General features: G+C 52.0%; 52 protein-coding genes, 2 tRNA genes and 3 rRNA genes (1 of these 57 only partly in view). 27 read left to right on the forward strand and 30 right to left on the reverse strand.

Going from position 1 to position 57,201, the window contains the following annotated elements; translation table 11 throughout:
* Window positions 1–617 precede the first annotated feature (617 nt).
* From SIB41_RS00005 to SIB41_RS00040, 8 genes are all read left to right on the forward strand, one after another.
* Window positions 618–2,102 (forward strand): 16S ribosomal RNA (locus SIB41_RS00005).
* Window positions 2,103–2,286: 184 nt separating this feature from the next.
* Window positions 2,287–2,360, forward strand: a tRNA-Ile gene (locus SIB41_RS00010).
* A gap of 9 nt (window positions 2,361–2,369) precedes the next feature.
* A tRNA-Ala gene (locus SIB41_RS00015) sits at window positions 2,370–2,442 on the forward strand.
* A gap of 491 nt (window positions 2,443–2,933) precedes the next feature.
* Window positions 2,934–5,810 (forward strand): 23S ribosomal RNA (locus tag SIB41_RS00020).
* Window positions 5,811–5,917: 107 nt separating this feature from the next.
* A 5S ribosomal RNA gene (rrf, locus tag SIB41_RS00025) occupies window positions 5,918–6,034 on the forward strand.
* The 16S, 23S and 5S rRNA genes sit together here with 2 tRNA genes alongside, the layout of an rRNA operon.
* Window positions 6,035–6,212: 178 nt before the next feature.
* Window positions 6,213–7,157 carry a YihY/virulence factor BrkB family protein gene (locus SIB41_RS00030; protein WP_413359433.1) on the forward strand — a complete coding sequence of 315 codons (945 nt, stop codon included), beginning with the start codon at window positions 6,213–6,215 and terminating at the stop codon, window positions 7,155–7,157.
* A gap of 60 nt (window positions 7,158–7,217) precedes the next feature.
* Window positions 7,218–7,454 (forward strand): hypothetical protein, encoded by a 237-nt coding sequence (locus tag SIB41_RS00035; RefSeq protein WP_063418977.1) that lies wholly within the window; start codon window positions 7,218–7,220, stop codon window positions 7,452–7,454.
* Between the two features lies 1 nt (window position 7,455).
* Window positions 7,456–7,812, forward strand: coding sequence for a hypothetical protein (locus SIB41_RS00040; protein ID WP_413361284.1), 357 nt, complete (start codon window positions 7,456–7,458; stop codon window positions 7,810–7,812).
* A gap of 106 nt (window positions 7,813–7,918) precedes the next feature.
* On the opposite strand, the gene SIB41_RS00045 is transcribed toward SIB41_RS00040, so the two are convergent.
* The 8 genes from SIB41_RS00045 to SIB41_RS00080 form a co-directional block, all read right to left on the reverse strand.
* Window positions 7,919–8,278, reverse strand: a complete 360-nt coding sequence (locus tag SIB41_RS00045; RefSeq protein WP_413359435.1) for a DUF2834 domain-containing protein — start codon at window positions 8,276–8,278, stop codon at window positions 7,919–7,921.
* Window positions 8,279–10,125: 1,847 nt separating this feature from the next.
* Complete coding sequence (gene xseB / locus SIB41_RS00050; RefSeq protein ID WP_413359438.1) at window positions 10,126–10,359, reverse strand: exodeoxyribonuclease VII small subunit; 234 nt, start codon at window positions 10,357–10,359, stop codon at window positions 10,126–10,128.
* 92 nt (window positions 10,360–10,451) lie between these two features.
* Window positions 10,452–11,612: an exodeoxyribonuclease VII large subunit gene (gene xseA, locus SIB41_RS00055; protein ID WP_413359441.1), complete on the reverse strand. Its 1,161-nt coding sequence runs from the start codon at window positions 11,610–11,612 to the stop codon at window positions 10,452–10,454.
* Complete coding sequence (locus tag SIB41_RS00060) at window positions 11,602–11,787, reverse strand: hypothetical protein (protein ID WP_413361563.1); 186 nt, start codon at window positions 11,785–11,787, stop codon at window positions 11,602–11,604. The genes xseA and SIB41_RS00060 overlap by 11 nt, the downstream gene beginning before the upstream one ends.
* A gap of 116 nt (window positions 11,788–11,903) precedes the next feature.
* Window positions 11,904–12,050, reverse strand: a complete 147-nt coding sequence (locus SIB41_RS00065) for a high light inducible protein (RefSeq protein WP_063418990.1) — start codon at window positions 12,048–12,050, stop codon at window positions 11,904–11,906.
* 107 nt (window positions 12,051–12,157) lie between these two features.
* A complete protein-coding gene (gene hrpB, locus SIB41_RS00070) occupies window positions 12,158–14,719 on the reverse strand; it encodes an ATP-dependent helicase HrpB (RefSeq protein WP_413359443.1) in 2,562 nt (853 codons plus the stop codon).
* Window positions 14,720–14,931: 212 nt separating this feature from the next.
* The gene (locus SIB41_RS00075; RefSeq protein ID WP_036911765.1) at window positions 14,932–15,315 is read right to left on the reverse strand and encodes a hypothetical protein; all 384 of its coding nucleotides are present in this window, start codon (window positions 15,313–15,315) and stop codon (window positions 14,932–14,934) included.
* Between the two features lie 57 nt (window positions 15,316–15,372).
* Window positions 15,373–15,648, reverse strand: coding sequence for a DUF2973 domain-containing protein (locus tag SIB41_RS00080; protein ID WP_036911701.1), 276 nt, complete (start codon window positions 15,646–15,648; stop codon window positions 15,373–15,375).
* 330 nt (window positions 15,649–15,978) lie between these two features.
* On the opposite strand from SIB41_RS00080, the gene SIB41_RS00085 reads away from it, so the two are divergent.
* Complete coding sequence (locus tag SIB41_RS00085) at window positions 15,979–17,166, forward strand: trypsin-like peptidase domain-containing protein (protein ID WP_413359446.1); 1,188 nt, start codon at window positions 15,979–15,981, stop codon at window positions 17,164–17,166.
* A gap of 125 nt (window positions 17,167–17,291) precedes the next feature.
* On the opposite strand, the gene SIB41_RS00090 is transcribed toward SIB41_RS00085, so the two are convergent.
* Together SIB41_RS00090 and SIB41_RS00095 are read right to left on the reverse strand one after the other, a co-directional pair.
* Window positions 17,292–17,480, reverse strand: coding sequence for a hypothetical protein (locus SIB41_RS00090; RefSeq protein ID WP_063414238.1), 189 nt, complete (start codon window positions 17,478–17,480; stop codon window positions 17,292–17,294).
* 116 nt (window positions 17,481–17,596) lie between these two features.
* Window positions 17,597–19,321: an ATP-binding cassette domain-containing protein gene (locus tag SIB41_RS00095; RefSeq protein ID WP_413359448.1), complete on the reverse strand. Its 1,725-nt coding sequence runs from the start codon at window positions 19,319–19,321 to the stop codon at window positions 17,597–17,599.
* A 79-nt stretch (window positions 19,322–19,400) separates the two neighbouring features.
* Between SIB41_RS00095 and SIB41_RS00100 the strand changes: the two genes are divergently transcribed.
* Window positions 19,401–19,595: a hypothetical protein gene (locus tag SIB41_RS00100; RefSeq protein WP_063397222.1), complete on the forward strand. Its 195-nt coding sequence runs from the start codon at window positions 19,401–19,403 to the stop codon at window positions 19,593–19,595.
* Here the strand turns inward: SIB41_RS00100 and SIB41_RS00105 are convergent.
* Window positions 19,573–19,803, reverse strand: a complete 231-nt coding sequence (locus SIB41_RS00105) for a hypothetical protein (protein WP_063418956.1) — start codon at window positions 19,801–19,803, stop codon at window positions 19,573–19,575. The genes SIB41_RS00100 and SIB41_RS00105 overlap by 23 nt on opposite strands.
* A 61-nt stretch (window positions 19,804–19,864) precedes the next feature.
* A complete protein-coding gene (locus tag SIB41_RS00110) occupies window positions 19,865–20,224 on the reverse strand; it encodes a hypothetical protein (protein ID WP_413359451.1) in 360 nt (119 codons plus the stop codon).
* Between the two features lie 208 nt (window positions 20,225–20,432).
* On the opposite strand from SIB41_RS00110, the gene SIB41_RS00115 reads away from it, so the two are divergent.
* Complete coding sequence (locus tag SIB41_RS00115) at window positions 20,433–20,732, forward strand: ribbon-helix-helix domain-containing protein (protein WP_011130998.1); 300 nt, start codon at window positions 20,433–20,435, stop codon at window positions 20,730–20,732.
* 42 nt (window positions 20,733–20,774) lie between these two features.
* Here the strand turns inward: SIB41_RS00115 and SIB41_RS00120 are convergent, their stop codons facing one another.
* From SIB41_RS00120 to SIB41_RS00145, 6 genes are all read right to left on the reverse strand, one after another.
* Window positions 20,775–21,914 (reverse strand): anhydro-N-acetylmuramic acid kinase, encoded by a 1,140-nt coding sequence (locus SIB41_RS00120; RefSeq protein WP_063418951.1) that lies wholly within the window; start codon window positions 21,912–21,914, stop codon window positions 20,775–20,777.
* Window positions 21,915–21,919: 5 nt separating this feature from the next.
* Window positions 21,920–22,624, reverse strand: a complete 705-nt coding sequence (locus tag SIB41_RS00125; protein ID WP_063397225.1) for a potassium channel family protein — start codon at window positions 22,622–22,624, stop codon at window positions 21,920–21,922.
* Between the two features lie 24 nt (window positions 22,625–22,648).
* Window positions 22,649–24,052: a TrkH family potassium uptake protein gene (locus SIB41_RS00130; protein WP_413359454.1), complete on the reverse strand. Its 1,404-nt coding sequence runs from the start codon at window positions 24,050–24,052 to the stop codon at window positions 22,649–22,651.
* A gap of 105 nt (window positions 24,053–24,157) precedes the next feature.
* The gene (locus SIB41_RS00135) at window positions 24,158–25,978 is read right to left on the reverse strand and encodes an SLC13 family permease (RefSeq protein ID WP_413359457.1); all 1,821 of its coding nucleotides are present in this window, start codon (window positions 25,976–25,978) and stop codon (window positions 24,158–24,160) included.
* A gap of 2 nt (window positions 25,979–25,980) precedes the next feature.
* Window positions 25,981–27,657, reverse strand: coding sequence for a GTPase HflX (gene hflX, locus SIB41_RS00140; RefSeq protein ID WP_413359459.1), 1,677 nt, complete (start codon window positions 27,655–27,657; stop codon window positions 25,981–25,983).
* Window positions 27,654–28,823, reverse strand: coding sequence for an NAD(P)/FAD-dependent oxidoreductase (locus SIB41_RS00145; RefSeq protein WP_413359462.1), 1,170 nt, complete (start codon window positions 28,821–28,823; stop codon window positions 27,654–27,656). Before SIB41_RS00145 ends, hflX begins: the two co-directional genes overlap by 4 nt.
* 72 nt (window positions 28,824–28,895) lie before the next feature.
* Between SIB41_RS00145 and SIB41_RS00150 the strand changes: the two genes are divergently transcribed.
* Together SIB41_RS00150 and SIB41_RS00155 are read left to right on the forward strand one after the other, a co-directional pair.
* Entirely contained in the window at window positions 28,896–29,696 is an 801-nt protein-coding gene (locus tag SIB41_RS00150; RefSeq protein ID WP_413359464.1) for a phosphoadenylyl-sulfate reductase, read from the forward strand.
* Window positions 29,654–30,409, forward strand: a complete 756-nt coding sequence (locus SIB41_RS00155) for a type III pantothenate kinase (RefSeq protein WP_413359467.1) — start codon at window positions 29,654–29,656, stop codon at window positions 30,407–30,409. Before SIB41_RS00150 ends, SIB41_RS00155 begins: the two co-directional genes overlap by 43 nt.
* Here SIB41_RS00155 and bcp read toward each other — a convergent pair.
* Window positions 30,387–30,854 carry a thioredoxin-dependent thiol peroxidase gene (bcp, locus tag SIB41_RS00160; RefSeq protein WP_413359469.1) on the reverse strand — a complete coding sequence of 156 codons (468 nt, stop codon included), beginning with the start codon at window positions 30,852–30,854 and terminating at the stop codon, window positions 30,387–30,389. The two genes, SIB41_RS00155 and bcp, sit on opposite strands and share 23 nt — an antisense overlap.
* 2 nt (window positions 30,855–30,856) lie before the next feature.
* Between bcp and SIB41_RS00165 the strand changes: the two genes are divergently transcribed.
* The 3 genes from SIB41_RS00165 (at window position 30,857) to SIB41_RS00175 (ending at window position 32,887) form a co-directional block, all read left to right on the forward strand.
* Window positions 30,857–31,510: a 4'-phosphopantetheinyl transferase family protein gene (locus SIB41_RS00165; protein ID WP_413359472.1), complete on the forward strand. Its 654-nt coding sequence runs from the start codon at window positions 30,857–30,859 to the stop codon at window positions 31,508–31,510.
* 29 nt (window positions 31,511–31,539) lie between these two features.
* Window positions 31,540–32,034 (forward strand): thymidylate synthase, encoded by a 495-nt coding sequence (locus SIB41_RS00170; RefSeq protein ID WP_413359474.1) that lies wholly within the window; start codon window positions 31,540–31,542, stop codon window positions 32,032–32,034.
* A 199-nt stretch (window positions 32,035–32,233) separates the two neighbouring features.
* Window positions 32,234–32,887, forward strand: coding sequence for a protein phosphatase (locus SIB41_RS00175; RefSeq protein WP_236065932.1), 654 nt, complete (start codon window positions 32,234–32,236; stop codon window positions 32,885–32,887).
* Window positions 32,888–33,000: 113 nt separating this feature from the next.
* Here the strand turns inward: SIB41_RS00175 and SIB41_RS00180 are convergent, their stop codons facing one another.
* Window positions 33,001–35,208, reverse strand: a complete 2,208-nt coding sequence (locus SIB41_RS00180; RefSeq protein WP_413359477.1) for an AAA family ATPase — start codon at window positions 35,206–35,208, stop codon at window positions 33,001–33,003.
* Between the two features lie 51 nt (window positions 35,209–35,259).
* Between SIB41_RS00180 and SIB41_RS00185 the strand changes: the two genes are divergently transcribed.
* The 3 genes from SIB41_RS00185 (at window position 35,260) to SIB41_RS00195 (ending at window position 40,123) form a co-directional block, all read left to right on the forward strand.
* Window positions 35,260–36,387, forward strand: a complete 1,128-nt coding sequence (locus tag SIB41_RS00185; RefSeq protein WP_413359479.1) for an efflux RND transporter periplasmic adaptor subunit — start codon at window positions 35,260–35,262, stop codon at window positions 36,385–36,387.
* Window positions 36,388–36,396: 9 nt separating this feature from the next.
* Window positions 36,397–39,834 carry an efflux RND transporter permease subunit gene (locus SIB41_RS00190; RefSeq protein ID WP_413359481.1) on the forward strand — a complete coding sequence of 1,146 codons (3,438 nt, stop codon included), beginning with the start codon at window positions 36,397–36,399 and terminating at the stop codon, window positions 39,832–39,834.
* A gap of 70 nt (window positions 39,835–39,904) precedes the next feature.
* Window positions 39,905–40,123 (forward strand): hypothetical protein, encoded by a 219-nt coding sequence (locus SIB41_RS00195; protein ID WP_413359483.1) that lies wholly within the window; start codon window positions 39,905–39,907, stop codon window positions 40,121–40,123.
* Window positions 40,124–40,125: 2 nt separating this feature from the next.
* Here the strand turns inward: SIB41_RS00195 and SIB41_RS00200 are convergent, their stop codons facing one another.
* On the reverse strand, window positions 40,126–41,784 hold the full coding sequence (locus SIB41_RS00200) for an alpha-D-glucose phosphate-specific phosphoglucomutase (protein ID WP_413359485.1): 1,659 nt from the start codon (window positions 41,782–41,784) through the stop codon (window positions 40,126–40,128).
* A 174-nt stretch (window positions 41,785–41,958) separates the two neighbouring features.
* On the opposite strand from SIB41_RS00200, the gene SIB41_RS00205 reads away from it, so the two are divergent.
* Window positions 41,959–42,273 (forward strand): hypothetical protein, encoded by a 315-nt coding sequence (locus tag SIB41_RS00205; protein ID WP_413359488.1) that lies wholly within the window; start codon window positions 41,959–41,961, stop codon window positions 42,271–42,273.
* Between the two features lie 172 nt (window positions 42,274–42,445).
* Here the strand turns inward: SIB41_RS00205 and SIB41_RS00210 are convergent, their stop codons facing one another.
* The 6 genes from SIB41_RS00210 to SIB41_RS00235 all read right to left on the reverse strand — a co-directional run bounded on the left by SIB41_RS00210 (window position 42,446) and on the right by SIB41_RS00235 (window position 46,490).
* Window positions 42,446–43,036 (reverse strand): hypothetical protein, encoded by a 591-nt coding sequence (locus tag SIB41_RS00210; protein ID WP_413359490.1) that lies wholly within the window; start codon window positions 43,034–43,036, stop codon window positions 42,446–42,448.
* Between the two features lie 2 nt (window positions 43,037–43,038).
* Entirely contained in the window at window positions 43,039–43,323 is a 285-nt protein-coding gene (locus SIB41_RS00215) for a hypothetical protein (protein WP_413359492.1), read from the reverse strand.
* 129 nt (window positions 43,324–43,452) lie between these two features.
* Complete coding sequence (locus tag SIB41_RS00220; RefSeq protein ID WP_413359494.1) at window positions 43,453–44,856, reverse strand: phospholipase D-like domain-containing protein; 1,404 nt, start codon at window positions 44,854–44,856, stop codon at window positions 43,453–43,455.
* A 55-nt stretch (window positions 44,857–44,911) separates the two neighbouring features.
* Window positions 44,912–45,088, reverse strand: a complete 177-nt coding sequence (locus SIB41_RS00225) for a hypothetical protein (RefSeq protein ID WP_413359496.1) — start codon at window positions 45,086–45,088, stop codon at window positions 44,912–44,914.
* Between the two features lie 16 nt (window positions 45,089–45,104).
* Window positions 45,105–46,202 (reverse strand): DUF4912 domain-containing protein, encoded by a 1,098-nt coding sequence (locus tag SIB41_RS00230; RefSeq protein WP_413359498.1) that lies wholly within the window; start codon window positions 46,200–46,202, stop codon window positions 45,105–45,107.
* Between the two features lie 147 nt (window positions 46,203–46,349).
* Window positions 46,350–46,490 (reverse strand): hypothetical protein, encoded by a 141-nt coding sequence (locus SIB41_RS00235; RefSeq protein WP_413359500.1) that lies wholly within the window; start codon window positions 46,488–46,490, stop codon window positions 46,350–46,352.
* A gap of 90 nt (window positions 46,491–46,580) precedes the next feature.
* On the opposite strand from SIB41_RS00235, the gene SIB41_RS00240 reads away from it, so the two are divergent.
* Window positions 46,581–46,796 carry a hypothetical protein gene (locus tag SIB41_RS00240; protein ID WP_413359503.1) on the forward strand — a complete coding sequence of 72 codons (216 nt, stop codon included), beginning with the start codon at window positions 46,581–46,583 and terminating at the stop codon, window positions 46,794–46,796.
* Window positions 46,797–46,822: 26 nt separating this feature from the next.
* On the opposite strand, the gene sufR is transcribed toward SIB41_RS00240, so the two are convergent.
* Entirely contained in the window at window positions 46,823–47,470 is a 648-nt protein-coding gene (sufR, locus tag SIB41_RS00245) for an iron-sulfur cluster biosynthesis transcriptional regulator SufR (RefSeq protein WP_413359505.1), read from the reverse strand.
* Between the two features lie 374 nt (window positions 47,471–47,844).
* Between sufR and sufB the strand changes: the two genes are divergently transcribed.
* The 4 genes from sufB to SIB41_RS00265 are packed head-to-tail and all read left to right on the forward strand — an operon-like array spanning window position 47,845 to window position 52,687.
* A complete protein-coding gene (gene sufB / locus SIB41_RS00250) occupies window positions 47,845–49,287 on the forward strand; it encodes a Fe-S cluster assembly protein SufB (RefSeq protein ID WP_413359507.1) in 1,443 nt (480 codons plus the stop codon).
* Window positions 49,288–49,336: 49 nt separating this feature from the next.
* A complete protein-coding gene (gene sufC, locus SIB41_RS00255; protein ID WP_413359509.1) occupies window positions 49,337–50,125 on the forward strand; it encodes a Fe-S cluster assembly ATPase SufC in 789 nt (262 codons plus the stop codon).
* The gene (locus tag SIB41_RS00260) at window positions 50,125–51,375 is read left to right on the forward strand and encodes a SufB/SufD family protein (protein ID WP_413359512.1); all 1,251 of its coding nucleotides are present in this window, start codon (window positions 50,125–50,127) and stop codon (window positions 51,373–51,375) included. The genes sufC and SIB41_RS00260 overlap by 1 nt, the downstream gene beginning before the upstream one ends.
* A gap of 7 nt (window positions 51,376–51,382) precedes the next feature.
* Window positions 51,383–52,687: a SufS family cysteine desulfurase gene (locus tag SIB41_RS00265; protein ID WP_413359515.1), complete on the forward strand. Its 1,305-nt coding sequence runs from the start codon at window positions 51,383–51,385 to the stop codon at window positions 52,685–52,687.
* On the opposite strand, the gene SIB41_RS00270 is transcribed toward SIB41_RS00265, so the two are convergent.
* Window positions 52,684–54,642 carry a prolyl oligopeptidase family serine peptidase gene (locus tag SIB41_RS00270; protein ID WP_413359518.1) on the reverse strand — a complete coding sequence of 653 codons (1,959 nt, stop codon included), beginning with the start codon at window positions 54,640–54,642 and terminating at the stop codon, window positions 52,684–52,686. The genes SIB41_RS00265 and SIB41_RS00270 overlap by 4 nt on opposite strands.
* 66 nt (window positions 54,643–54,708) lie before the next feature.
* Here SIB41_RS00270 and def point away from each other — a divergent pair, with 66 nt between their 5' ends.
* Both def and SIB41_RS00280 read left to right on the forward strand, forming a co-directional pair.
* Window positions 54,709–55,314 (forward strand): peptide deformylase, encoded by a 606-nt coding sequence (gene def, locus SIB41_RS00275; RefSeq protein WP_011130968.1) that lies wholly within the window; start codon window positions 54,709–54,711, stop codon window positions 55,312–55,314.
* Window positions 55,315–55,581: 267 nt separating this feature from the next.
* Window positions 55,582–56,265 carry a DUF3747 domain-containing protein gene (locus tag SIB41_RS00280; protein ID WP_413361286.1) on the forward strand — a complete coding sequence of 228 codons (684 nt, stop codon included), beginning with the start codon at window positions 55,582–55,584 and terminating at the stop codon, window positions 56,263–56,265.
* 513 nt (window positions 56,266–56,778) lie between these two features.
* On the opposite strand, the gene SIB41_RS00285 is transcribed toward SIB41_RS00280, so the two are convergent.
* Window positions 56,779–57,201: the 3' portion of a YifB family Mg chelatase-like AAA ATPase gene (locus tag SIB41_RS00285; RefSeq protein WP_413359521.1), read on the reverse strand. It continues 1,143 nt past the right edge of the window; the window shows 423 of its 1,566 coding nt (coding positions 1,144–1,566); its start codon lies off the right edge, out of view; it ends in the stop codon at window positions 56,779–56,781.

Consider the following 57,201-nt stretch of genomic DNA (forward strand, 5'->3'; position numbering starts at 1 on the left):
TCTGGATTGAGAAGAGATTGCGAGAGGGGTATGAAATGGGCTATGTTTTTGGACTGCGCGAAGGGCTGAGCCCTGTAGCGCAACCCACGTGGTGCTGATAGCGAAAGCTTGAGGCGTCAGTGGGCGCTTACAAGAGCAGAGGAGCGATCCGCTGGTGTTGTAGGTTTTAGAGGCGATCGCAAGATCGCAGCGCCTGACACTCCTTACAAGGGAGTGGAGGAGCAGAACCTGGACAACTTAAGAGTTTAGGAACTGACGCTTTTGTCGCGTTTAGGCCCGATGAGCAGCGATCAAAAGCTGATCAAAGGGTTTGAGCAGATATGCGACGAGAGTGTGAGGTCCCGTCAAAAGAAATTAGTTGCAGAAACCTGTTACAGCATCAATTTTTGCTTTCACGGGCGAGGATTGATGTCAAAGGTGTGACAGGTGAAAGCAACGACCGGATCTGAGATCCTGGAAAGTCACAGAAGGAAGAGATTCTGAAGTGCACTCTTGTAATCCTTCTGTCAGAGGAAGGGGGCAACAACTGCTTGTCGTACGCCAGTGCGAATGAGTGGGTGAAGCAAATCAGACTGAGTGATGAGCCTGTAAGGGTTGATTGCGAGAGGGTTTGATCTACTACGGAGAGTTTGATCCTGGCTCAGGATGAACGCTGGCGGCGTGCTTAACACATGCAAGTCGAACGAACCTTCGGGTTAGTGGCGGACGGGTGAGTAACGCGTGGGAATCTGCCCTCAGGAGGGGGATAACGGTTGGAAACGGCCGCTAATACCCCATATGCCGAGAGGTGAAATGAATTTCGCCTGAGGATGAGCCCGCGTCTGATTAGCTAGTTGGTGAGGTAATGGCTCACCAAGGCATCGATCAGTAGCTGGTCTGAGAGGATGATCAGCCACACTGGGACTGAGACACGGCCCAGACTCCTACGGGAGGCAGCAGTGGGGAATTTTCCGCAATGGGCGCAAGCCTGACGGAGCAACGCCGCGTGAGGGATGAAGGCCTCTGGGCTGTAAACCTCTTTTCTCAAGGAAGAAGATCTGACGGTACTTGAGGAATAAGCCACGGCTAATTCCGTGCCAGCAGCCGCGGTAATACGGGAGTGGCAAGCGTTATCCGGAATTATTGGGCGTAAAGCGTCCGCAGGCGGCTTTTCAAGTCTGCTGTTAAAGCGTGGAGCTTAACTCCATCAAGGCAGTGGAAACTGATTGGCTTGAGTGTGGTAGGGGCAGAGGGAATTCCCGGTGTAGCGGTGAAATGCGTAGATATCGGGAAGAACACCAGTGGCGAAGGCGCTCTGCTGGGCCATAACTGACGCTCATGGACGAAAGCCAGGGGAGCGAAAGGGATTAGATACCCCTGTAGTCCTGGCCGTAAACGATGAACACTAGGTGTCGGGGGAATCGACCCCCTCGGTGTCGTAGCCAACGCGTTAAGTGTTCCGCCTGGGGAGTACGCACGCAAGTGTGAAACTCAAAGGAATTGACGGGGGCCCGCACAAGCGGTGGAGTATGTGGTTTAATTCGATGCAACGCGAAGAACCTTACCAGGGTTTGACATCCTGCGAATCTCTTGGAAACGAGAGAGTGCCTTTGGGAACGCAGTGACAGGTGGTGCATGGCTGTCGTCAGCTCGTGTCGTGAGATGTTGGGTTAAGTCCCGCAACGAGCGCAACCCACGTTTTTAGTTGCCAGCATTCAGTTGGGCACTCTAGAGAGACCGCCGGTGATAAACCGGAGGAAGGTGTGGATGACGTCAAGTCATCATGCCCCTTACATCCTGGGCTACACACGTACTACAATGCTACGGACAAAGGGCAGCAAGTTCGCGAGGACAAGCAAATCCCATAAACCGTGGCTCAGTTCAGATCGTAGGCTGCAACTCGCCTACGTGAAGAAGGAATCGCTAGTAATCGCAGGTCAGCATACTGCGGTGAATACGTTCCCGGGCCTTGTACACACCGCCCGTCACACCATGGAAGTTGGCCACGCCCGAAGTCGTTACTCCAACCCTTGTGGAGGAGGACGCCGAAGGTGGGGCTGATGACTGGGGTGAAGTCGTAACAAGGTATCCGTACCGGAAGGTGCGGATGGATCACCTCCTAACAGGGAGACAAAACAATGATTTTGATGTCTGAGTATTTTAATTCTTAGGCCGAAATCCTGTCACCTTAGGTCGATCGGTACCTCAAGTTGAGAATCAAAGAAAAGCTGAGTAATCAGCTTGGAGATTGATGATTGATTTTAGTTCCTAAACTTGTCTAGGTCACACCCCGCAAGGGTTACTCCTGGGCCATTAGCTCAGGTGGTTAGAGCGCACCCCTGATAAGGGTGAGGTCCCTGGTTCAAGTCCAGGATGGCCCATTCGGTGTTGGGGGTTTAGCTCAGTTGGTAGAGCGCCTGCTTTGCAAGCAGGATGTCAGCGGTTCGAGTCCGCTAACCTCCACTGACGAATCTTCTGACAACGAGCCAATGGTGAGAATCGTTGTGTGATGTGATTTAGAATTTAAGTTTGCTGGCAGACCCTAGCTTCTTATCATTCCAGGTCTCAATCAATTGAGGTTAGGTTGATAGGACGCTGGGCTCACTGTAATTCGCAAGAATTGCAGAGATGTTCAGCAGAACCTTGACAACTGCATAGGTAAGTCTGGAAAGAATAAAGCATCTCATGGATGCATGATTCTTGGGAATCAGCTAATGCAATCTGCGTCAGTAGAGAGCTGAGGTTGATTAACGAGAATGATGTTTGATTCTTGAGTCAAGAGCCGAGACTCTATAGCGTTCTTTCGATGTCATCGAGGCATCGAGAGTTTGATTGGTGATTCAAACCATCTTCAATGACAAATAATTCAGTTTAACTGGAGAAGTTTGAGATTGAAGCCAGGTGAATTGCTAAGAATACGTATTCAACTACGTGAAGCGTTATAGAGATTAATTGGTCAAGCTACAAAGGGCTCATGGTGGATACCTTGGCACACAGAGGCGATGAAGGACGTAGTTACCTGCGATAAGTCTCGGGGAGCTGGACACACGCTTTGATCCGGGAATTTCCGAATGGGGCAACCCCTAGTACGGCCAGCTGAATCCATAGGCTGGTGCGAGCCAACCCAGCGAACTGAAACATCTTAGTAGCTGGAGGAAAGGAAAGTAAAAACGACTCCCTAAGTAGCGGCGAGCGAACGGGGAAGAGCCTAAACCGATGGTTTCGACCATCGGGGTTGTGGGACAGCAATGTGTATCAGGGATGTTAGGAGAAGTGTTTGAATGGCACACCACAGAGGGTGAAAGTCCCGTAACCGAAAACTGAACTGAACTAGCTGTATCCCGAGTAGCACGGAGCACGTGAAATTCCGTGTGAATCCGCGAGGACCACCTCGTAAGGCTAAGTACTACTGTGTGACCGATAGCGCAACAGTACCGCGAGGGAAAGGTGAAAAGAACCCCGGGAGGGGAGTGAAATAGAACATGAAACCATGAGCCTACAAGCAATGGGAGCCCGACTAAATCGGGTGACCGTGTGCCTGTTGAAGAATGAGCCGGCGACTTATAGGCACTGGCAGGTTAAACCGGAAATGGTGGAGCCATAGCGAAAGCGAGTCTGAATAGGGCGATCGTCAGTGTTTATAGACCCGAACCCGGGTGATCTAACCATGGCCAGGATGAAGCTTGGGTGATACCAAGTGGAGGTCCGAACCGACTGATGTTGAAAAATCAGCGGATGAGCTGTGGTTAGGGGTGAAATGCCAATCGAACCCGGAGCTAGCTGGTTCTCCCCGAAATACGTTGAGGCGTAGCGTCTAGTGCTCCAGCAGGGGGGTAAAGCCACCATTTCGGTGCGGGCTGCGAGAGCGGTACCTAATCGAGATGAACTCTGAATACCCTGTGTGTAACTAGGCAGTCAGACTGTGGGGGATAAGCTCCATGGTCGAAAGGGAAACAGCCCAGACCGCCAGCTAAGGTCCCCAAATCAACACTAAGTGATAAAGGAGGTGGGATTGCCCAGACAACCAGGAGGTTTGCCTAGAAGCAGCCATCCTCAAAGGAGTGCGTAATAGCTCACTGGTCGAGCGATCCTGCGCCGAAAATGAACGGGGCTAAGTGTTGTACCGAAGCTGCGGATTTAACTTGTTAAATGGTAGGGGAGCGTTCTATGTGGGGCGAAGCGTTAGCGTAAGCGGGCGTGGACTGCATAGAAGTGAGAATGTCGGCTTGAGTAGCGAAAACATGGGTGAGAATCCCATGCCCCGAAACCCTAAGGGTTCCTCCGGCAGGCTCGTCCGCGGAGGGTTAGTCTGGACCTAAGGCGAGGCCGAAAGGCGTAGTCGATGGATAACAGGTCAACATTCCTGTACCGGTTATGTTTTGGGAAGGGGGACGGAGAAGGCTAGCCAAGCCAGATGTTGGTTACTGGTTTAAGCGTTCGAGGCGTTGAGGAGCGGCGAAAACGTTCTGAGCTAAGGCGTGAATACGAGCTGCTACGGCAGCGAAGTTGGTGATGTCATGCTTCCAAGAAAAGCCCTATACCCGTTAAGGCATAACTGCCAGTACCCGAAACCGACACAGGTAGGGTGGTAGAGAATACCGAGGGGCGCGAGATAACTCTCTCTAAGGAACTCGGCAAAATGGCCCCGTAACTTCGGGAGAAGGGGTGCCAGCGAGAGCTGGTCGCAGTGAAGAGGCCCAGGCGACTGTTTACCAAAAACACAGGTCTCCGCTAAGTCGCAAGACGATGTATGGGGGCTGACGCCTGCCCAGTGCCGGAAGGTTAAGGAAGCCGGTCAGCGTAAGCGAAGCTGGCGACTGAAGCCCCGGTGAACGGCGGCCGTAACTATAACGGTCCTAAGGTAGCGAAATTCCTTGTCGGGTAAGTTCCGACCCGCACGAAAGGCGTAACGATCTGGGCGCTGTCTCGGAGAGAGGCTCGGCGAAATAGAATTGTCTGTGAAGATGCGGACTACGTACACCCGGACAGAAAGACCCTATGAAGCTTTACTGTAGCTTGGTATTGTGCCCGGGCTCTGAATGCGCAGGATAGGTGGGAGACGTTGAAGTAGTGCTCGTGGGTGCTACTGAGTCAATGGTGAGATACCACTCTTTCAGAGCTAGGGTTCTAACGTTCACCCGTTATCCGGGGAGCGGACAGTATCAGGTGGGCAGTTTGACTGGGGCGGTCGCCTCCTAAAAGGTAACGGAGGCGCGCAAAGGTTCCCTCAGGCTGGTTGGAAATCAGTCGACGAGTGCAAAGGCAGAAGGGAGCTTGACTGTGAGACCTACAAGTCGAACAGGGACGAAAGTCGGCCTTAGTGATCCGACGGTTCTGAGTGGAAGGGCCGTCGCTCAACGGATAAAAGTTACTCTAGGGATAACAGGCTGATCTCCCCCAAGAGTTCACATCGACGGGGAGGTTTGGCACCTCGATGTCGGCTCATCGCAACCTGGGGCTGAAGTCGGTCCCAAGGGTTGGGCTGTTCGCCCATTAAAGCGGTACGCGAGCTGGGTTCAGAACGTCGTGAGACAGTTCGGTCCATATCCGGTGTACGCGCAGGAACATTGAGAGGATTTCTCCCTAGTACGAGAGGACCGGGAGGAACGCACCTCTGGTGTACCAGTTATCGTGCCAACGGTAAACGCTGGGTAGCCATGTGCGGAGTGGATAACCGCTGAAAGCATCTAAGTGGGAAGCCCACCTCAAGATGAGTGTTCCCATGGCATAAGCCAGTAAGGTCACGGGAAGAACACCCGTTGATAGGCTCTACGTGGAAGTCCAGTAATGGATGCAGCGGAGGAGTACTAATAGACCGAGGGCTTGACCATCCATTTGGTTCTTGCCCGAGAAACAAGTTTTATTCAATTCAGAGCATCATTCGCAAGGATGATGACCTATGCAGTTCTCAAGGTTCACTCCTTGGGAATGATTTTATCCTGGTGTTCATGGCGATGTGGAACCACTCCGATCCATCTCGAACTCGGTTGTGAAACGCATCAGCGGCGACGATATTTTGGGGGTAGCCCTCTGAGAAAATAGCTCAATGCCAGGTAAAACATTTCCGCATGTAGATCATCAATCTCGAGAAAGAGTTGTTGATTTACCAAGAAAAAGCCACCCGCAGGGGTGGCTTTTTTGATGGCTAAGTCAGTGTGATTTTTAAAGAAGATAATCAAATAGACTCCAGAGCTCTTTGATTGGCTGGCGCTAGGGTTATTAGCAGTAGATGAATGCCAAGCGTGGAGCTTCGTTGGAAACGTTGGGCTAGATGGTTGGTCGCAAGTTTGTGGCGGGCTTACCTTCGCTGGATGCGTTGTGATTGTGTAGATCTTAGTGCTGCTTTTGCTTATTACACGTTGCAGTCATTTTTCCCAATTCTGTTGATCTCGCTGTCTGTGGCCTCTTGGTTTCTTGGCCGTCAGCATGGTCTTGATCAGCAAATTGTTGACTTTACTGCGCAGGTGCTCCCACCTTCTGTTGTTGGTTTGGTGGAATCAACATTGGTGAAACTTGTCAAACAAGGCTTTGGTGCAGGATTGCTCGGAGCTGTGTTTCTGATGGTGACTGCTGGTAACGCCTATTTAACTTTGCAGCGTGGTGCTGATCGTCTTTGGCGAGACCTGTTGCCCCTGCCTTCAACACCTGCACCATTTGTTGTTCAGCTAACCCGTTTCTTGCGTTCTCGAATTGAGGCTTTTGTGGTCGTAATCCTGGTCGGGCTGCTTGTTGTTGTTGATCAGATCAGCGTCAATGTACGCATGATCCCAGGTGCTGTTTGGGATGAGCTGATTAGCACGACACCATGGCTTGCTGCTTTGTTGTCTCGAGTGCCTGTGCTTCAGGTAGGTCAGTTTGTTGTGCCATTACTTGGCCTCTCTGGGATGGCGTTGTTGTTGCAGGCTTTGCTACCTAGTAGACGTGTCCCACTACGACCCCTTGTGCCTGGGTCTTTTTTGATTGGTACGCTTTTGACGATCCTCAACCTGGTTGTTAGCCGTAGCATTCTTTCGCTGGGCACGCGTTATCAGGCTTATGGCTTCATCGGTGGTGTTCTGGTGCTCACCTTTTGGGTTTGGATGGTCGGTGTGATCCTTTACTTTGGGCAGTGCTGGAGCGTGGTTCTTGCCAGTAGGAGTCGGCATCAATGGGGAGAACCGAACCCGCTAAAAAGCTGATTACACAACGTCTTCAGTCAGCATAAAATTGATTTTTAATTGATTGTTGTGCCTTCTCTGATGCGAGCACGCTCTGCCCGGTTGCCGCCGGCCTTTGCAGGCATGGCTCTATTGAGTATGGCGATAGGTGCGGTTGTGCTGATTACAGGTCTTACTCTTTTGGCCGTGCCTGTAATGCTGCTGATCGGATTTGTGGTAGCCCTGGTTGCCGGAGTCTTTTTTGGAGGCTGGGCTTTGATCGAAGTCTTAGCAGCCTTGGAGTCTTGGATTGAGCGGGATGCCCGCTTCCAGCGTTGAAATGGCCAGGCCTTCTCCTCTGATCTGGTTGGCCCTTCTGCTGATCTTGCTGTTGCCCACTGCAGCCGGGCGGATTTTGCTTGATCTCGCTGGTGGGTTAATGCTTGTCGCGTTGGTCTTACCGTTCATGCTGGCTGGCTTTGGTTGGTTGGGTTGGCGTGTTCTTCAGTCCCGCATGGTGACTTGTCAGGCTTGTGGAGTGCGCACTTTTGGGAGCTCTGGTCAGTGTCCTTTCTGTGGTGCAGGGCTGTCTGATACTTCAGAGTTAGGTGATTTTAAAGATGATGGAGGGATTTCTACCCCTGCTAGTGCGGCCACAATTGATATTACGGCTGAAGATGCTGGTTCAGAGGGTTGATGATCTTTAGATACTAATCAGTGTGTTTATCCGCTCCTATTGAGAAGCATGTTTTTGTTGAATAGGAGGTTAAAAAAAATAAATTAGAGCGATCAACAGTCTATTCCTAGTTCTCAGCATGATTTTCTATTTCTTGTAGCCGACGTTCACGTAGGAAGAGAAATAATGGTGCGGCAAATGCGAAGGCAATTGTGACGCTACTTAAAAGCACGATCCATAGGTGTCGCATTTGAAGTCGTCGACTCTCTACAACGATCCAGATGGTTATAGCACTAGCACCTATGATCAGATCTCGGGATAAAGATTGAGCTGCAGGATTTGCATTCGATAGTGCTACAAATAAGCTGATATCAAAGTCTGGACCGTATTGCTGCATAAAGTCGATGTTGGCTAGTGTAGGAAGGATTGCTCCAGTGATTGCCAGGGTAAAGTAGACCCATTGCAGCAAACCATTTGGTGCTTTCATGCCACTCGTGAGGTGATAGCCTCAACGCTAGTGAAGAAGCCATGTGAAACCACTGATTAGTTGTATATATATGATTACTGGTCTGAGTGTCGCCAGTGCCTTCATAGAGGCGAACTGCTGTTCAAAGCGCTGGGCCTGAAGAACAATTGGCAAAGTCTTGGGAATATCCTTTTGCTTTGCTTGAACAATGCCTAAGATACCCAGTCATTACCTTGACGAATAGTGGCCACAATGTATGACTTTGAAGTGGTCAAAGCTGCTTGTTATTTTGGAGTTTCAATCAAGTTAGAGTAGATGCTTTTCGTTAATTGTCATTATGGAATTGAACTTGGCATTTAGATCATATTTCTCTAGTTAAATTTTGGCTGAAAGATTCTCTTGGCTCATAATTTTTCAGCGTAAATAGATGACTCTCAATGATTACAGATGTCTGTTCTCCATAGCCAAACTCAAAGCGAATGCTGCCTCATGATTATGTTTTTAAGTGGCGTTGCCAATCAAAGTAGAGATCGAATTTTCTTTGATTCTCAGTAGCCGTTAACGAGAAGCATGAAGTTGTTTCTTTAAAGGCCTAAGCTTGAAGGCTGGCTGATGAGTGGTAAATCGATGAAGCAGGCAATTGCTGAGAGAACAGCAGAGATGATCAGCGATCGAGTGGCGAATGTTGTACGGCCACTATTCCTTTGTAAGTCGAAGGCCTTGTTATTTGGAAATAACGGTTGGCAACACCAACCTGCTACCAGTGCGACAAATGGCCAACTGATAAAGGTCAAGAGTATGTAGTTGAGAATCATGCCCATTGATTTGCTTCAGCTGAAACCATTGTAGCGATACTTTAAAGGTTCTATTGATTTTGATATTTAAGAATTTTGAGTGAAATAATTTTGAGCAAGAGTTTCTTGAGGAAGTTTGTTTCCTGTTAGGTGCAAACAGTATCATTGGAGCCATAGTCTCTAGTACTCGTCAAGACGTTTAGATTGGTTATGATTTGAACAGCTGAGCAATCTTGCTAGCCAATCGGAAGCATGATTCATTGGCTATTGCTAGAAGTTGGCTTCAGTGATTGTGACTAGTATTGTTAATGACTCAGGTCTTGGGTTATGGCTAAGTTCGCAACTTTTGCCTTTTCAAAGTATTAATAATAGCTTTTTATTTCCGAATTCTTCCGTGCCTTCTCCGAGGCTAGCCTTCAATAATTGCAGGCTAGTCAATTAGTAATTTATTGAGGGATTGTAAGCATTGATACGTGATGTTCACTTTCTAGGGCTCAAATAGGTGCTTCGAATGCGATTGAATTTAAGCCTACAAAGCCATCAGATAGTCTATTGCTGCTGGTTTATAAAATGTTTTTGGTTGGCTTTATTGGTGATGTGTGGATTGATTCTGGGCCGCATGCCTCTTGCTGCCGTATTAGGTTTTAGTCACAAGACATCATTTGCAGAATCAGTTTACAAAGCTAGTAGTAAGACCTATATAGAAATGTTAGTTTTTCGAGTAAGTGAGAACTCGTGCTTGAATCTCGGTTTGTTGATTGGGTGGTGATTGTTCCTGGCTCTTGCTAAACTAAAGACGATGGAATTTGCATCATTAAGTCTGATCCACCAGGTTTTATATGGATCAGTCGCTTTAAAGAAGAGAGAGTGTGCTGGCATGCTATTCGCATCGCTCGATGCATAGCTCTAAAGAGTAATATTGTGGCTGTTGAATCAGCGCCATTGGGTCGGGGAAGGACTGGAATTGATAAGGTAAAATTCTTAAGAGGTCGCAATAGACTTGTAAGTTCTTTGGGCCAGTAGGATCCAGAAAATTGGAGTCAAGACTGGTCTAAAGTGTAAACCTCTGCTGAATCATGTGTCTGAATTAGGCTTTAGGTTGCTCGCGTCGAGCTGCAGCACGCTTTGTTCGACGGTATTGAGCAGTGCTTCACAGTGCTCAAGGTAGACCTTCCCTTGTAAGTAGTGTCTTTGGAGCTCTTCTACAGGAACGCTGTCATTCTGTAATTGAGTAAGGAGTAAATCGAGCGCTTGTAGAGATTCTTCGTAGCTGAGTGATTTCGCGTCTTGGCGCCATTCTTTCAGCATGCTATCTAGTGTTGATTGCGCAGTATTGATGGCGTGCTTTTGCTGTTTAGAGCCGGAATCTCTCGGCGTCTTCTTAGATGATGAAGTGGCTTTTACCATGTCATGGGCCTTTGCTGATTAATTTCTTCTGCGGTGGCATTGATCTGGCCATCACTGAGTTGGATGGTCAAATTGTCCAGCAGAGATACATCACCCACGCTTCGCAGAGTTTTGCCTTGCTTGTTCTTCACGATGGCAAAACCGCGCATCAACCAGAGTTCTGGTGATAGAGCTTGGAGGAGCTGATGCTTCTGGCTTAAGTGAATGCGCTGAAGCTCTATCTGTTTCATCGGTTGTTGACACTCCAACGCTTTGCCTCGATCTACAAGCCGGTCACGTTTTTTGCGAATGAGCCAATTGCAGTGGTCTTTAAGTCGATGACGGCGTTGGATCAGCACATTTTGAGCTGACTCCCGACTGGGCAACAGGGCCACCATCGCTGCTGTTGGCGTCGCGGCTCTATGGTCAGCAACCAGATCAGCCACTGTTTGGTCATCCTCATGCCCTAGTCCAGTCACCACCGGTATTGGGAAACTGGCCAGGTAACGGCACAGGTGTTCATCATCAAACACCATAAGGTCTTCACGACTTCCACCTCCTCTGGCCAGCACGATCGCTGCAATCCCCAGCTCATCATGCTGATTAGCCAGAGAACGTAAAACGGATTGGATTTGTTTTGCTACATCACCTTGGACTGGAATTGGAATGATCAGCAATTGAGTGAGAGGCCAGCGCTCTTTTGCTGTACGCAGCATGTCTGCTAGGGCGGAACTGGGCACGCTGGTCAAGATGGCTACAACTTCTGGATATTTTGGTAACGCTTTCCGTTTCGATTCGTCGATGATGCCCTCTTTCAGTAGCAGGCCTTTCACAATTTCGAACTGACGCAGCACCGTCGATAGGGACGGACGCAGGTCTATGACCTGCACGGCCAGGCTTGCTCGGGCTGCCCAGAAGTTGAGCTTGCCGACAACCGTTACCCCATCCCCTTCTGTAGGCCTGTAGGTGAGTTGCTGCAGCTTGGAAGCCCAAGCCACTGCTGTGATACTTGCGTTGCCGTCAGTCAGAGTTAGCCAGAGATGCCCTTTTTTGATCTGGGGCTTGGAGACTGACGCTTCCACCAGAAATCGAGGTGCAAAGCCACGTTCCAGCAGAGTGCCAATAGCCGCGTTTAGATCGCGGACTGAATAGTTGGGAAGGGATTCAGCGGTCAAGGCGTCGGTAGGCCATGCCCCAGTAGATGCAGATCACGACGCTAAGCGCAGCAACAGCTTGCCCCCAGGCATGATCCAGTTGGGTGGATGCGATTGTGAAAATCACCAGGGCGCTGCTCAGCAGCCTTGCGCCATCGCGTCGGTTGTTGACGAAGAGTGGGGGCAAGTTAATCACTCCAACGTTTCTCTACTGTGGCCCATCGTTATTGCAGGGCGCGCTTTACGCAAACTTTGTCGTTTTACAGTGATCACCTCATATGGCTGTTACTGCTTGAAGGGTTGCAATGAGATTCAGCCAAGGCCCATCTGAGAGAGAATGCTTTGGCCGGTCAGAAGTTCGGTGCTGAGGCCGATGACGACGCCCATCATGGCTAGACGGCCGTTCCAGGTTTCTGCGAAGTTAACGAAGCCGAAACGGGGCTGAGTGTTGTCTGCCATTTTCAAATCCAAGATCTGATCAATGTAACAAAGCATGGAGATGGCTTGACCGTCTTCATGGCAATAGATTCGCGTTTTTAGGTAACTTTTTTCTCCTTGTATTCATCTCATCCGCCCATGTGCTTTTTGATGCGGGCGGTTGCTTGGGCTTCTCGCGGGTTCTCTGGCCAGGGATGCTTCGGGTAGCGACCGCGCATTTCGCGGCGCACGTCCTGATAGCTATCACTCCAGAAGCCTGCTAGATCTCTTGTCAGCTGCAGAGTACGCCCTGCTGGAGAGAGCAGCTCAAGGGTCACGGGAAGCTTGCCATTGATCAGTTTTGGACCGTCTTCGCAGCCAAACATTTCTTGAAGCTTCACCGATAATTTCACCTCTCCATTGTCATAGTTGAGTACAGCAGACCGACCAGAGGGAATGGTTAGTTGGTTTGGCAGCAGGATGTCTAGTCTCTGGCGCATCTCCCAGGGGAGCTCTCCCCAGAGAGCTTCTATTAGCCCTTCTTCACCCAGCTCATCCAAGCTTTGGCAACCCAACAGCGGTTGATTGAGCCATGAACTTGGCTGATGGACAAGGAATTTAAGGTCGCGAGGTGGCCATGGGGTGCCTAGGTGGCGGTGGGCGAGTTCCAGGCGTGCACGCAGTTGTTGGCTGCGACGGCCCCAGGGGAGTTGCCCTAGACCCTGATGGCACAAGACATCGAGCAGGATCTTGCGACAGTGTTCGGGTTCGGGCTGTGGGAGGCGTTCCCTTTGGATTAGTAGTTCGCCGATCTTCAACAGTCGCTCTGCTCGTATTCGCGAGCTTTTTTCATCCCAGCTCACTGATTCACTCCATTCCCCATCTGTCTGGCTCAGCGTCTCTACCCATTGCATCGGGAGGGGGATTGCGAGCTGGATGAGTGTGTTGGCCTGACCAAGATCCACCCTTGCAACTGCTAGGGCAGGAGAAGATCTGAGAGGGTCATGCTGGCGGAGAATGGCGCCGCGTCCTTGTCGCAATCGATAGTGTCCGGCTTTTCCTGGTCGTTCCAAGGCCAACCATTCCGGGAAGGCTGTGGCAATTAGTTGTGCTGCCAGGGCATGTTCTGAGAGGTCTTTATTTGCTTGTTTGCTGTATTGATCGTCTTGCCTAATGGTCTTGAGTTGACCAAGCAGCCTTTGACTGAGACGGCGCATCTGTTGATGGCCTTGTCTGGCAGATCGATGAATTTCTCGCTGGTCCTGACGTAACCAATCCAGACGAGTCCTCAGGTCTGAGCCAACCTGATGGCTGTTGAGGGGATCTCGATCACCAAGTAAAGCGGCTAGTTCGGCTCCCAGTGCTTCGCATCCCCATCCTTTGGCTTGTAGCAACAGGATCCCTAGCCTGGGGTGTATGCCTAGTTTGCAGAGCTGGCGGCCTAGCGTTGTGATCCGTCCGTCATGGTTGAGGGCGTTCAGATTGATTAGTTGTTGCCTTCCCTTCTGCAACGCTGATTGAGGTGGGGGGTCGATCCATGGCAGGGTTTCTCCTAAGCCAGCGCCCCAGGCCGCTAGCTCAAGCACCACTGGCATGGGATCGGCAACAAGTATTTCTGGAGGGGCATGTTCGGGCTTGCGCAGTTGTTCTGCTAGCGACCAAAGTCGAACGCATTGGCCTGGACCTTGGCGTCCGGCTCGCCCTTGGCGTTGATTAGCGCTTGCCAGGCTGGATGGCACTGTCTCAAGCCCCTCCATGCCAGTGTTGGGGTCAAAGCGACTTTGCCGACTCAGGCCGCTGTCGATGACCAGTCGAACCCCTTCGAGGGTGAGTGAGCTCTCCGCGATAGAACTTGCTAAGACGATCTTGCCTATCCAAGGCGATTCAGCCCTAAGCAATGCCCGCGCTTGCACATGCAGAGGCTGTTGCCCGTGAAGATAGGCAAGATTCCAATGCGTAAGACTTTCTTGAGCCGCCAGTAGTTCTTGGGTGCGTTTGATTTCACGTTGTCCAGGCAGGAACACCAGCACGGTGGGGCGTGAACTGGTGCGATCGCTTGCTTCGCTCAGAGGTAGGGCATGGGCCGTAATGGCCCGCATCACCTGATGGGGTAACGGTTCGTCTGGGCGGGGTGTCTGATGATGGGTCGCGACGGGGAAGGCTTTTCCCTCGCTCTGTAGAAGGGTTGCTTCTGGTAGGCGATCTTGTAATTCGCCAAGATTGAGTGTTGCAGACATGAGCAGAAGCCGTAGCTCTGGATGGAGCAGCGGTCGGGCTTCAAGCAAAAGGGCCAGGGCGAGGTCGCTGTCTCGCCGTCGTTCGTGAAATTCATCAAAGATCACGCAATCAATGCCGTTTAGGCTTGGATCACGCTGAAGGCGACGTAGAAACAAGCCGTCTGTAATGACCTCTAATTGAGTTCGTTTTGAGCGCAGCTGTTCATGTCGTATAGCGAAGCCCACGCGCTGCCCTAATGGCTCTTTCAAACTTGCGGCTAGTCGCGAGGCTGCTGCTTTGACAGCTAATCGTCGGGGTTCCAGCATCCAGATTCGGCCTGGAAGAGGGGTGTGACCATCAAGGGCACCCAAAAGCGCAAGCGGCACTCTGGTGGTTTTCCCTGCCCCTGGTGGCGCTTGCAGCAGCACTGTGGCACTTGCAGTAAGGCTGTGGCAGAGCTGCGTTAGCAGCGAGTCGATCGGGAGATCTCCCAAGCTGCAAAGAAAGAGTTAGCTGATCAGATTGAGAAGAGCTAGCAGCATCAGACTGCTTAGGGCTCCTATCGCAAAGAGAAGCCTCACTAAAGGCGCCGTCGAAAGCTGCAGGCTGCTCATGAAGAAAACCTTAAGAGCCGGAACTGTACTGGTCTAGCCCCTTATCCCTGTTTTTAGCCCTGGTAGTTCGCAGGGCTTCACATCCTTCACAGTCAGCGCACGTGGCGGGTGCCGTCAACGGGGTGATAGTCCTCGCCTGTGAGTTCTTCGTAAACGATTGCTGGTAGTCCTGTTTCAAACATGGTTTGTAGTGCTTCCTTGAGAAAGGGATTCCATCCCCCGGTGCTTACGTCGCCGTGTCGGACCGTCCAATCCCATGTTCCTTGCAAGTCTCTAGGGATGCGTCCTTCCCGGTCGCGCCGAGCCACCAGGTCAAGAGATTCCACCAATCCCACTTGGATCGGCTGTTTGCCGTAAGCAGGGGTGAGGCTGAGTTCAAGCCGAACGGGATCTTCTTTGACCAGCCGCAGTCGAAACCGCGGAGGCAACTTCACTGCTTTGATGACTGCAGCCACGATGCGCGTTCTTTGATCCACCAGGGCTTCCCCAATCGAGTCCAATCCAGTGCCGGCCTTTGACACTGGATTTCTAATTTATTCAGCAGGAGTTTCCGTTGACTGGGGTGGCTCGTTGTCTCCTGAGAAACGAACTGTGAGGAGCTCTTCTTCTGTGAGGCGTCCTTCCTGGTCTAGTAATTCAGGGTGAACGGTCACCAAGCCGGTGCGATCACCTTGTGAGTTCTTCCTAATTGGTTGGCTACGTATTGGTTGCTGGGCGGCGCCGAAACCCTTCCCCATCACGCGGAAGGCTTGCCACAGCAGGATCAGGAAGGCAGCGCCGTAAAGGATCGGGAACAAGGAGTTCTCCATGACGTCTTCATGGTTTGCGATAAAGGCGATTGGGTGGTCGCCACGTTGCGTTCATCATTGCTTGCCTTTGAATGATCGTGCTAATCACGAGGCTCTGACAAAGCTCAGGCCTTTCAAGCTTCACGAAACTCAGGCAAAGGGCTGGTTAGCGCCCAGGATTTGTTGCAACAGTTCATTCAGTTTGGAGCTTGTTGAACTGTTCCGTGGGGGAATGAAGCTTCATGAAGACGAGCTCAGGCGTATTTGGTCACAGCTCTGTCAAGGATTGACACTGTTGTTTGAGAGAGCTCTGTCTACGGTCAAAGTCATCAATTGATTGTCTTTTGGCCAATGTCTGCGTTGCTTGAGGAATCCTCCGCAGAGTTGCGGTTATCCAGCCAATCTTCAGGTTTGAGCAGGGTTTTCCTTGGTGGTCTTCTGCTTGGCACTGGATTGGTTTGTCTGCCTGTGTTGTCGGGGCTTTCCCCTCAACCGCTGCAGGCGGCATCAGCCGCGACAGCCTTGTCCAGGCAGTCGTTTGTAGCGGATGCGGTGGCTCGCAGCGGCCCTGCTGTGGTGACTCTTGAGACGAGTCGGAAGGTCCGTTCTATGGGCATGGCTGGTCTGCCTCAGGGACTGTTAGCAGACCCGCTGTTCCAACATTTCTTTGGTTTGCCTGGCAGGGTCGTTCCCCGCGCGCGGATAGAACGAGGGCAGGGAAGTGGTGTGATTTTTTCGGCGGAAGGATTGGTTCTCACCAATGCTCATGTCGTGGAGAAGACCGATCAGCTGATGGTGGGATTGCCAGATGGTCGAAGGGTGCCTGGGCGACTGGTTGGTCAGGACACGATTACGGATCTGGCTGTAGTGCAGTTGGATGACTCTGGGCCTTGGCCCACAGCTCCATTGGGAGACTCGGACCAACTTCGGGTCGGGGATTGGGCCATAGCCGTTGGCAACCCCTTTGGCCTTGAAAATACGGTGACGTTGGGGATCGTCAGCAACCTCAACCGCAACGTCTCTCAGCTAGGGATCTCTGGCAAGCGGTTGGATTTGATTCAGACCGATGCTGCTATTAATCCAGGCAACTCAGGAGGACCGCTTTTGGATTCTGAGGGAAATGTGGTGGGTATTAATACACTCGTTCGCTCTGGACCAGGAGCTGGGCTGGGTTTTGCTATTCCTATTAATCGGGCTAGGACCATCGCCCAGCAGCTGGTGGAGCGAGGACGGGCCAGTCATCCGATGGTGGGTGTAGGTCTCTCGCCGGTGCCATCTGCTCGTTCTGGGGAAGCCAACTCTCCTGGTGCTGTGATTCGTTCCGTGGTGCCGGGTGGGCCTGCAGCGCGTGCAGGGTTGAAGGTTGATGATGTGATCGTTTCGGTGGAAGGGTTACCGATTGATGGGCCTGCTGAGGTCGTGAGCGCGATTGATCGTCATGGAGTTGGGCGACCAATCACTTTTGGATTAATCCGGGGCGACAGTCGGATTGAGCTGGCGGTTACACCAGTGGAGCTGACGGCGATGCAGGCACCTTGACCCTGTTGTTATGTGCACTACTCCCGACTAGTCCAGTCTCAGGCTCTACAAAAGGATCTAAGACATGTTCAGCCCATGAGCGGGTAGTGATGCAATCTCATTTTGCGGCTGGGGCTAGAAGCTATTCATTCGTCAGTGTCTCGTAACTGCTCCACGCAACGGGTGATGCATTCACCGTCATCCAGCGAGCAGGTGGTGATGCATTCGAAGTAGGTCTCAACGGCATCCCAAGTTTGCTCGTGCTCATGGTTTGCGTCGCTAGTCGAGTTGGAGATATGAAGGTCTTCGGCACGTTGGGTAGGGACGCTTGTCATCAAGTACACATGGCTGTGAAGTCAGCTTATGCACATATTTGCTGTGCTCAAAGGAAAATGAGTCTTCCTGCCTAACCTTCTTTAAAGTTTTTTTGCCAAACGGATAGATTTTGGGTTTAAGCCGCGCCTTTTTTTCTGGCTTGACGCTTTCTTTGGCGATCGCGATTGGCTAAGCGCTTGACTTCTTTTTCTGCCAGGGCCAATGCTGCCGCGGCTGCGGCTTGTTCCTCTGATTTTTTTCCCTGAAAATAAGCGTAGTTGCCTCGGTAAAGGATCAGTTCGCCATCGCGTAATTCCACGATGCGATTGGCTACACGGGAAATGAAGTAGCGATCATGAGAGACCAGCAGGGCGGCGCCTTCGTAAGCCTGCAGTGCGTCCTCCAGCATCTGTTTGGCAGGGATGTCGAGGTGGTTTGTTGGTTCGTCGAGGACCAGCAAATTGCAGGGTTTGACCAGCATTAGGGCTAGGGCTAAGCGAGCCTTTTCTCCACCACTGAGATTTTCGACGTTTTTGAAAACAGCATCATTACTCAAGCAGAAACTGCCGAGTAGAGAGCGCACCTGGGTTTGGGTCCAGTCCGGGACGGCTTCAAACATTGTGTCGATGACGGTTTTCTGCAGGTCCAGAGCTTCTGCTTGGTTCTGTTCGAAATAGCCAGCTATCACGTTGTGTTCTCCGAGGGAAGCCCTGCCGTCATCGGCAGCTTCCAAGCCCATGATCAGACGCAGCAGAGTGGATTTGCCTGCGCCGTTGGGGCCTATGAAAGCAATCCGATCGCCTGGTTCCACCTCCAGATGGGCGCCGAGGAAGAGAATCTTGTCTCCGTAGCTGTGGCTGAGGTCTTCGATCACAGCCACCTGTCGGCCGGATCGTGGAGCGTCTGGGAAGCGAAAGCTGGGGCCGCTGACACTCTTCACTGGAGCTTCGATTCGCTCTACTTTCTCGAGGAGTTTCTCTCGACTTTTGGCTTGGGTGCTGCGCGTGGCACTTGCCCTGAATCGATCGACATAGGCCTGTTGGGCGGCGAGATCTTTCTGCTGGCGTTCAAACGCAGCTTGAGTTGCTTCCTCTTCGAGTGCCTTCTGCTCAAGATGTGCTGTGTAGTTACCGAGATAGGTGCGCGAAATGCCTCTCTCAGTAATCACGATTTGGGTACAGATCCGATCGAGGAACGTCCGGTCGTGGCTGATCACAACCATGGCGGCGGTCTGTTTGAGCAGATAGTCCTCCAACCACTGGATGGTGTCTAGGTCCAGATGGTTTGTGGGCTCGTCGAGTAGGAGCAGATCAGGATCTTGAAGAAGGATCTTGCCGAGAGCAATTCGCATTTGCCATCCCCCGGAATAGTCCCCTACCCGTTGATCGGCCCCATCTGATGTGAAATGGAGTGTTGGCAGTAGTTTTTCGATTCGAGCCTCAAGCTCATAGCCGTGTAGGGCTTCAAAGCAATTCTGTAAACGGCTTAGGTCTTTGATCAGGCTGTCGAGAAAAAAGCTGTCTTCTGCAGCCCGCTTTGTAGCCATGGCGGTTTCTACGAGCCGCTGTTGATGGACAACGGCAGCGGCCTCGCCAAAGGCTTGAAAGAGCTCTTCTCGCACTGTGCGGCAGGGATCAACATCAAACTCTTGTTGTAAGTAGGCGATGCGTGGGTTCCCCTGGCGCACAATCTGGCCACTGCTGGCTTCTTCGAGTCCCGCGATTAATTTGAGCTGTGTGGATTTGCCAGCCCCATTGACTCCTACCAGTCCGATGCGGTCTCCGGGCTTGATTTCCCAGGTGACATCCTTGAGGACTTCATGCGTGGGGTAGACCTTGTTGACGTGCTCAAGTCGCAGCACCGAGGGAAAGCAACCGCAAGAACATCATCCCGCTTCGTATACGGGCAGACTGGAGGATATCCATTCCGGATCACCGGCCATGGTGAAATTCGAACAAATTACTGCTGTTGTGCTTGCTGCTGGCCTAGCGATCCCTAGTTATTGGTTTTTTTGGAGTTTGGCAGGGGGTGGCGGTTACGACCGTCGAGGCATGCAAAACGTCAATCCCGCACAAGTAGAAGAAAGTCGCTCGCGTGAATTAGATCCTGGCCTTAAAGCCCCCCCCGGGCCTTGATGAGCCATTGCTTGGTGTCAGAGTCATCGAGGCTGGCCAAGTGCGCTTTTACTTCGTCAAGCGTGACAGGGAGTCCCATGCTGTGCCCCAGATCGCAGATTGCCTTCAAGGCTCCCTGAGGATCTTGGAGTGCCTGGCGAAATAGGGCTTTGGTGTGTCCAGGATCGTTCTGAATACGTTCGTAGAGCACTGCAGCGTTGCTGCTCATAAGAAGGGAAGTGTCTGTTGCAACTGTATTCAGCCTGAAGTGATTTGACCTGATTCTTGGTTCATGCTGCTTGCTCTACATCAACTTCTGTCATGCCTGTTGCTGATGCGTCTTTCATGCTGCGGGCATCCATGCAGAGGACTTTGCGCAGTTGGGCGAAATTTTTGGCCTGGTATTCGCGTCCGTCCTGAGCGGCGCCGTATTCCGCCCTTTGCAAGACTTGATGGAGATGTGTGAGCAGATAGCTGCTAATTACAGCTGATACCAGCACGTCGCTATTTTCTTGGCTTCGGCTTAAACGCCGACCCTTGCTTGATTTGATACGGCTGTTTGGCTTGATAGGGCTGTTGGATTGGCTAGGGCTGTTGGCCTGTTGAGGTGGATTGAAGCGATTTGAATTTGGAAGTGTGGGTTGGTCCATGGGGCAATCCTGATGTCTGGCTGTTAGTCGAATGAGAGGGGTACTTGAGTTTTAGGGCTGAAAAAGCATTGGGTATTTCGACGGGCCATGGAATTGTTGAACTGGGCCATCGGAATAGACCATTCCGAACTGTGGTCTCAGCATAGTGCTGGATACTATCCTTGCACACCTCTGTACACTTGTAAGTAGGACTTACTTTTTTAGGGTCGTGGCTACCCGTCAAACTTCATCCAGCGGGAAGCCCAAGTCTCCGAGAGTCCAGGTTGTATTGCCTGAAGAGCTTTGTGTGCGCCTCACAGCTCTTGCCGAGCTGGAGTCCCGCACCGTTAGCAATATGGCCAAAGTGCTTATTCAGCAGGGTATTCAGCGTTACGAGCAGGAGCAGAGTTCGGTCGTTTCAGCCCCATCGTTAGCGAGTACAGAAGGCTTTCGATCGGCTCTTGAAGCTCAACAGCCCAGGCGTTTAAGAGGCGCTCCGCGCCGTCTCCGCCTCTATCGTCCCTCTTGAGTTTGGTGGTCTTCGTAGTTCTTCAAAGAACTGCTTGGCCAATCAGGCTGGATCAGCCCTCACACCAAGAACTGCCGCACGCTTGGCCCCTGTTATGGCCGGAGCGTTGCCTGGGTGCTGGAGGCAATGCCACCAGGCCAGTAATGCAAAGGCAAGACCTTCTCGGGCTTCAGCGCTGAGGCCAAGCTCATCGCTATTTCGGAGTCGCATGCCACGGCAGCGTTGTCTTAGTTCGTTCATCAGCACAGGATTTCGGCTTCCTCCACCAGCAACAATGAGTTCCAGGGGACGAACCAGATTTCTAATGCGCAGATTGTCCAGATCCTGTGCCACAACGGCTGCGCTGAAAGCGGTCAATGTGGCGACACGATTGGCCCTCGACAGCTTGGGGAGTTCCTTTAGGCGCTGCTCTAGATCGGCAAGCCCAAACTGCTCTCGGCCTGTTGATTTGGGAGGAGGGAGTTGGAAGAAGGCTTCCTTCAGCCAGCGTTCGATCGTGGTCGTATGCGGATGCCCACTGGCAGCGATGATTCCATCATGATCAAGGGCAAGCTTGCCTTTGCTGATTTGTTGTACAGCAAGATCTATCAGGCTGTTGGCTGGGCCGCAATCCCAGCCCATAACTGAAGCAAGGCGATCCGGACCGCTGCGGGGAGGAATCAGGGTGAGATTGGCAATCCCTCCAAGATTGAGCACCCCACGCCAGCCCCCTACTCGACCTAGCAGTGCGGCATCAGCCATAGGTACCAAAGGTGCTCCCTGGCCTCCTAGTGCCAGGTCTGCGGCTCGGAAGTCGTGAACAACAGGGCGCTTGAGTAGTTCAGCCAGTAGAGGGGCTTGCAGGATTTGCCAGCTGGCGCCGCGATGATTCTTCTGAGGAGGACGATGCCAAACAGTCTGACCATGCGAACCTACGAGCTCAGCTTGTGCGCTGGGGTCACACGCCAGAGCTGCTTGAGCATGAACCTCGGTGATGGACTCAGATAGCTCGAGCCATTCACAGCTATTGAGTCTGATGCCTTGTCCTGCGTTGACAACTGTTTGGCGAAGATCCTCTGGGTAGGGGATGCAGGCAAGATTGAGTAGAGACCATTTTGGTTCAGATGGTGAACCACTGAACTCAGCGAGTACTGCATCAACACCATCAGCACTGGTGCCGCTCATCAGCCCCAGTACGCGCATTGAAGTCAGGTTTTGGGAAGTTTCTTGAGGTCGTCAACCAATCCCATGACGACAAGCACATGCTCTTTTTCGAGCACATACGTTGCGGGAGGGTTGACGTGCAGTCCCTTGGTTGGGCCAGCTGCCAGAACGTTTACCAGGTAGTTCTTGCGGAGGTTGAGGTCTCGTAGGGAATGTCCAACAAACAGATCGGGAACCTTGATTTCTTCGATGCAGGTTTGGTCATCAAGTTGCAAGCGTTCCATCAGGTTGGGCCGCACTAATTCAAGACCTAGCCGCTCCCCCTGCATCCTCGAGGGGAACACCACCCGATCAGCGCCAACCCGCTTCAACATCTTTTCGTGTAGGTCACTGGTGGCTCGGGCAATCACCTGTTGCACTTTGCTGCCCTCGCTGTCCTTGGCGATCAGCGTGGTTGTGATGCTTGCTTCGATTGGTTCGCTGATGCCCACGACAACAGTGCCCATTTCGAGCACACCTGCTTCTCGCATCGATTCCTCGTCAGTGCAGTCCACAACTCTTGCTTCGATCGACGGCTCCAGTTGTCGCAGTTCTTCGATAGACCGTTCTGAACGGTCAACCGCCAGCACGTCTGCACCGTTTTGCATGAGTTCACGACAGACGGCGCTCCCGAAGCGCCCTACTCCCACTACCGCAAAGCCAAGCTGAGGGGTGCCTTGTTGGGGTGACCAGTTCCACCACTCTTTCATTGTGTTTTCTCAGCAAACCAAAGTTCAGACATAAAGATCTTCTCGCGGATAGCCGATGCGATTTTGACGATGGAGCCGATCTTTGTTGACGGCTTCCCAGATTGCGCTGAGTAGCAGAAGGATGCCGAGTCGTCCCACAAACATGCCGACGATCAGCACGAGTTGTCCGAAATGACTCAAATTCTGGGTGACGCCAACATCGAACCCCACAGTGGCAAAGGCTGAAATGCATGTGAATAACATTTCTAGAAAGGTGAAGGCTTGCTCTCCATTCAGGCTGCTGGACATACCCAGTAATAAGGCCATCACAAGCACGAAAAGCAGTGATGCCACTGTGATTCCGACGGCTTTCAAGACCACCTTGTCGGAAATCTGACGATTACGGATGACGACATCGTTCTGGCCACGCAGGGTTGAACGGGTGGCGGCCATTAAGGCGGCCAGGGTGGTGGTTTTGATGCCACCGCCAGTACCTCCGGGACTAGCTCCAATGAACATCAGCGCCATTAGCAGAAGTAGCCCTGAATCGGAAATGCTCTCGAGAGAGAGGTTCACGGTGGTAAATCCAGCGGTTCTGGCACTGATAGAGCCGAATAGCGAGCTCATCAGTCGATCAGACCAACCGATGCTTGAGAGGAAGTGGTCTTGGCTTAGTGATTCAGTTATCACTAGCCCCACGGTTCCGATCAGGATCAGGATCAGGGATGTGCGAATGACCAGACGGGTATGCAGGCTGAGGTTGCGGCGTGTTAGCCGTTTGCGATTGCTCCAGAGATCACTGGTGACTCTCCATCCCAGTCCACCAAGAACGATCAGGACGATGATCACGCTATTGACTACCGCATTGCTGCGGTAGTGCTCCAGGCTGTCAGACCAGAGGCCGAAGCCGGCGTTGTTGTAGGCAGAGATGCTGTGAAAAAGTGCAGCCCACAGTCGCTCTCCATGGTTGGTGATGTCATTGAAGCCAAAGATGTAGAGCACGATCGCGCCAATCAGGATCAGCACTGTTGCGGTGAGGGCAATGCCTCGAAAAGTCGTGCCTACGCCGCCAACCCCGAATTCATCGAGGGTTTTGCCTCGATCAAGCCTGCATCTCAGTTCAGTTCCGCGAACCACAAAACCTTGTAAGAAGGTGGTGATAGCCATCAGCCCAAGGCCACCTGCAAGGATCATCGCTGCAAGAACCCCCTGGCCGACGTTGGTTAGATCTTGACCGATATCAATAATGCAAAGTCCAGTCACGGTCACTGCTGAGGTCGCCGTGAACAATGCTTCCCACAATCCCACCTTGGCGTTGGAGCAGACCGGAGTGGCGAGAAGCAGAGTCCCAGCGATGATCACCAGTAAACCTGTGACCACAGTGAATTGAGGAACCGTTAGCCGACGGTACAAATCCTGAGTGCGATGGACGGATTTAGGAAATGGCACCGATGGGTTCCCGCTTTATCGCGACGAGAGTTAAAGGTTGTCCTGAGGATTCTCCCCAGACGGATAGAACCAGATTCTGCAAATGCTGGCACAGTTCTGCTGTATTCAAGATCCGCCGAAATGCCAAAGGATTAGCCCAGGAATCATCACGGTCATCAGGGCCGTTAGGCCAGCTCCGTAACGGGTGACATCCAGAAATCGATAACGCCCAGGACCGAACACCATCAGGTTTGTCTGATGCCCCATTGGTGTCAGAAAAGACTGGCTTGCACCAAATAGCACGGTGAAGACCAGTGCATTGGGTAGAAGGTCTAGTCCAGGTGCGAGTTGGATGGCCACTGGGACAAGTAGTGCAACGGATGCGGCTGGGCTCATCACCTGGGTGAGGAGCGTGGTGGCCAGAAAGATGACTAGTAAAGCTAAGTAGTTGGACCAGTCATTCAGCAAGGTTTCAAAGCTGCTTGCCAGAGCATCTGCCAGGCCGGTTTTCTGCATTGCCACGCTGAAGCTGGAGAGCGACCCCAGCAGCAGAATCACATCGAGACGAATTGATCGCTGAAGTTCCCCTGGACGAAGGCATCCTCCTGCCACCATCGCTACTGCAGCAAGGAGGACCGCTGCCACCAGTGGCAGGGCAGTCACTGTCGGCATGATCAGCATGGCCAAAGCAATGGCGATCGTCAGTGGTTTGCGGCGCACTGTGGGCAGGTCGTTTTCCAGCTGATCAAGGACCAGCAAATCATTGCTGGCTTGCAGGCCGCGAATGGAGTCCAGTGGGGCTTGCAGCAGCAAGACATCGCCTTCGCGTAGTACAGCTTGTCCAAGACGCTCTTGCACTGTTTGCTGACCACGCCTGAGAGCAAGAATTGTGGCGTTGTGGCGTTGTCGAAATCGCAGTTCACGCAGACTTGCACCAGCCAAAGTTGAGCCTGCCGGTAGGAGGACTTCCACAGTTCTTTGCCCTTCGCCTAGGCCAGATGGGAACAGTGAGGACGGAACGATCGATTCTCTGGTTGCTAGCTGTACGTTGTGTTCTTGTTGGAGACGTAGTAGGTCTGCGCGGGTGACCCTGAGAAGCAGTCGGTCGCCAGGTTCAAGTCTGCGATCAGCCAGGGGCGGTAGGAGTCGTTCTCGACCTCTTTGCAGTTCCAGTACGTCTACATCAAAACGACGTTGTAAACGACTGTTGTGCAGGGATTGTCCTACCAGTTGCGAGTTCTGAGGGATGGTGACCTCTGTGAAGTAACCGGTCTGGTCTTTGTTGTCTCCTAGTTCATCGCTGTTGCTGCCACGGTCTGGCAACAGGGCCTGAGGGGCAAGCATGAGATAGGTGGTTCCGGCGAGCCAGATCGGCACGCCGATGGCTGTGAAGCTGAACAGTTCTAGAGATCCATTGCCCAGTTGCTCGCTGATGTCACTGACCAGCAGATTCACTGAACTCCCCAGCAGTGTGAGTGTGCTGCCGAAAAGCGCTGCGAATGATAGTGGCAGCAGGACTTTAGACGGAGAGATCCGGCGTCGATGACACCAGGCTTCGATGACAGGTAGCAACGAGGCGACGACGGGTGTGTTTGGGAGGACACTCGAAATGGGAGCGACCACTAGGCCTAACAAGGCAATCAACCGGCGTGGGCTGCGAATGCGCTCGGATGCGATTAGTTCGCGCACGCGATCCAGAGCACCACTGCGGAATAAGGCTGCAGAGACGGCGAACAGGCCCATTAGCGTAATCAGTGCAGGCCTGCCAAATCCAGCCAGGGCTTGTTGGGGAGTTAGGACACCTGTGGCCATCAGCAGTGCCATGCTCAGCAGGCCAGTGAGTTCAGGTGCAAGGGCACCGCTGATGAAGAGCACCACCGCCAGCAACAACACCGCCAGGGTGATGAGGGCTTGGGGGTTTTGAATAGCGGTGCTCAGCACAGCCATAGTTAGTTATTTACAGAATGCAGAGGGGCCGATTCTGCTCTGTGACCCCAGAATTGGTTCTTCAGCCAGTGTTTGAGTCCTTGCAGCCCGGCACCTGAGGCCGCGGAGAGATAAATCACCTTCGGGTCGATGCTGCGGATTGTCTCAAGTGCACTGCTATCACAGCGATCAATTTGATTGGCTATCACCTGCCGGATTGATTCGGCGCCAAGGGAATTAAGCAACTGCTGCACTGTGTCAAGTTGGGCTTGCCAGTCTGTGTCTGACAAGTCCACAACCACTAGGAGTAGATCGGCTTCAAGCGTTTCCTCCAGAGTGGCCCGAAAGGCTTCCACTAATGGCGCTGGCAGTTCACGGATGAAGCCCACAGTGTCTGTGATTAGAAGCTCAAGGGGTTTTCCACCTGTCTGAGGAATCAACAATCGTCGGGTGGTTGGATCCAAGGTTGCAAACAGTTTGTTCTCTGCCAGCACTTTGCTGTGCTCGTTTCGACTGCAGAGAGCATTGAGTAGGGATGATTTCCCCGCATTGGTATATCCCACGAGTGCAATCCTTGGCAGACCTTCCCTGCGGTTGCGTAGTCGGGCGCGATGGTTTTGCAGTTGCCTTACCTCACGTAACAAGTGCTCAATGCGTCGTGTAATTGCACGCCGATCTTTCTCGAGTTGGGTCTCGCCGGGCCCGCGTGTGCCGATGCCACCTCCCTGACGGGATAGGCTTCGACCTCGCCCCATCAGCCTTGGCATGCGATAGCGAAGTTGGGCTAGTTCCACTTGCAGGCGTCCTGCTGCACTAGAGGCGCGCTGGGCAAAGATGTCTAGGATTAATTCACTGCGATCCATGACAGGGCAGTCGAGATATCGCTCCAGATTCCTGACTTGAACAGGACTGAGTTCACGGTCTGTGATCACTAGAGAAGCGTTATGTCGCCGAACTTCTAAGGCGGTCTCTTGTAGTTTCCCCTTGCCCCAGAGGGTCTGAGGATTAGGCGCCCCCTGTTTTTGTCGCACAACTGCGACAGGGTGCCCCCCTGCACTGCGCACCAACCCCTCGAGCTCAGCAAGGTCGCGTTCGCTGCGGCTTTGCTCTGGTCCCGTAAGGGTAAGGAGTAGCACCCGTTCCCTACTGTCCTTTGACCGTAGGGGGTTGACTTCTGGCTTGGCGGGTGATCCTTGGCTGTGTTGGCAGAGCTCGCTTAGTTCGTTGGCTTCAATCAAGCTCCATCCCGAGATCTCCTTTGGATCTGGTTGCCAGAGGGCAGCAATCCTGCGACCTCCTCGATCGGCTGTGGGGGCAAAACGTAGCCAGGAGTTCGGTGCTAGATCAAGTGCCACGATTGCATCATGTTGTTCGGGCCTGAGGTTGTTTCGCTGGAGTGTTAGAGAGCAGCTGATTAAGCGCCATCCAGCGGTCTTGCGACGGGGTGACTCAGGAAGATGGGCGAGAAGTTGGCCGGATCCATCGAGAGGACCGACCCAAAGAAGGCGGCACAATCCACGGCTATCCAGCACTAAATGGAGTGGTTGGCATAGCTCAATCACCTTTTCAGCTAGCCGTTCAAGGGTTAGCTGATCGGCGCCTTCCCTTTCGGGATGCCGGCGGTGGCTGAGGCGTTCTAATTGTCTTTGTTGTGAAGGACGTAGTCCCTTGGTGCGGCCAGCGAGGTGGGCTTGTTTCAATGTCCGAGCAGCCAGGCCCCGCCTGAGCGCAGGCCTAGAGACAATCCAGGTAGTTTTGTTAGATAGGCACCCCGGCGAATTTGGAAAGCCAGAGGACCTGCAAGTGTGAAACCCATGCCGGTGAGGGAGGCTTCTCCTACTCCCAGGCTGAGCATTTCGCCAAAATCCTTAAATTCAAAAGGCTGGAGAGGACTGCTTGCTCGTAGTGCCATCACGTTTCGAGCCGCGATCTCCCCTTGTTGAAGTGCGACCTGGGCTGTGGACGGCCATGAGTGGTCTTTGTTGTAAGTGGCATCGCCAAGGCCAAGCACATCACTGAGGCCGATCACTTGTAGGCACGAATCGATAGGCAATTTTGCTTCGGTAAGGACAACGTCGGGGCTGAGTGCTGGGATGACTGGTCTTGTGCCGGCTGTCCAAACAAGACCACTGTGCGTTATTGCTGAACTTATGGCAGGTTCTTTTTGTTTGCTTAGGAGTTCAACCTGGTCTGTCGAGATGGCTCGAACTTGCGTGCGCAAATGAACGTGAACACCACGTTCGCTGAGTGCTCGCTCTGCTTGTTCTTGGTTGAAGGCTTTTGCACTGGGCAGAACCCTTTCGCCAAGCTCAATGAGGTGGAGTTCAGCAGCACCGTCAAGGAGATCTGCCAGCTTGCAGGCCAGTTCCACGCCAGTTGGTCCCGCTCCAACAATCACAAGGTCCTGACGAGGGTTTTTGCGTAATAGAAGTTCTTTAATTCGTTGTCGCAGCACGTCAACGTCGTTTAGACGGTGAAACATCAGGGCGTGTTTACGGACCCCGGGAATGTCGAAATCTGTTGGAGCTGAGCCAGTGCTGAGTACCAGTTGTGCGTAGTTGAGCTTGAGCCCTGAGCTGGTGGTGACCGTTTTCGCTTTGGTGTCGATGCTTTCAACCCGGTCTTCGAGAAGGGCAATACCGCGTTGACTGAGTAGAGAGTGATAAGGAGGTGCGACTTCCCAAGCCTGAAGCTCTCCACTCAAGAGTTCGTAAAGCAAGGGGAGAAAGACGAACCGCTGGCGCGGTTCAATCAGCACGATGGGGGGGCGAGGTTGGCAGTGGCTGAGAGCGAGCGCGGTCGTTAGCCCTGCAAATCCGCCGCCGACAACCACCACGGCATTGGCGTTTGACGGGTTGGGGATCATGCGCGATGAGCCTGGGATGATTCTCGAACCTTAAACACTCTGTTGTGGACGGCGACATTGGAGAATGGGGAGATGACTGATGGCTCCATTGATACGGTTACCACTGCCACGTCTACTGCGGCAGGCCAATTTCCGAGTGTGCAGGTTGCCTCGACTCTCGAGATGCCTCTGGAGGATGCACGGATACACCTTGCCAATCTTTCTGCCCAGAAACGTCTTGAGTGGGCACTGAAGCAGTTTGGTCAAGGCTTTGTTCTGACAACGAGCTTTGGCATTCAATCAGCTGTTCTGCTGCACATGCTCCATAGTCTTGATGGTGGTTCGCTGGTCCCTGTGGTCTGGGTGGATACGGGCTATCTACCAGCTGAGACCTATTTCTATGCCGATCAGCTCACGCGTCAGCTTGGCTTGGATTTAAAGGTGGCTCAAAGCTCAATGTCTCCAGCTCGGATGGAGGCTATCTATGGCCGGCTCTGGGAGACAGGCTCGGTGAAGGATCTGGAGACATATCACCGTATTCGCAAGGTGGAGCCCCTCGAACAGGCTCTGGATGATCTCCATGTGCATTGCTGGGCCAGTGGGGTGCGCAGTGATCAGACCGACTATCGGCGCTCAATGGCTTTTTTGGACGTGATTCGTGATCGCCTTTCATTGAGGCCTTTACTCGACTGGACTCCCAAGCAGGTTTTCTATTACATGCAGGAGCATCAGTTGCCGCAGCATCCTCTGTTTGAAAAGGGTTACTCCACGGTCGGCGATTTACATTCCAGTGCTCCCGATGGGGGGGAGGCGTCTGGACGGGAGACACGCTTTGGAGGTCTTAAGCAGGAATGCGGCCTTCATCTCCCAGGTGTGTTGGGCGAAGGCATCTAAAGGTGGAGGTTGTTAGGCATTGCCTATTGATTGGCAACAGTCGCTGGCATTGGGCCGAGTATCAGGCTGATGCATGGCAGTTTTGCCATAGCGTTCCCAATCCGCTCAAGCTTCAAACGCTTGAGGCCCCTCTTGTGGCATGGGCTGCTGTTGGTCCGATCCCTGCGGGAGTTGTCTTGGATCCGAACCGGCGCTTGGGGTTGGGGGATGTGCCCTTAACCCGAATGCCTGTATGGCTCGGCATTGATCGAGCATTGGCGGCCTGGGGCGCGTTGAGAAGAGCTCACACCAGCGGGATGTCGTCTTCAGGCTTGCTTGTGGCCGATGCCGGAACAGTGTTGAGCTTGACGCGAGTGACGGCCGCTGGTGATTTCGCTGGTGGACAGTTGCTGCCGGGTTTACGTCTGCAGCTACGTGCCATGGCGCAGGGGACCCAAGGTTTGATTGATCCAGGCATTGGCTCAGTTAGTGCTGAACCATTTCCTTTCGCCACGGCCGAGGCCATGCGTCGGGGCAGCCTTCAGGCACTGCTTGGCACTCTTCTAGAGGCTCAGCGTGAGGCGGCACTACCTCTTTGGTTATGTGGAGGTGATGCCTCGGTTCTTAAGGAAGCACTAATTCAGAGGGGTCTTGATGTGGTGCATCATCCGAATCTTGTCTTGGAGGGGATGGTTGACGTGCACGATCGGATTAGTCGAGCCCCAAGTCTTTGAGGATTTGATCGGCCATGGTTGCGGCTTTCACCTTTAGATAAATCAGTTCCAGGTTGCCCTTTGGATCGACGACAAAGCTATGGCGCATCATGCCCATGTATTCGCGTCCCATGAATTTTTTGAGCCCATAGCTTTCGTAGGAGCTGGCCACTGGGCAGGGTTCCGTGTCGCTAAGAAGGGTGAAAGGAATCTGATACTTGTTGATGAATTTGGTGTGGGATGTAGCACCGTCTTTGCTGATACCAAGCACCTTGATGTCATTGGCCACGAAGCGTTCCCATTGGTCTCGGAAATTGCAGGCTTCCTTCGTGCAGCCAGGGGTGTCGTCCTTCGGATAGAAGTAGATCACCACCCGTTGACCTCTTAGTGATGCCAGCTGAACGAGGGTGCCGTCTTGATTGGGGAGATTGAAATCTGGTGCTGGATCACCAATCTGCAGGGTCATTGATGCCGCTTCAACTCAATAGCAGAAGCGTACTGGCGTTGTGGTTATTCCCGATGCAGGCTCCCTTGATGCCGATCAGTACGGAGGAGGAGCAATGGGCTGGGCGATTGTCTGCGGGGCGTTCAAGGCAGTTCAGACAGTCTCGTGGCTATGTACGTCATGCCCTGGCTGATCTGTGGCAAGTGTCTGCACTTGAGATTCCATTGCAGGCCCCTCCAGGCAAACCTCCAGAGCTGGCAAATGGCTGGGGATACATCAGCTTCAGTCACTGTCAAGATGCACTGCTGATGGGTTGGTCGCCTCAACGGCTCGGGGTGGATTTGGAGCGCAGTGACCGTCCTATTGCTGCGGAGTTGCTTGCACGTCGTTATTTCTGTGCTGACGATCAGGCAGCTCTCTGCCATCTGAGGGGTGCGGCTTTGCGGGATGCCGTGCTTGAGCAATGGCTAAGTAAAGAAGCAGCGATTAAATGGCAGCGGGGCAGCCTGGCGGCGGATCTGATTCATTGGCGTTGTGGTGTCGACTCTGCGTTTGCTGTTCATGAGGTGTTGGGGCATCAGGTCGATGTGCATCGAATTCATCACAACATTTGGAGCATGGCGGTGGTGAGTGATTTAAGTGCGATGTCTAATGCCCCAATGCTCTGCTTAGTTTGAGGTTCATTGTTGAGACGCTCATGCTCGGCATGCTGAGCCTGCAGAAAGCCCCATCGCTTGTAGCCGCAGTCCTTTTGGCAGTGATGGGTTTGTTGGGGATGCAACAGGAGCAGGGGCTCATGGTTTCTGGAACTTGGTCGAGCGGTGAAGATGTGACGTCTCGTTTGTCGGAGCGGGAAGCCATTCTCAACCTGCGCAGCGAGGCCGAAGCGTTGTTGTTGTCTTTCACCCGAGCTCAGATGACACGTTTCTATTGGGGTGAGTTTGCCTCGTCGTTGGATGAGCTGGGTCTGACTGTCGGAGAACCTCTCGTCGCACATGTGCAACGATCAAAAAACTTCACCATGTTGTGGTTGGCTCCACAACATGGTGAAGAAGCCTACTTAGCCATTGTTCGTCGTAACAGCAGCGGCACGAGGCTCGAGAGACTTCTTTGTAGAGGCAATGTTTCCAGGTTGAAGAAACCTTTTTTGGGTAGTTGCCCAGATGGATGGAGTGTATTTTTGCCTTTAAACAACATCTGAATGTTGCGATCTCCATTTATTCAGCCCTTGTGTTGATTATATGAAGAGAGATTCTTGATCTCTAAGCATGAGGCATGGAAATTGGGGTTCTTATCTTAGCTGTTTACAAAAGTATGAGTTTGGGAATTGATAAGGCGATTGTGTTGGCGAATCTATCTTTAGCAGCTAGTTTAGATTGGATACCTATTCACAATCGTCCGTGTTCACTCGTCTTGCCGCCGGTTTGCTTGCCGGCGCTTCATTATCGGTCCTAGCGATGCCAGCTCAGGCAGAAACTAATGCCCCCGTACGCTGGAACTCAGGAGGTGCCGTTTGGACTACTACCTCCAATGATTTTGAAACTTTCTTGAGCACTGGTGAGACTAATCTTGATCGGGCTCTTGACCAAGGAATTGACCGCTCAGGTTGGTCTGCTGATGAAATTCAGCAGGGTATGACTAAAACCTATGACGTCGAAGTCATTGACGTCACTCGCTTCCTCTACTCCGATGATGGAGTTGTCTTCCTTAAGAATCAGACGAAGAGCTATTTTCCATATTGGAAAATGACTGATACGGCTGTGCAGGGATTGCGTGCCGCAATCATTGCTGATTCCGCTGATGGCAGTATTTCTTCAGCTGGAATTATGGCCAATTTGCCAGTTTCCTTCCGTCTGGCTGACACCTGTGGCACTTTTGATGGTAGCCAGAATGTTTGTGCAGATGGCAAGTGTCAGGGCGACGCTCAATGCACCTCCCTATTGTCTTGGTATGTCTTCTTGCCTGCATGTGTTCAGGCCAACCAACTTGCACCTAGATGGATTTATGGGGGTAAGACATCAATTCCTATGGGTGGTGAGACTACTTTCTACTAACTAAAAAATGCCTTCTTCAAGGTCTTTGGTTAGGCTTTTTTGAGCATATTTTTCAAGCCCCGGCATTGCCGGGGCTTTTTTTTGCTGTTGGTCTTCCCGATGGCTTGGCAGTGTTAGTGGAGTCTGCGGCTGCCGATGATGCGTTGATGGATCAGGCGTTGGGGTAGTTGTTGTCCTCGCGTGCGCTTGAGCATGAGCTCCAGGTTTTCCAGGACCTCTAACGATGCATGGTTCGCTACTAGGTCTCGGTAGGGTCGCCCTTCGCTGAGCCAGCGATGCTCAAGGCTCTCATCCACCTGCAGCGTCAGGAGTTCCTCCCATCGCTCCCAGGTCAGCTGCCAGCCGCACTCCTTCAGGTTTTGTGCAAGGAGGGAATCGAGGCGCTGGCTTTCAAGCCAGATCTTTTCGCTAGCGATCAGTGGTGCTAGCAGGTTTCTCTCCGCGGGATTGGCTCCTTTGCTTTCTAGTAATTGCAGTAGGGCCTCGGCCGGCCCGATGTCTGCATGGCTGATCAGGAGCCTTAGACCGGTTTCATTGGTGCATCGCTGGCTGATCAGGCTCCAAAGTTTCTTCTGTTCTGTACCTGAAATGTCTTGGCTGGAGAGACGTCCCCCAATCCATTCGAACTGATGTTGTGCTGGTAAGTCTTGGAGTGCATCGCTGCCTCCATCGATCAGTTCAGGGCGGATGATTGGGTCGAGCAGATCGAGCTGAGCGATTAGGCGCGCTTGATCCTGGGCTGTTGCGCAGAGGATTGTGACACCGCCTTCAGGCACTGCTTGAAGCGGATCGAGTGCCCAGAGCAAGGAGCGTCCACCCATCATCAGAACTCGATGGTGGCGTTGGCAAGTCACTCCCGACCAGAGGCGTTCGCGCAGGTGGTTTAGGCGTTCTCCATCTTGGCTGAGCTGGCGTTGCACCCATCTCTCTAGTTCAGGGGTTTCTGGACCACTGCTAACGAGCAATGGGTTCTCCTGGACTGATTCGCTTGCTGCGGCGAGCTGTGCTGCCCTTCGTTCCAGCATGAGCAGGCGCCGGTGCCCTTCCCAGCCTTTTTGGCTCGGTTGCCAGAAGACTTCTCCTTGAAGGGAGGTGGGTAGGTATTGCTGTGAAACCCAGTGTTCTGCAAAAGCATGGGGGTAGCGGTAGCCGACACCATCTCCAAATGCTGCTCCGTCCCGATGGGCATCGCGGAGATGGCTGGGGACGTCTTGATGCTGGGCCTCCCGCACCGTGCGTAGGGCTTCGAAGAAACCCAGCACACTGTTGCTTTTTTCGGCGCAGGCCAAGTAAAGGGTGGCTTGTGCCAGGGGGTAGAGACCCTCCGGTAGGCCGATTCGCTCGAAGGCTGCAGCACAGGCTTCTACAACCACGATCGCCTGGGGATCAGCGAGGCCAATGTCCTCTCCAGCGGCAATGAGCATGCGTCTGAAGATGAAGCGTGGATTTTCACCAGCCTCCACCATGCGCGCTAGCCAGAACAGCGCTGCATCGGGATCTGAGCCTCGTAGGGATTTGATGAAGGCACTGATGGTGTCGAAATGGGCATCCCCATGCTTGTCGTAGAGAACTGCCCGCTCCTGAATTGATTCTTCAGCGATGGCAAGGTTGATATGGATTGAGCCCTGTTCATTGGGACGGCTGCTCTCCACAGCGAGTTCGAGAGCATTGAGCAGACTGCGAGCATCGCCGTTGGCGACATTGACGAGATGGTTTGCAGCTGCTGTGCTGAGCATCACCTGACGATCGCCGTAGCCCCGCTCGCAATCTTGAAGAGCGTGTTTCAGGAGGCGATGAAGATCTTCACTCTCGAGGGCCTGTAGTCGGAACAGCCTGGAGCGGCTTACCAGCGCTTTGTTGACTTCGAAATAGGGGTTTTCCGTGGTGGCACCGATCAGTGTTACGGTGCCGTTCTCTACCCAGGGCAGCAGGGCATCTTGTTGGGCACTGTTAAAGCGGTGGACTTCGTCGATGAACAGAATGGTGCGTAAGCCATGTCGCTCCAGCCGCTGCTTGGCTGCGTCTACTTCTTGGCGAAGTTCTTTAACCCCTGCCAGAACAGCATTGAGGCTGCTGAAGTTGGCACGTGTGTGGCCAGCAATAATCCTGGCCAGGGTGGTTTTACCAACACCTGGAGGACCATGTAGCAGCAAGTTGCCTACACGATCGGCCGCAATGGCTCGGCGTAGGAGACGTCCTTCCGCCAGGATCGAACCCTGGCCAACAAATTCCTCCAGGGTTCTAGGGCGCAGGCGATCAGCTAGTGGTGCATGGCGCTTTAGCTCCTGATCTCCCTGGTATGTGAACAGATCTTGATCCAATGAGCTCAGGCACTGGTGGACAATTCTTGCGCTAGAGGATGACTTGTTGTCGTGAGCTGGAAACTTTCCATAATCAGGCTGTTGAACAAGTCGTTAGTGCCGAATCAGCAGCGCGCTCTTGTCGTTTTTACTGTGCTGTTGCTTTGCGCCTGTGGCAAGGCGAAAATACCTTTCTCGCCGATTACCGTCAGCCAGACCCCTGTGACGACGGCTCAATTCACGGACGATATCGATACGGTGAGTACCTTGGAGGCGAAGGAGGAGGTGCATCTTGCTGCACAAGCTTCTGGTCGAATTATTGAGTTAAAGATTGATCAGGGTGATCAGGTTCAGCCTGGTCAGATGTTGGTTGTGCTTGATCAAGCTCAGATCCGTGCGGAATTGGCAGATTTCAAAGCTCAGGAGCAGAAGAACAAACTCAATTGGCAGCGATATGAATTCTTGGTCCCTCAAGGAGCTGCTTCGGCATTGGATCGAGATGAATACAAGGCCCAGTACATCGCCTCTCGAGAAAAGGTAAAAGCCACAGAAGCAACGCTTGCATATAGCAATTTGCGTTCTCCAATTTCAGGGATTGTGGCTGATGTTGATGTCAAGGTTGGAGATGTTATCCGTTCTGGTGATCCATTCACCAAATTGATCAGAAATAACAGGCTTTTGGCTCGAGTTGAGGTGCCTGCCACATTCTCTGATCGGATTAAGATTGGCTTGCCTGTCTTTCTCAGCAAGACTGGATCGTCAGATGTGATGGCGACTGGTGAAATTAATTCTGTGGACCCGACTGTAAATAGAACTACCCAGGGCTTACTAGTGAAGGCAGCCTTTGAGAATGGTAGTGGATCGTTGCGAAATGGCCAGCGCTTGCGAACGCGGGTTCAATTAGATACGAGAGAGGAGTTGTCTGTTCCGTTTGCTGCTGTAACACAAACTTCGGGCCAGAGCTTTGTTTATCGAGTGGGAAGTTTCCAAGAGCTTGAGGTTTTTTCTGGCAATACTTCTCTTGAGAAACTTCGTAAGTTACCCCACTCCACACTTTTTGCTTTGCAGACCCCTGTGACGTTGGGAAAATTACAGAAGCAGCGCTATGCAGTTACAAAGGGGCTCAAGCTTGGCGAGCAGGTGATCACAACAAATCTTTTGAAATTGAGACATGGTATGCCTATTTCTGTTGAAAACTGAGGCGAATAGATGTCTGCATCAAATAACTTTATTACTCGACCTGTTTTAGCAACAGTTTGCAGTTTGTTGATCGTCATTGCGGGACTGATTTCTATCCCTATTTTGCCAGTTGAAATGCTACCGGATATTGCTCCGCCAACAGTAAAAGTAAATTCAATTTACACCGGTGCCGATGCTGAATCGGTTGAACAGGGTGTGACCAGTGTGCTGGAGCAGGAGATTAATGGTGTGGAGAATATGGACTATTTAACTTCCTCAAGCTCGGCTGATGGGGTGAGCTCGATTGCTGTTGCGTTTGAAAGTGGTAGTAATAGCGCCATTAATCAAGTTAATGTTCAAAACAGGGTTGCGCTGGCAGAGCCACAGTTGCCGGAAGCAGTGCGCAAGGCAGGGGTGAGTGTTAATAAGGCTTCCAATTCCATCTTGCTTCTTTATAATTTTGTTAGCGAAGATCCAAGCACGATTGAATATAGCGTAGAAACGATTAGTGGGCTGCTAGATCTGGGCCTAACGGACGAGGTTAAGCGGGTTAAGGGAGTAGGTGAAGTGACCTACTTTGGTAACCGTAAGGTTGCTTTTAGGCTTTGGCTGGACAATGAAAAGCTTGAGGTCTTTGGCCTGACTTCAGCGGATGTAATGGGGGCGATTGAAAGCCAGAACCGTTTGGTTCCTGCTGGGAATATAGGAGGTGAACCATCTGCAGAAGGGCAGATATTTGCTTTTCCTGTGCAATTAAATGGCCGCCTTGTGAGCATTGGAGACTTTGAAAATATGGTTGTTAGGACAACAGAGGATGGCGGTTTAGTGAGGTTCAGCGATGTCGGTCGTGTTGTGCTTGGTGGTGAAAGCTATTCCAACAGCGCTACAGATTTGCAGGGAGTCCCTGCTGTGAGTATGGCTGTTTATCAATTGAGTGGCAGCAATGCTCTTGAGGTTTCCAATGGAGTAAAAGATGTTCTCGAAGAATTTACCAGCAAAATGCCTGTCGGAATGAAGATGGAGAAAATCTATGACAATACAGACTTTATTAATGCATCAATTAATGGAGTCACCAATTCGCTTAGAGATGCGATCATTTTGGTGGTTCTTATTCTGTTTGTATTTTTACAGAATTGGAAAGCTACTTTGGTGCCTGGTATTGCCATCCCTGTTGCGCTTCTAGGTACATTCTCTCTGGTTTTAGGGTTTGGCTTCTCGCTCAACCAGCTCACCTTATTTGGATTGGTTCTTGCTACAGGATTAGTGGTTGATGATGCAATCACAGTGATTGAAAATACCTCAACTAAGAAGGCATCAGGGATGACTGCCTTGGAAGCTGCGAAGTCAACAATGGATGAGCTTTTCTCTGCAGTTATTGCTACATCATTGGTTCTTTTCTCAGTGTTTTTGCCAGTGTTATTTTTCCCTGGCGCTACGGGTTCGATCTACAAGCAGTTTGCAGCAACGATTATTTTCGCTATCGCGATTTCTACCTTTAATGCTTTAACTTTTTCTCCCATGCTTTCTGCCTTGCTTTTGGGCCGGGAAGGCACAGCTCCGGGACGCAATACATATGCAATTTCTGGAGCAGTCATTGGGTTTATCTACGGACTATTAGTTGTTGGTGGTGGTGCGGCGCTGGCCTTGATCCCTACAGCAATCGCTGCAATTCTTGGCTTTGTGCTGTCTCGCTTGACTGGCCGTTCGTTGAGGCTGCCATTCTCTGTTGCAGGGGCTGTGATTGGCCTTTTCATCGCAGGAGTTTCAAATCCCTTGCCAGTCGTTTTGTTCGCTGGCCTTGGCTTGAGCTTGGGTTGGTATACACCATGGATTTTTAGTCATTTCAATCGCATTTATTCTGTCTTTGAGCAGCGCTATGCCGATCTGCTCGAGTGGGTTCTTTGCCGCCGTTCTCTTGTGATGGGAATTCTTGCGGTAGGCGTTCTGCTTACCGGGGTTGCTTTTACTGCGATTCCAGGTGGATTTGTGCCTACTGAAGACCAGGGCTATGCCATCGGCGTGTTGCAGGCCCCAGAAGGTGTGTCTACTCAGGTCACCGAGAAGATTAATAAGCAAGTTGCTGAGATATTGCGCAGCGAACCCGATATCACTTCAGCAGCAATTTTTAGTGGAGCAAGTTTTGATGGCAATAGCCCTAATAAAGGATTGTTTTTTGTTGGGATGCGTAATTGGGATGAGCGAAAAAATCGTGATCAATCTGCCGATGCAATTGTTGGAAGGCTAAACCAGAAGTTCTTTGGGGCTATTGACGGCGCGAGGATTTTTGTTGTTGAGCCACCTGCGATTCCTGGATACGGTATTGGCAGTGGATTTGAGTTCCAATTACTTGACAAGAGTGGTGGTGCTTATGGCTTAAACAACTTCTTTGCCTCGGCTGGGCAAATGATTCAGCAGGCGAATGCAAATCCATTGTTGAGCAGAGTACGGACTTTATTCTCTCCTGAATCTCCGCAGCTACGAGTTGAGGTTGATAGGGATATTATGGCCTCTCTTGATGTTGACTTCAGCTCTGCAATGCGTGTGTTTAGCGCTAATTTTGCAGGCGCCTATGTTAATGATACCTTCCAAGAAGGTAAGGTTCGTCGTGTTTATGTTCAGGCCGATGAATTGGGTCGCTCTGCACCTGAAAAGCTGGCTTCAATTTACGTTAAGAATCGCTCGGGTGAGCAGATTCAGCTCTCAGAATTTTTAACAGTTGAACCTTCTGTTGGGCCAAGTGTGATCTCTCACTTTAACCTTTACAGATCGATAAAAATAGAAGGATCACCTGCGGCTGGTAAGAGCTCGGGGCAGGCCATTAATGGTATGAAGGAGCTTTTTGCAGCTCAGAATCTTAAGAGCCTCGGATTTGATTGGACAGGGATATCTCGAGAGGAAGTGAAAGCTGGTGCCCTGGCAGTTGTGATTTTTGCCTTAGGGATTCTGGTAGTTTATCTCGTTCTGGCTGCTCAGTACGAGAGTTATTCAGATCCCCTAATTATTTTGATGACAGTTCCTACTGCAATGCTTGGAGCCTTGTTGTTTCTAGCATTGCGTGGCGAGGTTCTCAACATTTATGCACAGGTTGGCCTTGTGATGTTGATTGGTCTAGCTGCTAAAAATGGGATCTTGATTGTTGATTTGGCTAATCAACGCTTGGCTGAGGGAGTTACGGCTCTTGAAGCAGCAAGGCAGGCAGCCAAGTCGAGACTTAGGCCCATCATTATGACTGCTATTTCGTCTCTTTTTGGCTTTATGCCGTTGGTCTTGGCTAGCGGAGCAGGAGCCCGCAGCCAAGCTTCTCTTGGCACGGTTGTATTCGGTGGCCTTTTGGTTGCCACTTTCCTTTCGCTGTTTGTTGTGCCTGTCTTTTACGTCGTTGTTAAAGCTCTTGTAGGCACCTTTAGTGATACAGAACAAGCCAGCACCAATTTACTTAATTCGGGAGACCCCTCTGGGCAGGGATAAACCAATGCATCGCTCTCGCTCAATAAGAAACAAGCCCTTCAGCGGTACGAGGGTATTGATATCGCTGCTGGTGGGGTTCTTGCTCGGAGGTCTTGTTGCCCTCTTTTTGCGTACGGTGATCTCAAACACTCCTGTAGACATTCACAGTCAGAGGCTGAACCTTTTTTTCATCATGGTCACGCTATCTGGAGCTCTTGGAGCAGTGGTCATTGAAAGCATGCGCCAGCTGCAACAAAGCAGCACCGAGGCGGAGTATCACCGCCGCCCACGGGAGCGGTGGCTGCGCTGAGATCAAGTGATCACTGTTGGCCTTTGCATCCCAGTGCGCTTTTGAATTTCGGCAAGCGCATCGATGCCATTGATGAGATCGGCTAGAGCATGCTGGGGATCTTGATTTAAGTTGCCATGACTAGGTTCGTAGCGTTCTAGATAAACGCGCAATGTGGCACCTTTGGTGCCGGTGCCGGAGAGTCGAACCACGACTCTGCTGCCGTCTTCTAGAAGGATCCGCAGCCCTTGTGATTCTGTGACTGAGCCATCCACAGGATCGGTGTAACTGAAGTTGTCCGCCTGACTGACGCTGCGACCAGCAAAAGGCTGGCCAACCAATCCAGGCAGCATTGCTTCCAATCTGTTGTAGAGATCATGGGCAGGCTCACTGGCAATCGCTTCGTAGTCGTGTCGTGAGTAGTAATGGCGTCCAAAACGACTCCAATGCTGCGTCATCACATCAGCGACGCTGCAACGCCGTTTCGCCAGGATCTGGAGCCAGAAGAGAACGGCCCATAGTCCATCTTTCTCACGCACGTGGTTGCTGCCAGTGCCGAAGCTTTCCTCGCCGCACAAGGTGATGCGATCAGCGTCTAGCAGGTTCCCAAAGAATTTCCAGCCTGTCGGGGTCTCAAAGCAATCGATGCCCAGTTCTTTGGCGACGACATCCACTGCAGCGCTCGTGGGCATGGAGCGAGCCACACCGCTAAGGCCATTGGCATAAGCCGGAGCTAGCTCAGCATTGGCAGTGAGGATTGCAAGGCTGTCACTTGGGTTAACGAAGCAACCTCTTCCCAGGATCATGTTGCGGTCGCCATCACCATCGCAGGCGGCACCGAAGCTGTAGGACTTGCCATGGAGGAGGAGGTCTGCCAGTTCAGCGGCGTAGGTGAGGTTGGGGTCTGGGTGGCCTCCACCAAAATCCTCAAGCGGAACTCCGTTGCGCACAGTGCCAGTTGGGGCACCGAGAAGTCCTTCCAGTAGCCGTTGTGCATAGGGACCAGTGACAGCATGCATTGCATCAAACACGACTGGGAAGTCGGTTTTGATGAGGTCTTTGATGCGCCCGAAGTCGAACAACTTCTGCATCAGCTCTACATAGTCTTCAACGCCGTCGATCACGTCTACAGCCATGGCACCGATGGCATGGTGGCCTGGGGTGTCAAGAGGGATTACGTCTGCATCGACAAGGCTGTACCTCTCTAAAGCTTGGCTACATGCGTAGATCGCGTTTGTGAGTGATTCGGCTGCTGGACCACCATTGGCACCGTTGACTTTGACGCCGAAGTCGCCATCTGGACCGCCTTGGTTGTGGCTCGCGGAAAGGATGATTCCTCCGATGGCCTTATTGGCACGGATGAGATGGGATGCTGCAGGCGTGGAGAGAATGCCATTTGTGGTGGTGATCACTCGGCTTAGGCCATGAGCAGCACCCATACGCAGGATCACATCAATGGCGCGGTGATTGCCGTAGCGACCATCTCCCCCCAAGATTAGAGTCCCCCCCTCAACCCCAGGCAGGGTTTGGAAGATTGCTTCAATGAAGCTCTCCAGGTAATTGGTTTGTTCGAATTGCTTGCTGCTTTTGCGTAGGCCGGAGGTCCCTGGTTTTTGGTCGTTGAAGGGTGTGTTCAGATGTACCTGGCGCTGTGTGGGTCCCGTCTGGGCCGAGCTGGTCATCAGAGACGAAGGCAGTTCTTCATCGAACCTAATCAAACGCAATCATCGATCCTGTTTTGGCCGTCTCCAGTTCTCGCGGCTAGTGTTCGCAAAGATCATTGAGAGGAGCTGAGATGCAGCTCAGTTGTTGGGGAATGGGCCGCCAAGCCTATGGGCTGGCTTTGGCATGGTGCCATGCTGCTTTTAACAACTCCGTCGATGGCGTTTAAAGGAATTCGTCAGATCCCTTACCCGCAAGCCGAACAGGTCACGCGTACAGCTGCTGAGGCTGTGATTGTGAGGTCTGGCAGTGAAAGCTGCCTGCGCGGCAAACTTACAAATGCCCTGCTCGATCTCACCATGAGCTGCAGCGCAACAGGCCGGTCGTCCTCATTGTGCAAATTGGCGGTTCAAGTTGCCTCTCAAGAAGGAGATTTTAGTCTTGCTCAGATGACGACGACAGCAGAGACCTTGTTGGATTTACTCGACACTGATTCTGTCGAACCTTGATTGTTGAGCCGAGGGATTAGTTCAGGGTCATGACTGGGAGCCATCTCCTGGATGTTCAGGATTTGGGGTTGCTCTTACACAGCCTGAAACAGGCCAGCTGACTCGCATTTCATTGAGACAGCAGCTGATCAAGATGATCTAAACATCAATCGCTTGATGCGTGCTTGCTGGTTCAGCTTTGTTGGGGGACTAGGCCACCTTTTGGGGAAGGTTTAGGTGCTGTTTGTTTTGCTGGATTGATGCAAATGATGGAGAGTCGTTTAGCGGGCTGATCGATGGCATCCCTACGCTGGAAGCTGTTTTTAGGGACCTTGTTGGCCACCTGAAGCAAATCCCAGACCACATCCTTGCAAGAGGATGGCAAACGAGGGTGGTCTAGTAAAGGATCGATCAATTCTCGGGTGTTGCTGCAGGCTTCCGCATCATTGTCTCGAGAGCAGGCATAGGCCTGAAGCTGGATGCTGCGCAGCTCCTCGTTGCTTGGGAACGGAATGTATTCCACCTCACTGCGTGCAGTAGGTGCAGACATGGCAAACAGGCTGAGTATGGCCAATGCCGGATGGATTTTGAGCGGGCTCATGGGGACATTCTGCCCTGGATGAGTTGATTGTGGCTCAGGCTTTGCGATCGGTGAATGGGTTGTTATCTGGACCTTGGTGAGTTGATCACCAGCATGCTTTTGTCGCTGGTGTGGGCGTCGGCGGGCGACCAGTTGAAGCTGCCGTGGATCACTGGTTTTGCAGGAAACAAGACCGTAATCCATGATTAAATTCCTCCATTTGTAAGGTATGGGTCTTTAATATCGAGTTGTATGGCGGTGTCTCGGAGCAATTGTTCGTCCATTTTGCTGTATCTACCACTATTTAATTGTTCATGAAGAGGTGCTACTTTTTCCACTCTTGAGTTTTTAAGGCATTGCAATATATCCTTGCGTTTACCGATATAAAATAAAATCCTAAGACCAGAACCCCTGTTGCTGGCAGGGGATGGATTTCCGTAAAATTCATATACACCATTGCAATTTTTCAATTGTTTTGGTTCGGTTGCCACTGTGGTGTTGGCAATAGAAGATAGGAGAAATAAGCTGCTTATGTACGATCTTAAAAAGCCCATTTACGGCTGTATTTAAAAGGGCTTTCCATTCTAGTTTAAGAATTAATCAAAGCTTCAACTGTTTTCTCAGTCCATCCTTGATCCACTCCCGCACTTGTCTCGTTGCTGTTCCAGCTTGCGCTGTATCTGAGCCGTGATCCCAAGTTCAGCACCACGCCAGAGACGATTCATCTCACGGGTGAAGTGTTTGGAAAGTTGGGGTGAATGAATCAACAGCAGCGTTTCGTCGTTGGTGTGAGCTGCAGCAGGGCTCCAATTGAATGAGCCTGTGATCACTTTTTTGTTGTCGATCACCGCGAACTTGTGGTGCAGCTTGTCGCCGCTCGCCAGTCTCGGTGTACCTACTCCTTTTAGAGGTACTGCGAATGGTTTGTTGCCTACTTCCAGTTTGCAACGGTGATCTGGAAGCGCAACACCTAATAAGTCCAGTACTTCTGAATAGGAACGGCTGGCAAAGCCAGGGTCGGCGATTAATCGTATCTTCACACCGCGTTGAACTTGCTCCCGCAGTTTGTTAGCCAAACCTTGTGCAGAAAAGATGAACAAGGCCATATCGATGCTTTGTTTTGATGTTTCTATTTGCTTGGCAATGAATTGCAGGCCGTTCATTTTTTGTCGTTTCGCGTGTGGAGCGAAGAGCACTTCAATTCTGGTGCTACCAACCTTTGCAGTTTGAATGCCAGGCGCGTTTTTAGCTAAACCAAACAGGCTGTCTTTTGCACCTCCCGGACCATCGCCCCACATCAAACGGAACTCCTTTTTGAATAGTTCAGCTAGTTCTGTACTGTTAAAGCTCAGCAAGTGGTTGATATTGCCGCGCGTTTGTATCGCTGCGGGATCTCCATGTATGCCTGAATGGCTGAAGTTTGCACTTCCAGTAATCACCCTTTGAGTATCGATAACCAAGAATTTGTGATGCATCAGACCACTTCCTTTGCTGCCGTCTTCGCTGTCATCAATCCAAGGGATGTGATGACGCCTAAGGATTTGCATCGCATCGCCGCGATAGCGTTCTGTGGGGCTTAGCTCCCCGTCGTGATTACGATCTGCCAACATCTTGAGATGGGCCACTCGACGGCGTTCATGCAGGGACATATCTGCTTCATGTAGATCACCCCAGGGCTGGCTAAAGCTGTTTTCGATCACCATTTGCACGGTCACGCCCCGTTGCTTGGCTGCGACGAGTGCGTCTGCTACTCCAGGCAAGCTGAGTTCTTGCACGGCCACAAGAATCTCTTGCTGCGCTTTTTCTATAGCAGTGATGACGAACTTCTCAAGGTTGTCGCCGTTGCGCCACTGATCATCAAGAGGACTGCGGTATCGCGCACCATCGCGATGGTTGAAAACCACCTGGATCCTTTCAGGTAAGGGCAGTTCCGTAGGGGCATTGCCCTGTACAGATCCAACTTTGCTGCAACTTGCTAACCCTAGAAGTACGGGGAGCATCCACTTCCAGGCTTGCTTGCGCACTTTTTGACCTTAACCAGCCGCTAATAGGGTTCCACCTTGATTTCGCCCCAGTTTGTTAATGGGGCATTTCTGCGGTGCGCAGCATGGCGACGAACCAGATAGTGGACACCATCAGCGTCATGAGCACTCCTGCACCGATACCAAGACGGGCCATGCTGAGGGGTACAACGAGAGGGAGGATGATCGCTCCAGCGAGTGGAGTGATGGCGACAAACCTTCTCAACGTCGTCATGATCTGGGGAGCTCATTTAAAACCATTCTGCGACTGCCTGGTCTTCTGGGTTTGTGTTATCGGTGGGTGTTCTCCGTTGGAAGTTCAAGGTGATATTGCGTTTCTGCTCACCGTCGGCCGCAGTGGCCTCAATCGCATAGACCTGCTCTCCGTCGCGGAAGGGAACTTGGATGCGGAAGGTTCCATCATTGGAGAGAGGAATGTCTTCGCCGCCGATGGTTAGGCGGGCAGAAGGATCTGTTGCGCCGTAGATCATCAGCTCAGCGTCGGCAATAAGCCAGAAGGTTTTTGGGCGTGGTGGTACTCCACCCAGTCCGGACTCATTACGACCACTGGCCCAAAGGCCGATGCCTGAAGCGTTCAGACCACGTTGATCGCTATCCAAGCCGCTGTGTTCTTGGAAGACTTCCGAACCGACCCTGCTGCTGCGGAAGTGCTGTGTAGCGCTCTGATAGAGCCGCTCGTGTAGCCCGCTATCGATTGGGTCGCCAATGGGATCATCCTCTAGCTGTGGTGCTTGTGTCGCGGTGGGTGTAGGACTGCTTGTGATGCCCTCAAGGCTGAAGGGAACAAACTGATCGAGGATTTGCTCGCTGGGGTGGAGTGTTGGGACCTTGGCTATCGAGGAAAAGGCCAGGGACATCCAGACAGTACCGACGCGATAGCCGAGTTCAACTCGATAGTCCCTATCAGACATTGGAACAGGTAGGTACCATTCGTTGCTGTGGCTGTCTACAGAGACTTCCTGAAGTGTGTGTGGATGTGCTTTATCGTCATCGATGCCGGTTACGTCGGTTAAACGTAGGCAGAGCCGGTTGGCCCCTTTCGATAGGGCTCGCTTGCGATCAGTTTCGGAGATTTCCCAGAAGACATAAGCCCATTGCGGATCTCGGGGTAGGAAAACCACTCGAGTATCAGACTTGAGTCTTGATGGGGAGTTGAGTTCAGCTTCTACCCCCAGTCGGTTACTTTCTTCTTTTTCCTGACGAACACTAATAGCGTTGAGCAATTGTTCCTTGGTCTTGCGGCTGTAAAGGGTTACGCCCAAATCGCTGGCTACTTGGCGGAGCTGACGGATGGTGAGACGTGCCATAGAAGATAAGGCTTGGGTCACGTCTAAAAACACTCCGTTTTTGTTTGGGATCACATTCTGTGGGCAATTGGTCGTTTACGGGTGGTTAGAGCTCTGGTCGTCAGCATCTACTGACCGCACTGGGATCTGGAGGTGACGCTCAATTGAGTGCACCTAAAAAGCAACAACTCAGCTTTCCTCTTCGTCGTGAATGGGAGCTTCTGTTGATTTGTTCTCGAGCTGGGATGGATCAGAGCTCAATGCTGTGACATCCACCTTGGCCATGCAGATCATTCCGGGGCTGTTCCCTACCCCTTGAATGAGATGCATAGGTGCTTTGCTGGTGAGTGCATCCTGGGAAAGGGCTCCTCTGGTCTGCCTTCACGCGATTTGCAGAAGATTTGACCTTGGGTACTTCCGATGGCAGTGGTCTCAACCACGATCAGGCAGGCAAAATTGCACTTTGTAGGTTTTGCGGTTGCGGTGTTGGTGACCTTGCTCGGACCACCTTGCGCTGATCGACCCAGCGATTGCGCTGGTTTGGGAGGGTGTCGTAGCGGGAAGGATGGAATTATTTTGGCTGTCGCGGATTTGATTGAGCCTGGCTTGGATCTGCCCGAGGGACTTCCAGGCTGAGAGGATGCACCTACTACGTCTCCTGATCAGTCATGTTCTTGAGTTGGCTTGATTTGGAAGCCGCAGCAATTGCCGTATTCCAGACGCCAGTTCACTCGATCAATCAAGCAGTCGGGGAATGTTTGTCTCATCAGCAGTAATTCCTGCTCGCAAACCGATGGATACTCCTCTGCAATTCTTTGCAGGGAACAGTGAAAGTCTTTGATGAACCAGCCAATACCATCTGGAGCGGGCTGCCATTCTGTTGCATAGCCCTCTTGGCGACGTAATTCCACCAGCTTCTCAAGGCGATCCTCGATTGACCCTGAGCCGAGCTGATGGCGGTAGAGGTTGGCTTTTTTGAGTGCTTGTTGACTTAGTAGTGACGTAAATGTCTCGGGAGACAAGGCGGCTTTCATGGACTCCATCAAGCCAAGGGCGAAATTCTCACTGCCATCAGGGAAGTGATGATGTCCCTGCTCTGTCAATTGCCAGAGGTTCGAGGGACGCCCTGGGCCTGTGGGAGTTGGGCTGGCCTCGACCAGACCATCGTCTTCGAGGCTGCGTAGATGGCGTCGCATTGCTTGGACTGAGATGCCCAACGATGCAGCCAGGTTTGCCGCACTACTCTCACCCTGCCGCAATAGCAGAGTGAGGGTTGCTTCGCGGGTAGGTGCCTGCGCCTCTGTGGTCATGGATAGTCAGTACTCCTATAACCATGCCACGCAGAAACAGAAGGTGGCGGCATAGGGTGCGTTAGATCAGTCTCAACGCAGGGTTCAAGCCGCAATCCTATGGACAGAATCTGGTGGCGTCTTGAACATTGCTTCACCAAGCGGCCAGTCACCTCAAGGCCTTTTGCCTTAGGCTTGTCGAAACGAAACCTATTGGTTTCGTTTCTTCTGAGAGCCTTCAACGGCTTCTTGTTTATTCATGTCGTCGTGCCTACGTTGATCGGCCCATCCTCCTTCTCGATGTCATGCCAGATGCGGCCCTCCATATTTCACAAGCCAAGGCCTTTGTCTAGAGGGTTTCAAAACCTTCACTCCCTTCTGATCGGCTATCAATTATGACCAGCCAAAGCCACGTTGGGCAGCTTGTTTCAGAGCCTTATAAGTATGGGTTCGTAACTGACATCGAAACTGAAAAGATCCCTAAGGGTCTTGATGAAGATGTGGTTCGCTTGATTTCGGAGAAGAAAAATGAGCCGCAATTCCTGCTTGATTTTCGGATCAGGGCCTATCGACACTGGCTTAAATTGCAGACGCCTGATTGGGCAGGCCTTGGTTATCCACCGATAGATTATCAAGATATTGTTTATTACGCGGCCCCTAAACAGAAGGAGAAAAAAAATAGCCTTGAAGAGGTTGATCCAACTTTGTTGGAAACTTTTGATAAGCTTGGTATTCCACTTAGTGAACAAAAGCGCTTGTCAAATGTCGCTGTTGATGCCGTATTTGACAGCGTTTCGATTGCAACCACCTATAAAGAAAAGCTTGCCGAGCATGGAGTGGTCTTTTGTTCCATTACTGATGCTGTGAATGAGTATCCAGAATTGGTTCGCAGATACCTTGGCACAGTTGTGCCTTCGAATGATAATTATTTTGCAGCGTTGAACTCAGCTGTGTTCAGTGATGGCTCTTTTGTTTTTATTCCTAGGGGTGTGGAATGCCCGATGGAATTATCTTCTTATTTTCGTATTAATTCTGGCGATATTGGACAATTCGAGCGGACTTTGATTGTTGCAGAAGAGGGGGCGTCTGTAAGTTATCTCGAGGGTTGTACCGCTCCGATGTTTGATACCAATACACTCCATGCTGCTGTTGTGGAGTTGGTGGCACTTGATGATGCTTCGATCAAGTATTCCACGGTGCAAAACTGGTATGCCGGTGATGAGAATGGTGTTGGAGGCATTTATAACTTTGTCACCAAGCGTGGGCATTGCAGTGGCGCTCGCAGTAAAATTAGCTGGTCACAAGTAGAAACAGGCTCAGCGATTACTTGGAAGTATCCAAGTTGCATCTTGCAAGGTGCTGATTCCGTAGGTGAATTTTATTCGGTTGCTCTCACAAATCATCGTCAGCAGGCAGATACTGGCACAAAAATGATCCATCTAGGGCCTCGTACTCGCTCTACAATTGTGAGCAAGGGCATCAGCGCAGGCCATTCGGCGAACAGCTATCGCGGTCTGGTGCAGATGGGTCCAAAGGCTCTCAATGCCAAGAATTACAGCCAGTGCGATTCCATGCTGATTGGTGATCAGGCTGGAGCCAATACCTATCCTTATATACGCAGTCAGCAGCCTGATGCCAGTATTGAACACGAGGCCAGTACCTGCAGAATCTCAGAAGATCAGCTTTTTTATCTTCAGAGCCGGGGAATAGATTTTGAAGCTGCAATTTCGATGATTGTTAGTGGATTTTGTCGAGATGTTTTTAGTCAGTTGCCAATGGAGTTTGCTGCTGAGGCTGATAAGCTATTGGCTCTTAAATTGGAGGGTTCGGTAGGATAATGAATTGCTGCGTTGGCTCAACCTCTCCTAATTCTTTTCGTTTCTTATAGTGATTTCTCCCGATGCTCCAGTACTGATAGAGATACGCGACTTGTCTGCTTGCGTTGATGATCAGCCTATCCTTAATGGAGTAAATCTCACCATCCGTGCAGGCGAGATTCATGCCTTGATGGGTCGTAATGGCAGCGGTAAAAGCACTTTATCTAAGGTGTTGGCAGGGCATCCTGCTTACAAAGTTACCGAGGGCAGTGTTCTTTATCGCGGTGAGGATTTACTCCCTCTTGAGCCAGATGAGCGCTCTCGAATTGGGCTCTTTCTCGGTTTTCAGTACCCGGTTGAGATTCCTGGAGTGAGTAATCTTGAGTTCCTGCGGGTATCCACGAATGCCCGTCGCTTAGCACAAGGCCTGGAGGAATTGGACACCTTTGCGTTCGAAGACTTTGTGCGTGAGCGTCTCGGTTTGGTGCAGATGGACCCAGCTTTTCTAGACCGTTCGGTGAATGAGGGCTTCAGTGGTGGAGAGAAGAAGCGCAATGAGATTTTGCAAATGGCGTTGCTAGAACCTCTTGTAGCGATTCTCGATGAAACCGATTCCGGTTTGGATATCGATGCTTTGCGCATCGTATCTGGGGGTGTCAATCAACTCGCAAATGTTGACAATGCCACCTTGTTGATTACTCATTACCAGCGTCTACTTGATCTCATTCAACCCGACTACGTGCATGTGATGGCCGCGGGGAGGATTGTGCGCTCCGGTGACAAGGCGCTGGCACTTGAGTTGGAGCAACGAGGTTATGAATGGGTTGATCGTGAATTGGATGCATTGGAGATGACCTGATGGTGGAAGCCCCCATCAAGAACTCCTCAGCTCTCGATGACTGGTGTGAGCGGCTCTTGCACAGTCTTGAAGCCCCATCAGGTCCGATGGCTGCCTGCCAGGCTCAGTCGCGCAATCACCTTGAAACCCTCTCTGCTCCTCATCGTCGACAGGAGGCATGGCGTTTTTGTGATCTTGCACCCATCGCTGAACTTGAGCCTCGACAGATTTGCTCTCTAGGTGAGCCATCGGCTCCTTGTGTTTCTGATCAGGTGACACGTCTGGTCTTAGGGACGGGGCAGGATCCTTTTGCTGGAGTGACTCTCCCGAAGGGCCTGTCGCCGCTTAGCGATGCGGAACTCAAGCATTCTCTCGGGCACACTTTGAACCTGGCGACATCCAAAGGCCAATGGCCTGTGGCGTTGAATCAGGCCATCGCTTCACAAGTCATTGGCTTGCGGGTTAGCGGGATAGTGGATAGCCCTCTTGAATTGGTGTGTGATGCCGGCGTCGATCGGGGTGTTTTTGCCGTGCGGGTGCTCTTGCTCCTTGAGGAAAAGGCCAAGCTTGAGTTGCTACAAGTTCAGCTAAGTTCAGGTGCCAATCTCACCAGCGTTTTGGTGGAAGCTCACTTGCAAAGTGAGGCTAAGTTGCGTCATGGCCTTCTAGCTTTCGGCCATCCTCAAGCTGCATTATTGGCTCATCTTGCTGTTGAGCAGGAACCAAGCAGTGATGTTTCCCTGGTGAGTGTCAGTCAAGGTTGGGGTGTGATTCGTCATGAGCCCCAATTGATTCAGTTGAATGGTGGTGCCAAGAGTCAATTGCGGGCCCTTCAACTGGTGCAGGCTAATCAGCTTGCTGATACTCATTCCTGTGTGCGTTTTAATGGCCCGGAAGGAACCTTGGATCAACTCCACAAGGTAGTTGCAGCCGGTCATGGCCGCAGTGTTTTTAACGGGGTGGTGCAGGTGCCTCGTGAGGCGCAGCGTACCGATGCCGCGCAGCTAAGTCGTAGCTTGTTGCTCTCAGATCGGGCCCGAATTGACACCAAGCCTGAGTTGGAAATTGTTGCTGACGATGTCAAATGCGCCCATGGGGCCACAGTGAGCCGGCTTCAGCCGGAGGCACTTTTTTATCTTCAAAGTCGCGGAATTTCACCTGATCAAGCCGCACAGCTTTTACTGCGCGCTTTTTGTGATGAGGTGAGTTGCATGCTCCCATCTATTTCACAGGCCTGGCAGCCGTTAGCTCGATTGTTGGATGGGGTTTGAGCCGATCATGACCTCTTCCGTGAGTTCAGAGCAGAGCATGCCTTTGGCAATGGCAGCTCTAGAAACTTCAGCGAACCTGGCAGAGCTCACGCGAGCGGATTTCCCGCTACTAGGCCAGACCGCCTGCTTAGGTCAGCCCTTGATTTACATGGACCATGCGGCGACAAGTCAGAAGCCACGGCAGGTGCTGGATGCCTTACAGCATTACTACGACCATGACAACGCCAATGTGCACCGTGGTGCCCATCAGTTGAGTGTTCGTGCAACCGAGGATTTTGAAGGAGCACGTCAGAAGGTGGCTGATTTCATCGCTGCCTCAAGCGCGCGGGAAATCGTTTTCACAAGGAATGCGAGTGAGGCGATCAACCTGGTGGCGCGCACTTGGGGAGATGCCAACCTCCATGAAGGTGACGAGGTGCTGCTCACCTTGATGGAGCATCACAGCAACATTGTTCCTTGGCAGATGCTTGCCAAGCGAACAGGTTGCGTGCTGCGCTTTGTCGACCTCACCGATTGCGGGGAGCTTGATTTAAACGATCTTCGGCACAAACTCTCCGAGCGAACTCGTTTAGTCAGCCTGGCTCATTTGAGCAATGTGCTGGGCTGTTTTAACCCGATCTCTGAGGTCACTGCAGAGGCTCATCGCTTTGGTGCTCTGGTGTTGCTGGATGCTTGCCAGAGCTTGCCACATATGCCTGTTGATGTGTCTCGGCTTGGCTGTGACTTTCTCGTGGGTTCTTCCCACAAATTATGCGGTCCTACCGGGATGGGTTTTCTTTGGGCTCGAGAGGAGTTGCTTGATGCTATGCCGCCTTTCCTCGGCGGTGGCGAAATGATTCAGGACGTTTATCTCGACCACAGCAGCTGGGCTGATCTGCCCTACAAGTTTGAAGCAGGTACCCCTGCTATTGGGGAAGCTATTGGTATGGGCGTTGCTCTCGACTACCTGAACCAGGTTGGCCTAGATCGTATTCACGCTTGGGAGCAGCAGCTCACGCTGCAATTGTTTGATCGCCTCCAAGCCATTGATGGGTTGACGATTCTGGGCCCAACTCCTCAGCAGGAGCCTAATCGGGCGGTCTTGGCGGCTTTCACGGTGGATGGTTTGCATCCCAATGATATTGGTGCACTGCTTGATTCAGCAGGGATCTGTATTCGTAGTGGCCACCACTGCACCCAGCCTTTGCATCGTCACTATGGGATCCCTGGATCAGCTCGTGCCAGCTTGAGCTTCACCAACACACCAGAAGAAGTCGATCGTTTTGCTGAGGAATTGGTTGCGACGATCGGCTTCTTAAGGGAGCACAGCTAGAGCTTTAGGTGGCGGCGGAAGAATTGCTCAGTTGCTTCTAAGACTTTGGTCTTGACAGCACTGTCTCGAAAGCCGTGGCCTTCCTGCTCAAAAATGTGTAGTTCAACTGGTATGCCGTTTTCTTTTAAGGCATTGGCCATCCGTTCTGTTTGCTCTGGGGGAACCACTTTGTCTTGAAGTCCCTGAAAGAAGATCACTGGGCATTGGATCTTGTGGGCATGCAGGAGAGGTGAGCGGTTTTCGTAAAGTTGTCTTTGGTCGGGCCAACGGCCTACCAGGTGATCGAGGTATCGAGCTTCAAATCGATGGGTGTCTTCTGCCATGGCGGTGAGATCACTCACTGCATAACGGCAGGCAGCAGCGCGAAAGACATCGGTGAAGCAAAGGCAGGCCAGGGTGGTAAATCCACCGGCACTGCCTCCTTCAATGGCGATTTGTGTTGGGTTTGCCTTGTTGCATTTCACTAGTGCCAGTGCGGCTTCGGCGCAATCCGTTACGTCTGTTTCGCCCCAGCCTCCCCGGAGGCGTTCGCGGTATGCACGGCCAAATCCAGTGGAGCCGCCATAGTTCACATCCACCACTCCCCAGCCTCTGGATGTCCAGAACTGAATGCTGAGGCTTAGACCGCGGTTGGCCATGCTGGTAGGGCCGCTATGGCTTTTGACAAGAAGTGGCGCAGGGCCTTTGCTGCCATTGATTGGCGGGTAATACCAGGCATGGGTTTGCTGCCCATGGCAGCCTTCAAACCAGATAGGCTCCGCAACGCTGATCGCATCAGCATTCAGTAAAGGCTCACTGGCTGGGGTGTGCTTCCAGCTGCCACAGTTGAGGTTGAGCTCTAGTAGCCCAGGGCTCGTGGTGGCATTGCTAGCGATGGCTACGGCTCGACCTTCCTGTGCCTGCAGACCATTTAGATCATCAAAAGGTTGGTTGATGGTGCTGATCTGTCCATCATCGGCCAAGCGGCTCAGCCTCCAAGAACCTTGATCACAGATGGCGGTCAGAATTTGCTCTCCATCCCATGCGCTGCTGCTCATGCCATAAACCCACTGCGGCATGCCGGTTTCGGCTGAAAGCGGCCAGGGGCGTCGCCAAGTGGGTTGGACAGCGGGGTCAGTCGTCAGCTTTGCCACTATCAGATTCCACCAGCCGCTGCTGTCTTCGCTGACAACCAGCTCTCCATTGGGTAGCCAAAGGGGCTGGAAGACGGATGTTTGTTTGTGATCAAGTGGTTTGCTACCAGCTAGACAGGCCGAGCTTGTGATCAACCCCGCAGGGTCGAGGCTGGCCCACCAGATTTGGCTTGCCTCCCAGGGCATGGCCGGTTGTTGCCATTCCACCCAGGCCAGTTGATCTCCATTGGGGCTGAGGATCGCGTAACCAGCAAAATCAGCAGGGCGATGCAACACCGTGGCAGCCTGGTTCTCATGGTTGAGGGAGAAGGTCACCAGCCAGTCCCGCTTGTCTGCTTCCATGATTCCGAGCCAGCGCTGCCGTGGCAGGTCAATCAGACCATCAGCAAGTTGGGCATCGTTTGGTTTTGAGAGGCGAAGCGGAGGATTGAGCGGAGATAATTCCTTCTTCCCTGTGGTGGCCTGGTGGAGGCCCTGCCAGCGCTGGAACCAGAGGCAGCCATCGACATCATCGATCCAGGCCATCAGGAGCTGGTTGTCTTGGCAGGCTGTGGCTAGAACCCCTCCTCCGTAATCGTGAATACGACTACGCAGATTGGCTGGGGCAGGTGTCAGCTCTTGGGGGGGGTGGTCAGATTGACCCCAGGGACGGATAAGGGCAGTGGTGCGACCATGTTCCTGAGGACGTTGCTCCAGCCAAAGCACCCAGTCATCAATCAGGCGCGGTTCTTTGAGGGTGGGTGTTTGTCCGAGAGCGCATTTGGCAGAAAGAGGTTGAGGGGTTTGCTTCGGGTTTCGCTGGTGATGGCTTGTGCTTTCCATGGCGGTTTTGGGTCTGATGTGCGGTGGAGTTGCCTAAACTCAATCAACTGATGCTGAGACTTTTCTTTGGCTCGAAGCTTCGCTCAGCTGGCACGTACGGCCGAAAAAACCAAGGGGTCTGTTGCAGTCCCGAAGGAGCCGCTTGATCATCCGCCTCTTCAAATTCACACTTTGGGCAATGGGGTTTTGCGGCAATCCACTCGTCGGATTGGCAAGGTTGATGAATCTGTGAGGGACTTGGTGAGGGACATGCTTCGCAGCATGTACGCAGCTAAGGGGATTGGTTTGGCTGCCCCGCAGGTGGGAATTCATAAACAGCTCTTGGTCCTTGACCTTGATCTGGAAACCCCTACAACCCCGCCAGTGGTGTTGATTAATCCCGAGATCATTAGCTCCAGTGCAACTGTTGAAACCTATGAGGAAGGCTGTCTGAGCATCCCAGGCGTTTATCTCAATGTGGTGCGGCCTAGTGAGATCGTGCTCAGTTTTCGCGATGAGATGGGACGACCACGCAAAATGAAGGCCGATGGCCTGATGGCTCGCTGCATCCAGCATGAGATGGATCACCTTGAAGGTGTCCTTTTTGTAGACAGGGTCACCGATGAGAATGAGCTCAGCCTTGAGTTAAAGGAGCATGGCTTCAAGCGGGCTGATGTTCGTCCGCTGGTTTGAATGCTTTGGCTGAAGCCTTTGAGGATGCTTTCTTTGAAGGTTTCCTGTGTGTTTGGCGTCGCGCTTTGATTGGTTCTTTCTTTGCCTTGGTTTGAAGCGCTTGAGATCCATCTCTTGTGGCTTGAGCGACTGGCAAGCTTCTGTTGGTTGCAGCTTCAGGCATGGTGGATTCACTGTTGGTCATCATTCGACTCAACAAACCGGCCTGAGGGGGCAGCCGATTGCTCGGCAGACTTTTACGATTCGATCAGAATCTTGCAGGCCTTGATGGCGCGTTATTTCCCCTCTGCAGTTGCTCTGGTCCTTGTGGGTGCGACTGGCCTGACTGGATGGTCGTCATCTGTCCAGGCGCAAGGATCTCTCTTTACAGCAGCTCCTGTTGAGCAGAGTCGATTCATTTTGGTGGCTGCCCCGATTGGCAAGGGTGAAAGGTCGCAGTTGAATATCTACGAACAACGCAGTAGCAAACGAGCCTGTTTTGCAGTTGATGGAAGCTTGCCGGCTGTTGTTGATCCTCTGCTTGCGAGGTTTGATTTCACCGGGATTTGCAATCGATACATTGACGGCAATGGCTATTCGTTGCGGATAGGGAGCGATGACCTAGGAACTCACTATCGCTTGAGTGTGGTGAGGGCTGATGGGGATATGCATTTGCTAGCCATCCCCACTAGGGATACCTCTAGCCCAGCCCTGATCGTGGCCAGGGCTGGTGGTGCTGGGGTTTCTAGCAGTGATTTCCTTAAGTTGAACTTCGAGCCTGGATGGCAATTGATGCGTCGCCAATATGGGCAACGTACGCTTGGGCATCTGTATGTGTTTAGCGAAAGTTGGCCTGGAAGTTCAGATGAAGGTGTCACGGCAGAGGAAGTTGTAGTTGATGAAGTCGTTGAGGAGGAAGCTTTTGAAGAAATAACTCCTGAGACATCAACTGTTGAATCTCTTGATCGATAAGTAGATTCAGCCTGTTACTCTGCCTTTCTCCGAATTTGTTGCTTGCTCAATGAACCAGGCCATGCTTGGAGGAAATTAGTGAAGTTAACTTGTCGGAGCCGTTTTAGTGGCAAGTGTCTAAGAGCATGGTCTTTGCTGGCCTGAAGAGTGCCTTTCTTCACGAAGCTTCTGTGGAGAATGATATTCGTAAGAATCGGAAATATGCTGGCCACAGTGCATTTCACTGGCGTGAGTTTTGGCAGGTTAAGTAATTTTTTTGAGTTGATTGGGCAGTGTCGTTGCCTGTTGAAATGACTCGCATCCTGATTGGCTGTTATGACGTAACTAAAATCACTTCAACGGTCTCTTCGCTATGGTGCACATTGTTAATGGCTTGTGCAAATAAATGGTTTGCCTATGGGCTTGAATATAGCTTGAATGATCTTGGCGAAGATTAATGATCAACTCCATCTGATTCGACTTTAGCGTTGTAGGAATAAGCTTGATACGGCTGATTGCTGAAGACGAAGGGGATTAGCTGGCGAAATCTTCTTTGGCATCGCCATAATCAAAACTACGGAAACACATTGTTTCCGCTATCGCACTTTTATTGACTTTGTCTTGATCATGAAGATCGGCCAGAGATCTAGCGACTCTAAGAACCCTTAGACCGCTGCGGGCACTGAGTCTGCGGTGATTCACAACTTGCTCCCAGAGCTCTAGAGCCTTTTCATCCAGCTGGCCGATTTGCCCTAAATCCTGGGCCGAGAGGTCACGATTGAGCTTGCCATCAGGATTGCGAACAAACATCCGCGCGCGCGCGCGCAAGATCTGCTCGATGCCTATTAACTCTTGATCATTGAGATCAGTGGGAGTGAAGCCGGTAACCGATTTGCGCAGCTGAGCTGCGGGCAGGTGCTTGAGACGCAGTTGTAGATCCAGGCGATCCAATAAGGG

Source organism: Prochlorococcus sp. MIT 1201, assembly GCF_047303415.1.
Taxonomy (GTDB): Bacteria; Cyanobacteriota; Cyanobacteriia; order PCC-6307; family Cyanobiaceae; genus Prochlorococcus; species Prochlorococcus marinus_D.

Excerpts from the sequence above, each read along its gene's own strand:
- SIB41_RS00030 (WP_413359433.1), top strand. The coding sequence starts at position 6,213 with ATGCCAAGCGTGGAGCTTCGTTGGAAACGTTGGGCTAGATGGTTGGTC.
- SIB41_RS00035 (WP_063418977.1), top strand. The coding sequence starts at position 7,218 with ATGCGAGCACGCTCTGCCCGGTTGCCGCCGGCCTTTGCAGGCATGGCT.
- SIB41_RS00040 (WP_413361284.1), top strand. The coding sequence starts at position 7,456 with ATGGCCAGGCCTTCTCCTCTGATCTGGTTGGCCCTTCTGCTGATCTTG.
- SIB41_RS00045 (WP_413359435.1), bottom strand. The coding sequence starts at position 8,278 with ATGAAAGCACCAAATGGTTTGCTGCAATGGGTCTACTTTACCCTGGCA.
- xseB (WP_413359438.1), bottom strand. The coding sequence starts at position 10,359 with ATGCTGAAAGAATGGCGCCAAGACGCGAAATCACTCAGCTACGAAGAA.
- SIB41_RS00065 (WP_063418990.1), bottom strand. The coding sequence starts at position 12,050 with ATGGCAGACAACACTCAGCCCCGTTTCGGCTTCGTTAACTTCGCAGAA.
- SIB41_RS00080 (WP_036911701.1), bottom strand. The coding sequence starts at position 15,648 with ATGGAGAACTCCTTGTTCCCGATCCTTTACGGCGCTGCCTTCCTGATC.
- SIB41_RS00085 (WP_413359446.1), top strand. The coding sequence starts at position 15,979 with ATGTCTGCGTTGCTTGAGGAATCCTCCGCAGAGTTGCGGTTATCCAGC.
- SIB41_RS00090 (WP_063414238.1), bottom strand. The coding sequence starts at position 17,480 with ATGACAAGCGTCCCTACCCAACGTGCCGAAGACCTTCATATCTCCAAC.
- SIB41_RS00100 (WP_063397222.1), top strand. The coding sequence starts at position 19,401 with ATGGTGAAATTCGAACAAATTACTGCTGTTGTGCTTGCTGCTGGCCTA.
- SIB41_RS00105 (WP_063418956.1), bottom strand. The coding sequence starts at position 19,803 with ATGAGCAGCAACGCTGCAGTGCTCTACGAACGTATTCAGAACGATCCT.
- SIB41_RS00110 (WP_413359451.1), bottom strand. The coding sequence starts at position 20,224 with ATGGACCAACCCACACTTCCAAATTCAAATCGCTTCAATCCACCTCAA.
- SIB41_RS00120 (WP_063418951.1), bottom strand. The coding sequence starts at position 21,914 with ATGCGCGTACTGGGGCTGATGAGCGGCACCAGTGCTGATGGTGTTGAT.
- SIB41_RS00125 (WP_063397225.1), bottom strand. The coding sequence starts at position 22,624 with ATGAAAGAGTGGTGGAACTGGTCACCCCAACAAGGCACCCCTCAGCTT.
- SIB41_RS00135 (WP_413359457.1), bottom strand. The coding sequence starts at position 25,978 with ATGGCTGTGCTGAGCACCGCTATTCAAAACCCCCAAGCCCTCATCACC.
- SIB41_RS00145 (WP_413359462.1), bottom strand. The coding sequence starts at position 28,823 with ATGATCCCCAACCCGTCAAACGCCAATGCCGTGGTGGTTGTCGGCGGC.
- SIB41_RS00150 (WP_413359464.1), top strand. The coding sequence starts at position 28,896 with ATGACTGATGGCTCCATTGATACGGTTACCACTGCCACGTCTACTGCG.
- SIB41_RS00155 (WP_413359467.1), top strand. The coding sequence starts at position 29,654 with ATGCGGCCTTCATCTCCCAGGTGTGTTGGGCGAAGGCATCTAAAGGTG.
- bcp (WP_413359469.1), bottom strand. The coding sequence starts at position 30,854 with ATGACCCTGCAGATTGGTGATCCAGCACCAGATTTCAATCTCCCCAAT.
- SIB41_RS00165 (WP_413359472.1), top strand. The coding sequence starts at position 30,857 with ATGCCGCTTCAACTCAATAGCAGAAGCGTACTGGCGTTGTGGTTATTC.
- SIB41_RS00170 (WP_413359474.1), top strand. The coding sequence starts at position 31,540 with ATGCTGAGCCTGCAGAAAGCCCCATCGCTTGTAGCCGCAGTCCTTTTG.
- SIB41_RS00190 (WP_413359481.1), top strand. The coding sequence starts at position 36,397 with ATGTCTGCATCAAATAACTTTATTACTCGACCTGTTTTAGCAACAGTT.
- SIB41_RS00200 (WP_413359485.1), bottom strand. The coding sequence starts at position 41,784 with ATGACCAGCTCGGCCCAGACGGGACCCACACAGCGCCAGGTACATCTG.
- SIB41_RS00205 (WP_413359488.1), top strand. The coding sequence starts at position 41,959 with ATGCTGCTTTTAACAACTCCGTCGATGGCGTTTAAAGGAATTCGTCAG.
- SIB41_RS00210 (WP_413359490.1), bottom strand. The coding sequence starts at position 43,036 with ATGGATTACGGTCTTGTTTCCTGCAAAACCAGTGATCCACGGCAGCTT.
- SIB41_RS00225 (WP_413359496.1), bottom strand. The coding sequence starts at position 45,088 with ATGACGACGTTGAGAAGGTTTGTCGCCATCACTCCACTCGCTGGAGCG.
- SIB41_RS00235 (WP_413359500.1), bottom strand. The coding sequence starts at position 46,490 with ATGCATCTCATTCAAGGGGTAGGGAACAGCCCCGGAATGATCTGCATG.
- SIB41_RS00240 (WP_413359503.1), top strand. The coding sequence starts at position 46,581 with ATGGCAGTGGTCTCAACCACGATCAGGCAGGCAAAATTGCACTTTGTA.
- sufR (WP_413359505.1), bottom strand. The coding sequence starts at position 47,470 with ATGACCACAGAGGCGCAGGCACCTACCCGCGAAGCAACCCTCACTCTG.
- sufB (WP_413359507.1), top strand. The coding sequence starts at position 47,845 with ATGACCAGCCAAAGCCACGTTGGGCAGCTTGTTTCAGAGCCTTATAAG.
- SIB41_RS00260 (WP_413359512.1), top strand. The coding sequence starts at position 50,125 with ATGGTGGAAGCCCCCATCAAGAACTCCTCAGCTCTCGATGACTGGTGT.
- SIB41_RS00265 (WP_413359515.1), top strand. The coding sequence starts at position 51,383 with ATGACCTCTTCCGTGAGTTCAGAGCAGAGCATGCCTTTGGCAATGGCA.
- SIB41_RS00270 (WP_413359518.1), bottom strand. The coding sequence starts at position 54,642 with ATGGAAAGCACAAGCCATCACCAGCGAAACCCGAAGCAAACCCCTCAA.
- SIB41_RS00280 (WP_413361286.1), top strand. The coding sequence starts at position 55,582 with ATGGCGCGTTATTTCCCCTCTGCAGTTGCTCTGGTCCTTGTGGGTGCG.